The following is a 55918-nucleotide window of genomic DNA, read 5'->3' as shown; positions in this document are numbered from 1 at the left end:
GATTTTCACGCCCGCCGCCAGTAACTCGCTAAAAAAGGCGCGACTGGCCCAGCCGACGAGCAGTGAATCGTTTTTGCGAGGCAGGATAATACTGACATCCACGCCGCGCTGTGCAGCGGTACAAATAGCGTGCAGCAGATCGTCGCTGGGGACGAAATATGGCGTGGTCATAATTAAATATTCGCGCGCAGCATAGGTGGCGGTTAATAGTGCCTGGTGAATGAGATCTTCCGGAAAACCAGGACCGGAAGCAATGGTATGAATGGTATGCCCGCTGGCCTGCTCAAACGGCATAATATTCACGTCCGGCGGGGGAGGCAGAATGCGTTTACCCGTCTCGATTTCCCAATCGCAGGAGTAAACAATCCCCATTGCTGTCGCCACGGGACCCTCCATCCGCGCCATCAAATCGACCCATTGTCCAACGCCGGCATCCTGTTTGAAAAAACGCGGATCCACCATATTCATACTGCCGGTATAGGCGATGTAATTGTCAATCATCACCATTTTACGGTGCTGGCGAAGATCCATACGGCGTAAAAAGACGCGCATCAGATTCACCTTCAGCGCCTCTACGACTTCAATGCCAGCGTTACGCATCATGGCCGCCCAGGGGCTGCGGAAGAAAGCGACGCTACCCGCGGAGTCCAGCATAAGCCGGCAATGGATGCCGCGGCGGGCGGCGGCCATTAGCGATTCAGCGACCTGATCCGCCATGCCGCCTGGCTGCCAGATGTAAAACACCATTTCGATATTATGCCGCGCCAGTTGGATATCGCGAATAAGCGCCTGCATGACATCATCGGAGTCGGTAAGCAATTGCAACTGGTTGCCTTTGACGCCCGCAATCCCCTGACGTCGTTCGCACAGCTTAAACAAGGACGATGCGACGCTACTGTTTTCTTGCGCGAAAATGTGTTTGCAGGCTTTGAGGTCATTCAACCATTTGGCGGTAGACGGCCACATGGCGCGGGCACGCTCGGCGCGACGTTTGCCTAAATGCAATTCGCCCACGGACAAATAGGCGATGATCCCGACCAGCGGAAGGATATAGATGATTAACAACCAGGCCATTGCGGAGGGAACTGCGCGCCGTTTCATTAGAATACGTAATGTGACGCCGGCAATGAGAACCCAGTATCCCAAAATGACCAGCCAACTCACCACGGTGTAGAAGGTTGTCATAACTTTAAAAATCCTTTAGAAAGCGTGTTGTTAAGAGTTTACGCGTCAGGATTCACATGGCAAATAAAAACACGGGAAAAGCGCTGGTCTGCATCCGGCGAGGGGGTATAATGGCGCTTCTGTTACAGTGAGAGTCGTAAACATGAAGCGTAGTAGAACGGAAGTGGGGCGCTGGCGAATGCTACGTCAGGCGAGCCGCCGTAAAGCGCGTTGGCTTGAAGGGCAATCACGCCGTAATATGCGTATCCATACTATCAGGAAATGCATCTTTAATCGTCAGCGTAATTCATTACTCTTTGCGATTCATGGTGTGTGAGCCAGAAAGGGCACCGTATGCGGTGCCCAACAGGCCATCCTTTTCAAAAGATCTTCTTATACGGTTTGACCGAAACCTGTGCATAGACGCCCGCTGCGACGTAGGGATCCGCATCAGCCCAGGATTGCGCCGCTTCTAAAGATTCAAATTCAGCAATCACCGTTGACCCGGTAAATCCGGCTACCCCAGGATCGTTACTGTCCACTGCGGGCATCGGCCCGGCAGTTAATAATCGCCCTTCATCATGCAGAAGTTGCAGGCGCGCCAGATGCGCGGGCCGTACCGAGAGGCGTTTTTCAAGCGAGTTGGCATTATCCTGAGCGTAAATAACATACAGCACGGGTAGAGCTCCTTAATCGGTAAAAGTTGCTGATTACGTTATTGGAAAGGGCATTTAACTGCAATGTAAAGATACCGACTTTGTTAAACATGCACATTTTGTGTGGTGTTTTTGCGCGATATCATCTTTTAAATGCCGCTATCGGCAATGCCTTATTGAATATGATTGCTATTTGCATTTAAAATTCAGCTCTGGTTTTTCAACTGAAACGATTATGACTTCAATGACCCTTGATTTACCTCGTCGCTTTCCCTGGCCGACACTCCTTTCCGTAGGCATTCATGGTGCTGTAGTGGCAGGTTTGCTCTATACCTCGGTACATCAGGTTATTGAATTGCCTGCGCCAGCGCAGCCTATCACGGTGACAATGGTTTCACCCGCCGACCTGGAGCCGCCCCAGGCGGTTCAGCCGCCGCCGGAGCCGGTGGTTGAACCCGAACCGGAGCCAGAGCCGATCCCTGAACCGCCTAAAGAAGCGCCCGTGGTGATTGAGAAACCCAAACCTAAACCAAAACCCAAGCCGAAACCGAAACCGGTGAAAAAGGTTGAAGAGCAGCCGAAGCGCGAAGTCAAACCAGCCGCACCGCGTCCTGCCTCACCGTTTGAAAATAGCGCCCCGATGCGGCCAACAAGCAGCACCGCATCGGCGACCAGCAAGCCGGCGGTGAGCGTGCCCACTGGACCTCGCGCTCTGAGCCGTAACCAGCCGCAGTATCCGGCGCGAGCACAGGCGTTACGTATTGAAGGCCGCGTAAAGGTGAAGTTTGACGTGACCGCTGCTGGGCGAGTGGAAAATGTACAGATTCTATCCGCGCAGCCAGCCAATATGTTTGAGCGTGAAGTTAAGAATGCGATGCGAAAATGGCGCTATGAAGCAGGCAAGCCGGGTTCCGGGCTGGTGGTCAATATTATCTTCCGTCTGAACGGTACGGCGCAGATTGAGTAATCTCTGGCGCCGCCAGCCAGGAATATACCATCACCTGCTGGCGGCGTAAGTGGGTATACTTAACCCTGAACCGGGAGCGGGCGAGGTTTACCGTCCGGATCGACGGCAACATAAATAAACAGCGCCTCGGTGGCCTTGTAGCGCTGTCCAATCGGTTCTGACGCGACTTTTTTCACCCAGACTTCAATATTGATGCTAATAGACGTCGTACCGCGTTTAACGCAGCGCGCGTAGCAACATACGACATCGCCAACCGCGACGGGGCGCAGAAATGTCATTCCTTCCACGCGTACGGTTACAACCCGACCGTGCGCGATCTCTTTGGCCAGTATCGCGCCGCCAATATCCATTTGCGACATCAGCCAGCCGCCAAAAATATCGCCGTTCGCATTGGTATCGGCAGGCATGGCCAATGTACGTAAAACCAGCTCGCCCTGAGGAGTATTATCCATTGTTGTCATTGTAAAACCGACTATCAGAAAAAATTACAGCCGCGATGCTACTATGAATTTTGTGTGGAGAATAGTGGGAATAAAGGTACTGACGGGAAAGCGCAGGGCGTAAAGGCGAAGAAAATATCGCCAGGCGTTCGCAGTCTGGCGATGATAAGTCACGGGAGGGTTATGATTTATCTTCCTGTGGCAGATGCCGGTAGATATAGACGCCGCTCAGCAGGGTAAAAATGAGCGTCAGCGCCGTGAGTCCAAAGACCTTAAAGTTGACCCAGATATTTTGCGGCAACCAGAAGGCGATATAAATGTTAGCCAGACCGCACGCAATAAAAAACAGCGCCCACGCCAGGTTCAGCTTTGACCAGACCTGCTGCGGCAACGCCAGTTCTTTACCTAACATACGTTGGATTAACGGTTTTTTCATCACCCACTGGCTTATTAACAGCGCGCCGGCGAACAGCGCATAAATAACCGTCACCTTCCATTTAATAAATTCATCGTTATGGAAGAAGAGCGTCAGACCGCCGAAGACGGCAACCAGAACAAAGGTAATCAGCGCCATCTTCTCTATTTTCCGATAGCGCACCCAGCTATAAATCAGCACGATTGCCGTCGCGACAATCAGTGCGGAGGTCGCCGCATAGATGTCATAAAGTTTATAAAACGCAAAAAAGACAACCAGCGGTAAAAAATCCAGAAACTGCTTCATTCTTCGATTCCATCATCAACGAGCGTCGAATGCGCCGCGTAACGGCGCATTGCGGATTATTGGCGAATCAACATATACAGGCGGAATAAGTAGATAAGCAATACTGCGGAAATCAGATTGCTCAACGTATTCGCCAGTACAGCGCCTACATTTGGGGTCAGTACAGCGAAGCTGGGCGCGAACAGCAATAGCAATGTTTTAGCCAGTAACCAGCCTATCACCGCAGGCGCGACCAGTCTCATGTTAGCCCAGGCTAAACGCATACTGCTGCGCATTGCGGCAAACACGCCCATTTTCTCTTCAACCAACATCACTGGCGCAAGCGCCAGCACAATGGCCATAATAATCCCCGGAACGACAATCAGCATTATACCGATTTGCACTAACAGGGTAGTCAGAAAAATAAGAATAAACAGTTTAGGCAATGCAGGGGCGCTGGCGCCGATAGCGCGCAGCGCGCTAACCCGATGTCCCGCTGAAACTAACTGAATCATCAGGATGATACCGCCGGCCAGAATAGCGTTGCCGATAAGCCCGGAAAACGTCGAGGCGGCAGAGGCGCGCAACAGGATCTGTTGCTGCTCCGGCGTCATATTTTGTACCAGCTCAAACAGGCCAGCGCTGCCTGCCAGATGTTCTCCTTCACTGAGTTGCGCGATTTGCGCATCGCTGGGTGAAAAGGCATGACCTAAGACCACCGTGATAAATGCGCACAGCAACGAAACCAGCAAGATAGTAATAAATTGATTTCGGAAAAAATTTCCGGCGTCACGGTAAACGGACTTCGCCGTGATAGACATGCACTCTCCTTGAGTTTTGCAGGTGTTAATTTGCGGGCAATTGTACCCTGGATAACTCTACAGTGGCAGCATCAGCAGTTGTATGGAAAAGCATATCTTTGTAAAGCGGCGGTAATCCGTATCGCGCGCGGGCGCGATTACACGCCTCATTCACTTCGCCTCCTTCGCCCGATATCGAAAATTCGCGACAGGTTGAAGGGCGGTTTTCATAAATAGCGCAACTGACGTTTTCACCCGGCGTGCCAATTAGCGCTTTACAGTGCGGCTGTTTTTGGTTGGTGCCGGCCATACAACGTAAAAAAGGGGTAACAGGCTCGGTTAATGACGCCGGAACGCGTCCGCTGGCGTCGTCGCCTTCCGCCCAATAAAAGGAGACACGAAAATAGGCACAACAGGCACCGCATGTCATGCATGGGTTAAGAACGCTCATGATTCACCTGCAAAAAACTCACGTATCAATAGATTACAACGGAAATTAATCTGTCCCGCAGTGTTCGCGAATCTTAACGCCACGCGCCATTGCGGGACATTGATTACCTTAGCCAGCCTTTATCGCCAGGGCAACAGGAGCAGACAAATATTTGCATAGCGTGAATATGTCAAAATTGATCTGAATTCCTATAACCAGGATTTTCAATACAAGTTCTAAATTAATCTGGATCAATAAATGTTAAATTATAAGAACAAATGTGATCTGTGTTAGATCACTTATTACTTCATTGTGGGTATATTCATCACGCTTTTATAACCATAACGATGGAGCGGGTATGAAAAAATTTACAGTGGCGGCACTGGCGTTAACAACTCTTCTCTCAGGCAGCGCGTTCGCGCACGAAGCCGGAGAATTCTTTATGCGTGCAGGTCCGGCAACCGTCAGACCTACAGAAGGGGCGGGTGGTACGCTGGGGCATTTAAACGGGTTTGATGTGAGTAATAACACGCAACTCGGCCTGACATTCACTTACATGGCGACGGACAATATCGGGGTTGAATTGCTGGCGGCTACGCCGTTCCGCCATAAGGTGGGTACGGGCGCGACGGGCGATATCGCCACGGTCCACCTGTTACCGCCAACGTTAATGGCGCAGTGGTACTTCGGCGATTCCAGCAGCAAAGTGCGTCCTTATGTCGGCGTGGGGGTGAACTACACCACCTTCTTCGATAACGACTTTAACGATAATGGTAAAAATGCCGGGCTGTCCGATCTGAGCTTTAAGGATTCCTGGGGCGCGGCAGGGCAAGTTGGGGTAGATTACCTGATTAACCGCGACTGGTTAATTGGCGCCTCTGTCTGGTACATGGATATTGATACTACCGCCAATTATAAAATGGGCGGCGTGCAGCATCATGACAGCGTGCGTCTGGACCCATGGGTATTTATGTTCTCGGCAGGCTATCGTTTCTAATCGCGTGATGTTGTGACGAAAAAAGACCCCGCCAGGCGGGGTCAAAAAAGGACATGACACACGGATTTTACTTGTCGGAACTCACTTGTCTTCTTTCGGTTCGCCGCAGCCTAGTTCTGCGCCAGTGAGAGGATCAACGGTGGGGTCCGATTTCGTTCTTTCTGCCATCGCTTTGAGCAGCGCCATCTGCTCGCGCGGCAATTTCACTGTCGCCAGGCCATCGCCGCCATCAACAGCAGGCATCGGTTCTGCGACATAGTTGAAGTTCTCATCGCTATTCCAGCTACCTCGCGGATCGTCGCCTTGCGACATGTTGTAGTACACGTCGGTATACTGTTCTACCGGCGGTAATTTACCCGGCGGGAAGTTGTTACGAATCGAATACAGCGCCTTTTCAAAAGAGAGCTGGTGCGCGACTTCACGGGTCATTAAGAAACTGAGCGTGTCTTTTACGCCGGGATCGTCGGTCAGATTAATCAGGCGTTCATAAATGATCTTCGCTCGCGCCTCTGCCGCGATGTTTGAGCGTAGATCGGCTGTGACTTCGCCGATAGTATCAATATAAGCCGCGGTCCACGGTACGCCGCCGGAGTTCGTCAACGCCGGGCCGCCGCCATACAGCAGAGAGGTGATATGGCTGTCATTACCATTCTGCGTCAGCGAGCGATAAAGTTCCGCTTCGTTTTCGGTGCCTTCCGCCAGCTCGCCTTTAGCGCCTTTATTAAGCATTCCTACCAGTGAGCCGATAATTTCCAGATGACTCAGCTCCTCGGTGGCGATGTCCATTAACATCTCTCTACGACCGGCATCATCATCGCTTAAACCTTGCGTGAAGTAGCGGCAGGCGGCCGCCAGTTCGCCCTGCGGGCCGCCAAACTGTTCCAGCAGCAGGTTCGCTAATCCAGGATTAGGTTCGCTCACTCGCACAGTATATTGAAGTTGTTTTACGTGTCGAAACATATTGCCTCCTGCTTATTATTTATTTTTTGGCTTCAACGCCATCTGCTTCAGATCGCAGTAAAAATTGTTCCGTTGTCTGCGGAATATGTTTGATCAGCCAGTCAGCCATTTGCATTTCTTCTTTCAGAATGGCTTCAATCGTCGGAATTGAGGCAGTGTCGCCAGCTTTTTTTGCCGCCGCCAGCAGGGAGGTATAACAAGCAATTTCGAACTGCTCGAAAACATAACCGCTAATTGAACCTTTGACAATTTCATCGGAAGGGAACATGCCACCGATAGATTGCCCCATTGCTGCCATTTTACTCATGGAGTCTTTCAACACCGAACGGGAAATGCCATTACGGTCCAACACTTCTTCGAGCATGGTAATTTGATGTTTGGTTTCACTAATATGTTGTTCAATTCTGGCTTTTATATCAGGATAATTTTCAATACGGCTGGCCATAGATTCAAGCATCGATTCTGCCTGTTTTTCCATGGCATGGGCGTCACGAAGCCAGTCATGATAATGTTCAGTATAATTCATTTTACATTCCTCAATGCGTGATAATCTGCTCCGATAATAAAATCGGAATCATGCAAGCTGATAATTAAAAATATTATTTCGATTTGCGTTCAGCACTTTTATTAACATTGCTGACTGCTAAATCGGTAAGTTTTAAATCAGTTTGTTTTTCCTCGTCGAGGGTTTCTTTGAGCAGTTTTAATGCCTTGCTATAGCCGAGCTGCTCGGCCAGGGTGGCTAGCGTGCCGTAGCTGGCGATTTCGTAATGCTCGACTTTTTGCGCCGCGGCGATAAGCGCTGCATCGCGTACTTCGTTTTTCTCCGTACTTTCGATGACTTCATTGGCTTCTTCAATCAGCCCTTCCATAGCGACGCATTTCATTCTTTTCAGTTTAATGCCAGATTCAGATTCGACGATCTGATCAATACGTTCAATCTGACCCTGGGTTTCTTCAAGATGAGATTGAAAGGCCTGGCTTAATTTTTCATTGGACGTGGCTCTGGCAAGTTTAGGAAGAGCCTTGGTTAATTGTTTTTCTGCACTATAGGTATCTGAAAGTAGATGGATAAAAAGGTCTTCAACGGTTTTGATATTCATAAATCTAATTCTCCTGGGCAAAATACTGCGAGCCAGAAGACTCGCAGATTGCTTGATAAAAGCATGTGTTATATTTACATTACAGTAAATCAGGAATTATCGGATTTACGTCCGCCGTGACTATTCTGACCACCTTTTTTACCGGCTTCAGAAGCTCGTTGCGGATCGTTTTTGAAATTCCCGCCGCTATGCTGACCGCCTTTGCGGCCCGCTTCAGATGCTTTTTCACGATTCTCGGCGAAATTTCCTGAACCACCACGATGTTCGGCCATATTATTTCTCCTGTCTCGTTGCTTGCTGAAAAAATCGGTTTTAATCGTGTCGACACCCTATTAAAATTAGTTGGTTAAACCGATTAGTCAAATTGACGGAAATAGTTGTGATTTACCGCGTAAATAACGCACAAAAAATGGTTTAGAGATAATATATTCTATATTTTCTTTTAGAATAAGCGATTTAACAGAAAATACTTTGCATTGTTATTAATAACAAGAGTCACTATCTGCGGCCCTGGAAACGTTAATGCATTGTTTGTTGACATTTCTTTACATAAAGGCGGGGGAAATTGACGTGAAAACGCTAAATTTTTCGGCGTGATTAGGAGTTTTCTTAGCAAAAATTGACTTCAGACTTTTTGAAAGCTGGACGGGGAATAACACCAAAAAGATTGATGATGTACGCCTGAATCGTGATTCTGGTTTGGCGCCAACCTCTCATTAAGCCGCCAGCGTTATGCTGACGGCTTAACCCGTTATGCGCGGCTGGCGGCTTTCATCGCTGAGACAAAGGACCTGAGCTCCGCCAACATCTGTTCGGGAGACGCGAGGTTTTTCTCGATAATCTTGACAATGGCTGAGCCGGAGATAGCGCCAGCCGCCCCGGCACGCACGGCCGCAGACACCTGTTCCGGCGAGGAGATACCGAAGCCCTGTAACGCAGGCGCGGCGTGGTACTCTTTAAGCTTCTCAATGAGATGATGCAACGGCAATGCGCCACGGTTTTCCGCGCCGGTGACGCCCGAACGCGAAAGCAGGTAGGTATAACCGCGGCCGTAAGATGCGACCTGGCGCAGAAGATCGTCATCCGCATTTGGCGGGCAGATGAAGATCGGCGCGATATTATGCCGTAACGCCGCCTGGCGGAAGGGGGCCGATTCTTCAACCGGGACATCTGCGACCAGCACGGAATCTACGCCAACCTGTTCACAACGGGCATAGAACGCATCTATGCCGTTATTGAACACCAGATTCGCGTACATTAGCAGGCCAATCGGAATGGTCGGGTGTTTTTCACGAATCAGCGCCAGCATTTCAAAACACTGAGCCGGCGTGACGCCAGCGGCGAAGGCGCGTAAGTTCGCATTCTGGATGGTAGGGCCATCGGCCAGAGGATCGGAGAAGGGAACCCCCAGCTCCAGAGCGTCGGCGCCAGCGTCAATCAGTGTGTCAATAATTTTCAGTGACTGTTCAATGCCAGGGTCGCCCAGGGTCACGAAGGGGACAAAAGCGCCTTCCCGGCGATCGTTGAGTTGGGCAAATAAATTTTCGTAGCGTTCCATCAGATTTCCCCTCGCGCTTTCAGGATATCGTGTACGGTAAAGATGTCTTTATCTCCGCGGCCAGAGAGATTGACCACCAGCAGTTGCTCTTTTTCCGGCTGCTCGCGCATCATTTTCAGAGCGTGCGCCAACGCGTGGGAGGACTCCAGCGCCGGGATAATTCCCTCATGGCGGCACAACGTTTTGAAGGCTTCCAGCGCCTCATCATCGGTAATGGAGACATAATCCGCGCGTCCGATGCTGTTCAGGTACGCATGTTGCGGCCCAACGGACGGGAAATCGAGCCCGGCGGAAATGGAATAGGACTCTTCAATTTGCCCGTCTGCTGTTTGCATCATCGGCGCTTTCATCCCGAAATAGATGCCAACGCGACCATGTTTAAGCGGCGCGCCATGCTCGCCGGTTTCAATACCATGACCACCAGGTTCAACGCCTATTAGCCCGACGCTGGTATCATTAATAAAATCGGCAAACATCCCGATAGCGTTTGAGCCGCCACCGACGCAAGCGATAACGGCATCTGGCAGACGGCCCTCTTTGTCGAGGATTTGCGCTTTCGTCTCTTCGCCAATCATGCGCTGGAACTCGCGAACGATGGTGGGATAGGGATGCGGTCCTGCCGCCGTGCCGAGCATATAGTGCGCGGTTTCGTAACTACCGGACCAGTCGCGCAGCGCCTCGTTACAGGCATCTTTTAGCGTAGCGGAGCCGCTATGAACCGGGATGACCTCAGCGCCCATCAGACGCATACGGAAGACGTTCGGCGACTGGCGCTCAACGTCTTTGGCGCCCATATAGATACGGCATTTCAGACCCAGCAGGGCGCTGGCGAGCGCAGAGGCGACGCCGTGCTGACCGGCGCCGGTTTCAGCGATAATCTCGCTTTTACCCATCCGTTTGGCCAGCAGCGCCTGACCCAGTACCTGATTGGTTTTGTGCGCGCCGCCGTGCAGTAAATCTTCGCGCTTTAAATACAACGTGGTACGCGTACCGGCGGTAATGTTCTGGCATTTCGTCAGCGCGGTGGGGCGTCCCGCGTAGTTTTTTAGCAGATCGGCGAATTGCGCCTGAAATTCAGGATCTTTTTGCGCGCTGACGAAGGCCTCTTCAAGCTGGTTCAGCGCAGGCATCAGGATCTGCGGCACATACATGCCGCCGAATTCACCAAAGTAGGGGTTGAGAAGTGTTGTCATGTTTTTTCCTTAATATGCGCGCAGTGTCTGAAAAACTGAGGCCAGAAGACGAGCATCTTTGATGCCCGGCTGTGACTCCACACCTGAATTAAAATCGAGACCGGCACAGCCGACTTGCGCCGCCTGGACGCAGTTATCGGCCGCCAGCCCGCCCGCCAGTAACACATTATCCAGCGGTTGCCCCTGTAGCAGTGACCAGTCGAAGCGCTGCCCGCTGCCGCCTTGCCCATTGTCGAAAATGTATTTATCGACATGGTGATAATCGCGTGCGGGAAGGGCATCGCTAACGCTCAGCGCCTTCCAGATTTGCACCTGTTTCGGCAACGCCTCGCGCAGCGCGTTGACATACGCCTGGTCTTCGCTGCCATGTAGCTGTACGGCAGAAAGCGACAGGACGGCGGCTTTCTGGCAAACATCGGCGATATCAGCGTTCTTGAAAACGCCGACATACTGCAATGGCGCGCCGCTTATCACTTCTCGCGCCTGCTCAACGCTAACCGCGCGCGGAGATGAGGGCACAAAAATCAACCCGCCATATATTGCGCCAGCGTCACAGGCCGCTTTAGCGTCCTGGGCGCGGGTCAGGCCGCAGACTTTATTTTCGCCAAGCAGCACGCGACGGACGGCGGCGTTAAGATCGTCATGCGCCATTAACGCGGAGCCAATTAAAAAACCGTTGGCGAAGTGGCTCAGTTCGCGTACCTGACCATAGGTGTTAATCCCGGACTCGCTGATGACAGTCACGCCGTGGCCCAGTTTTGGCGCCAGCTGGCGGGTGCGATTCAAATCAATCGACAGATCGCGCAGATCGCGATTGTTGATACCTACCACTTTTGCGCCTAACGCTATCGCGCGCTCCCGTTCTTCGTCATTACTGACCTCCGTGAGCACGCCCATTTTCAGACTGTGCGCGACGGCGGAGAGTTGGCGATACTGTTCGTCATCCAGAACCGAGAGCATCAGTAAACAGGCATCGGCCTGATAGTAACGGGCAAGGTAGATCTGATAGGGATCGATAATAAAATCCTTACACAGAATCGGCTGCGGCGCGCTTTGGCTAACGACCGGCAGAAAATCGAAGCTCCCCTGAAAATATTTTTCGTCGGTGAGCACCGAGATCGCCGAGGCGTAATGTTGATAAATACTGGCAATACGCGCCGGATCGAAATCGTCGCGAATCACGCCTTTTGATGGCGATGCTTTCTTACACTCCAGAATAAAGGCGGTACGCGCGCCCTGGAGCGCATCATAAAAATGGCGTGTACTTGGCTGGATCTCATTTTGAAAACTGGCCAGCGGCTGTTGCTGTTTGCGGGCTTCTACCCAAATCGCCTTGTCTGCGACGATTTTCGCTAAAACGGTTTGCATTATTTACCCTCTTGCCGCCAGTGCGGTGACTCTGTCATATGCGGTGCCGTTGCGCAGAACATCAAGCACGGTTTGCGCGTTGGCCTTGAGATCTTCCTGACCATGCAGACGCATCAGCATCGCCACGTTGGCGGCGACGGCGGCCTCATGCGCGGCATCGCCTTTACCTTGTAATAACCGCGTCAGAATGTCACGGTTTTCTTCCGGCGTGCCGCCAGCCAACTGATCCTGATGGTAAGGCGTCAGGCCAAAATCCTCCGCCGTCAGTTGATAGCTTTTAATTTCGCCGTCATGCAGCTCCGCGACAATCGTCGGCGCATGGAGCGAAACCTCATCCATGCCGCCGCTATGTACCACCGCCGCGCGCTGATAGCCCAGTACCCGTAAGGTTTCCGCAATCGGCAGCACCAGTTCCGGGCTATAGACGCCAATCAACGCCAGCGGCGGATGCGCAGGGTTGATCAGCGGGCCGAGTACGTTGAACAGGGTTCGCGTTTTTAACTGTTGGCGAACCGGCATCGCGTGACGGAATCCGGTGTGATATTTCGGCGCAAACAGGAAACAGACGCCCAGTTCATCTAACGCCTGACGTGATTTATCGGCGTTCATATCCAGATTAATACCGAACGCCGCCAGCAGATCGGATGACCCCGATTTGCTGGACACGCTGCGGTTGCCGTGTTTCGCCACTTTCAGTCCACAGGCCGCCGCGACAAAGGCGCTGGCGGTAGAGATATTGATACTGTTGCTGCCATCGCCGCCGGTACCAACGATATCCGCAAACAGATACTCCGGGCGCGGGAACGGGGCGGCATTTTCCAGCAACGCAGTGGCGGCGCCGGCAATTTCATTGGGATGCTCGCCGCGAATTTTCATGCTCACCAGCGCGGCGGCGAGCTGTTCAGGCTTAAGTTCGCCGCGGACGACCGCCGAAAACAACTGATGGCTCTCTTGTTGCGTCAGTGTTTGCGCCTGATAGAGTTTCTCCAGAATCGGCTGTAGGGTGTTGGTCGGTTCCAGCTTTTGCTGCGCCCAGGCTAATGTTTGCTCCAGTAGACGCGCGCCCTGTGTCGTCAGGATGGACTCAGGATGAAATTGAAAACCGCAAACGCGATCCGCATCATGACGTACCGCCATCACCATGCCGTTGAAATGGGCGTTAATGGTCAGCCCGGCAGGAACATTACTGCCGACCAGCGAATGATAACGCGCGACCGGTAGCGGATTCGCCAGCCCGGCGAACATCGCCTGACCGTCATGCTCAATGCTGGAGGCTTTGCCATGCAGGATTTCTCCCGCCTGACCGACATAACCGCCGTAAGCTTCGACAATCGCCTGATGCCCCAGACAAATGCCGATGATCGGCAACTTGCCGCGTAGTCGGGTCAGCAGCTCCGGCATACAGCCTGCCTCGCTGGGAACGCCCGGACCGGGGGAGAGCATTAGCACCGGATTTTTCATTGTCGCCAGGCGATCGATAAGCGTCTGCGCCGGAATATGGTTACGGTAAATCACCACGTTATGACCGTTGGTCCGTAGCTGATCTGCCAGGTTCCAGGTAAACGAGTCGATGTTATCGAGCAGCAGAATATCAGCCATCAGAAGGTCTCCTGTGCATGATGCGCGGTGGCGATAGCACGCAATACGGCGCGCGCTTTATTACGGGTTTCATCGGCTTCAGACTGCGGAACCGAGTCCAGCACAATTCCGGCGCCCGCCTGTACGGTGGCGATACCGTTTTCCACCAGCGCGGAGCGGATAACAATACAGGTGTCCAGATCGCCGTGGGCGGTGAAGTAACCGACCGCGCCGCCATAGCTGCCGCGGCGCTGTCCTTCCGCATCGGCAATCAACTGCATGGCGCGTACTTTCGGCGCGCCGCTCAGGGTGCCCATGTTCATGCAGGCGCGATAGGCGTGCAGCGCGTCGAGATCGTGACGCAGTTCGCCCACTACCCGGGAAACCAGATGCATCACGTACGAATAGCGGTCAACTTTTGTCAGATCGGCAACGTAGCGACTGCCCGGCGTACAGATGCGCGCCAGGTCATTGCGCGCCAGATCGACCAGCATCAGATGTTCGGAAAGCTCTTTATGGTCGGTACGCATGTCCAGCTCAATACGGCTGTCGAGATCTCTGTCCAGCGTACCATCGGCGCGGCGACCGCGTGGACGGGTACCCGCGATGGGGTAAATCTCAATCTGACGGCTGGCGGCGTCATATTTCAGCGAGCTTTCCGGCGACGCGCCGAAAAGCGTGAAATCATTATCCTGCATAAAGAACATATATGGGCTGGGGTTGCTCTTTTTCAGCACGTAGTAGGCAGCCAACGGCGACGGGCAGGGCAGTGAAAAGCGGCGCGACGGCACCACCTGAAATATCTCGCCCGCGCGGATGGCTTTTTGCAACTGGCGTACCACCGCGCCGAACGCGTCATCGCTCTGATTGCATTCACAGCGCATGTCCGGCACCGGCGTCACCGGCAACGGTGGCGCAGGCTGGGTTAACTGTTGGCTAAGGTACGCCAGGCGGGCGTTCAGGCGCTGTTTTTCCCGGTCGCTGGCGGTGAACAGACTGGCCTGAATACGGGTGCTTTTTTTCTGATGATCTATCACCATCAGCGTTTCCGCTAAATAAAAGCAGTAGTCCGGGCAGTTATTGCCAGCCTCAAGGTGTGGCAGCGCTTCAAAGCCAGCGACCAGGTCGTAGGCAAACAGACCGCCGAAAAACATAGCCTCCCGCTCTTGCGTCGGTATGTTCACCACTCCCTGTAACAGACGGAACGCATCAAATACCGACAGAGAGCATAAACGGGCGTCTTCATCTAATAATGGGCTGACGGGCGGGAAGCGTAGAACGCGACCGGCAGGCAGGACTTCGTTCTCCACGCCAGCGGGCAGGGCGGTATCCAGTAGCGGCAATAACGAGGCGCCATTATCAGATAACGCCTGAATGGTGACAGTGTCACCTAAAGCGGTAATGCGCAGCGCGCTATCTACCAGCAGCAGGCTTTTTAAATCATCTTTACTGTCGATATCCGCGGATTCCAGCAGCAGCGTTGCCGGGCGATCGCCGCAGACCTGGTGAAAAAGCGCCGTTGGGTTTTCCCGATAGGCGGCATCGCAGGTCAACAGTTCGAGCGTGGGTTTTGGTGTTTGCATGGTTATTCTCATTATTTTGTTCAAAAAAAAGCCCGCTTAACAGGCGGGCCGGGTATCGTTTGGCTGATTACAGCTGTTCATACACCGCCCGCTATCAGGAAGTGCGCCACCAACCGTGTAATGCAAATGTCGCTGCCATTTTAGATACCCTCTTCATGTGAACTTTCGTACTAGTTAACTAGTTCGATGGAATAATGTCAACACCTATTTCAGTATATTTGCCGGAACCGTTATGATGTACATGACATAACTTTATCTCTATGGGAGCCGCCTTGAGCGACACGAATTACGCAGTGATTTACGATCTGCACAGTCATACCACGGCGTCCGATGGACTGTTGACGCCAGAAACATTAGTACACCGTGCGGTAGAGATGCGAGTCGGCACGCTGGCGATTACCGATCATGACACCACAGCCGCGATTCCTGCGGCAAGAGAAGAAATTTCACGTTCCGGACTGGCCCTGAATCTTATTCCCGGCGTGGAGATTTCAACGGTCTGGGAGAATCATGAGATTCACATTGTGGGTCTGAATATTGATATTGCGCACCCGGCAATGCGCGATTTTCTGGCGCAGCAGACAGAGCGGCGTCAGGCACGCGGTCGGCTCATTGCGGAGCGTCTGGAAAAAGCCCATATTCCCGGCGCGTGGGAAGGGGCATTGAGACTGGCCAATGGCGGCGCGGTGACGCGCGGCCACTTCGCCCGCTTTCTGGTGGAGTGCGGCAAAGCCGCGACCATGGCGGATGTTTTTAAAAAATATCTCGCGCGTGGGAAAACCGGTTACGTTCCGCCGCAGTGGTGTACAATAGAACAAGCTATTGATGTCATTCATCATTCTGGCGGTAAGGCGGTGTTGGCCCATCCGGGACGCTACGACCTTAGCGCTAAGTGGCTGAAAAGATTAGTGGCGCATTTTGCCGACCATCACGGCGACGCGATGGAAGTGGCGCAGTGCCAACAATCGCCCAATGAACGCACCCAACTGGCGACGCTTGCGCGTCAGCATCATTTATGGGCATCGCTTGGATCTGATTTCCATCAGCCCTGCCCGTGGATTGAGTTGGGGCGTAAACTCTGGCTGCCCGCTGGCGTTGAAGGCGTATGGCAGACATGGGAACAGCCGCAAATATCACAGTGAGGGAAGTATGAGCCAGTTTTTTTATATCCATCCGGATAACCCACAGCAACGGCTGATTAATCAGGCCGTCGACATTGTGCGTAAAGGCGGTGTTATTGTTTATCCAACCGATTCCGGCTATGCCCTTGGTTGTAAAATTGAAGACAAAGGCGCAATGGAGCGCATTTGCCGCATCCGTCATCTGCCGGACGGCCACAACTTCACGCTGATGTGCCGCGATTTGTCCGAGTTGTCGACCTACTCCTACGTCGACAACGTGGCATTTCGTCTGATGAAAAACAATACGCCGGGTAATTACACCTTTATCCTGAAGGGGACAAAAGAGGTGCCGCGCCGTCTGTTGCAGGAAAAGCGTAAAACTATCGGCCTGCGCGTACCGTCAAACCCGATTGCGCTGGCGTTATTGGATACGCTGGGCGAACCGATGCTCTCGACGTCGTTGATGCTGCCTGGCAGCGACTTTACCGAGTCGGACCCGGAGGAGATTAAAGATCGGCTGGAGAAGCAGGTGGATCTGATCATCCACGGCGGTTACCTCGGTCAACAGCCTACCACGGTAATTGATTTGACCAATGACTCCCCGGTGGTGCTGCGCGAAGGCGTCGGCGACGTTACACCTTTCTTATAAGGGCGTTAGCCTGTATACTACGCGGCCTTAAAATGGCGCGGCAACGCGCCGTTCATTCTCCTGTTCGACGCCTGTGAAGGCGACACCTGAAGGAAGCTCTATGAGCGAAAAGTTACAAAAAGTGCTGGCGCGCGCTGGCCACGGCTCTCGCCGTGAAATCGAATCCATTATTGAAGCGGGACGTGTCAGCGTTGACGGTAAAATCGCCACGCTTGGCGATCGTGTTGAAGTCACTCCCGGTTTGAAAATCCGTATTGACGGTCACCTGATTTCGGTGAAAGAGTCGGCGGAACAAATTTGCCGCGTTCTGGCCTATTACAAACCAGAAGGTGAACTGTGTACCCGCAATGACCCTGAAGGGCGACCAACCGTTTTTGATCGCTTACCGAAACTGCGCGGCGCGCGGTGGATTGCGGTAGGACGTCTGGATGTCAACACCTGCGGGCTATTGTTATTTACCACCGACGGTGAACTGGCGAACCGCCTGATGCACCCTAGTCGTGAAGTTGAACGTGAATATGCCGTGCGCGTGTTCGGTCAGGTGGATGAATCGAAACTGCGTGATTTAAGCCGTGGCGTACAGTTGGAAGATGGCCCGGCGGCATTTAAGACCATTAAATTCAGCGGCGGCGAAGGCATTAACCAGTGGTACAACGTGACGCTGACGGAAGGGCGCAACCGCGAAGTTCGCCGACTGTGGGAAGCGGTAGGCGTTCAGGTCAGCCGTCTGATCCGCGTTCGTTACGGCGATATCCCGCTGCCGAAAGGCCTGCCGCGCGGCGGCTGGACTGAGCTCGACCTCGCGCAAACGAACTATCTGCGTGGTCTGGTAGAGCTCCCGCCGGAAACCTCGTCGAAGGTTGCCGTCGAAAAAGACCGTCGTCGTATGAAAGCGAACCAGATCCGTCGGGCGGTAAAACGCCACAGCCAGATAGCTGGCGGACGCCGCTCCGGTGGGCGTAATAACAACGGGTAATCTCTACCGCGGTCTATAGGCCGAGAATCATCAGACAAGAGGGTTTGTGCCGGATGGCGGCGCAAACGCCTTAATCCGGCCTACGGTTAATAATCAATTCCCATCTGGGCTTTTACGCCCGCGTCGAAAGCATGTTTAACCGGACGCAGTTCGCTGACGGTATCCGCAAGATCAAGAATATCCCGGTGACAGCCGCGACCTGTAATAATCACCGTCTGGTGACCAGGGCGCGCGTTTAGCGCGCTTATGACCTCTTCCAGCGGCAAATAGTCATACGCCACCATATAGGTCAGCTCATCCAGTACCACCATATCAAGCAGCGGATCGGCCAGCATCCGTTTCCCATGCTGCCAAACGGCCATACATGCTGCAGTGTCTGCCTCGCGATTTTGCGTCTCCCAGGTAAATCCCGTTGCCATCACCTGAAATTCGACGCCATGCGGTTCCAGCAGATTACGCTCGCCGTTGGGCCAGGTGCCCTTAATAAATTGCACCACGCCTACGTTTTTACCGTGTCCTACGGCGCGGGCGGCAGTCCCGAAAGCCGCCGTGGTTTTGCCCTTACCATTGCCAGTAAACACGATAATAATACCGCGCTCTTCCTGTGCCTGGGCGACACGGGCGTCAACCCGATCTTTTACCTTCTGCTGGCGCTGCTGATAACGTTCATCACTCATTGGGCGATTCCTGGTTTACGGCCCGGTTGGGCGTCAAAGGTCATACCGGTTTTACGGCGACTGTCGTCGCCCATAAGCCACAGGTAAAGCGGCATAATATCGGCAGGCGTTTTTAATTTCTGTGGATCTTCCGTCGGAAAGGCGCTGGCGCGCATACTGGTGCGCGTGCCGCCCGGGTTAATGCAGTTAACACGCAGAGAACGGTTCTGGTATTCGTCCGCCAGCACCTGCATCATTCCTTCAGTAGCAAACTTCGAGGTGGCATAGGCGCCCCAGTTGGCGCGTCCCTGGCGGCCAACGCTTGATGACGTAAAGACCAGCGAGCCGGCATCGGACTTCAATAATAACGGTAACAGCGCCTGGGTGAGCATAAAGGTGGCGTTAACGTTTACCTGCATGACATCCTGCCAGATCTGCGGATCTTGTTCGCTCATTGGGCCGATTTCCCCCAGTAACCCGGCATTGTGCAGGACGCCATCCAGGCGGGGATAGTGCGCGGCGATGCGGTCGGCCACTTGCCGGCACTCTTCAGCGGTGCAGGTCAGCAGATCGAGCGTAAACCACTGTGGTTGAACATGTTGCTCGTCAGCAATGTGCTGCGCGACCCGACGCAGTTTCTCTTCGTTGCGTCCCAGCAGAATCACCGTTGCGCCGTAACGCGCATACGTAAGCGCGGCTTCCCGCCCAATGCCATCGCTGGCGCCAGTGACCAGAATAATGCGGTTTTGCAATAGATCTTGTTTCGGTTGGTAATGCATGGCTACTCCTCAACGGTGTGGTGCACCGTCCTGCCAGGTTGTCTTATCTTCGCGTTAACTTTTCGGGTTTATGCCTGAAAGCGCCTTTTTTTTCAATCAGACAGGGGCGATAACGCCGTAAAATGAACGTCTTGTCATACTTTTTCTTCCTCAACAGGCATACGGATGAAGAGAGACTGACTTCGATGCCTGTTGTACACTGAGCGCAAGTCGCGTTATTTAATCAAGGTGGGAGTCGTGGAATTGTTGTCTGAATATGGCTTATTTTTGGCAAAAATCGTCACCGTTGTGGTGGCCATTGCCGTCATTGTGCTGCTGATCGTGAATGCTACGCAACGCAAACGTCAGCGCGGCGAGCTGCGCGTGACCAATTTGAGCGAGCAGTATCAGGAGATGAAGGATGACCTTGCTGCGGCGTTGATGGATGGCCATCAGCAAAAACTGTGGCATAAAGCGCAGAAAAAAAAGCATAAGCAGGAGGCGAAAGCCGCCAAAGCGAAAGCGAAGCTGGGGGACATTGCGACATCGGACAAACCGCGTGTATGGGTGATAGATTTCAAAGGCAGTATGGATGCTCACGAAGTTAATGCGTTACGCGAAGAGGTCACGGCGGTGCTGGCAGTGGCGAAACCCGGCGATCGGGCGGTTGTGCGTCTGGAAAGCCCCGGTGGCGTTGTGCATGGCTATGGCCTGGCGGCATCGCAATTGCAGCGCCTGCGCGATAAAAATATTCCGCTGACCGTGACGGTGGATAAAGTCGCGGCAAGCGGAGGTTACATGATGGCCTGCGTGGCGGAAAAAATTATCGCGGCGCCGTTCGCTATTGTGGGGTCAATTGGTGTTGTCGCGCAAATTCCGAACTTTAACCGCTTTCTCAAAAGTAAAGACATTGATATTGAACTGCATACCGCAGGGCAGTACAAACGTACCCTGACCTTGTTAGGCGAGAATACGGAAGAAGGGCGGCAGAAGTTTCGTGAAGATCTCAACGAAACGCACCATCTGTTCAAAGAGTTTGTGCAGCGGATGCGTCCGGCTCTGGACATTGAACAGGTCGCCACGGGCGAACACTGGTACGGTCAGCAGGCGCTGGAGAAAGGACTGGTTGATGAGATTAACACCAGCGATGAGGTTATCCTCGGCCTGATGGAAGGGCGCGAGGTGCTGAATGTGCGCTATATGCAGCGTAAAAAACTGATCGATCGTGTTACCGGCAGCGCGGCGGAAAGCGCGGATCGGCTGCTGCTGCGCTGGTGGCAGCGTGGACAAAAGCCATTGATGTAAACCGCTATTGCCGGATGGCATTCAGCGCCATCCGGCATGGATTAATCCACCAGGTGATACTTCTCAGACAGCACATGCGCCAGGTGTTTAAACATGTTAAACACCGCGGTGCTTTTAGGGGTCGGTAACCCTTGCTCGTCTAAAAAGTAATCGCCGCTGAAAACCAGCACGCCATTTCTCTGCGTTACGCCGGTGGCGACAATACCTGCCATCGTGTCTTCATGTTCCCGAATAATTTTGTTGGCTTCAAGCAACAGTGTTTCGCGATCGATAGGTTGCGTCTCTTTATGCATTTTTTACTCCTTAAACAAGGAGATTAGTCTACGCTGAGCACTTCTGATGGGCAAATATTCTCACAGGAAATTGATGGATTTGTCATGTTGCGTTCACTGGCAAGATTTGTTTTTGCATGCTAATAAAGTTGCGTATCGAATTTTATCAGGTACAGTGTGACGCTTTCGTCAATCTGGCAACAGAATTGCTTGACATTCGACCAAAATTCCGTCGTGCTATAGCGCGTGTGTGCAAAAAAGCCTGTTAACTCAGTCACCTGAGGGTTACATTTCGTACACAAAGCCAGTACAAGGGGTTGATATCCGCAGACGCAGAGACCATATATCGTTGTCTCGTCGCCAGTGGAAGGTGAATCAACGTGCGACGCATTCCTGGAAGAATCAACTTAGGTAAAGGTGAATATGGGTAAAGCTCTTGTCATCGTTGAGTCCCCGGCAAAAGCCAAAACGATCAACAAGTATCTGGGTAATGACTACGTGGTGAAATCCAGCGTGGGTCATATCCGTGATTTGCCGACCAGTGGCTCAGCAGCTAAAAAGAGCGCCGACTCTACCTCCACCAAAACGGCTAAAAAGCCCAAAAAGGATGAACGTGGCGCTCTCGTCAACCGTATGGGGGTTGACCCGTGGCACAACTGGGATGCGCACTATGAAGTGCTGCCCGGTAAAGAGAAGGTCGTCTCTGAACTGAAACAGTTGGCGGAAAAAGCCGACCACATCTATCTCGCAACCGACCTTGACCGCGAAGGGGAAGCCATTGCATGGCACCTGCGGGAAGTGATCGGCGGCGATGACGCGCGCTACAGTCGCGTAGTCTTTAACGAAATAACCAAAAATGCCATTCGCCAGGCGTTTGAACAGCCGGGCGAGCTGAACATTAACAGGGTCAACGCCCAGCAAGCGCGCCGCTTTATGGATCGCGTGGTAGGCTATATGGTCTCGCCGCTGCTGTGGAAAAAGATCGCCCGTGGTTTGTCGGCAGGTCGCGTTCAGTCTGTCGCGGTCCGTCTGGTCGTTGAACGCGAGCGCGAGATTAAAGCGTTTGTTCCGGAAGAGTTCTGGGAAATTGACGCCAATACGACGACGCCGTCTGGCGAGGCGCTACCGCTACAGGTGACGCATCAGAACGACAAGCCATTCCGGCCGGTAAATCGCGAGCAGACGCTTGCCGCCGTCAGCTTGCTGGAAAAAGCGCGCTATAGCGTACTGGAGCGTGAAGACAAACCGACCAGCAGCAAACCTGGCGCGCCGTTTATCACCTCCACGCTACAACAGGCGGCCAGCACCCGGCTGGGCTTTGGCGTGAAGAAAACCATGATGATGGCGCAGCGTCTGTATGAGGCGGGTTACATCACCTATATGCGTACAGACTCCACCAACCTGAGTCAGGATGCGGTCAACATGGTGCGTGGTTATATTGGCGATAATTTCGGCAAGAAATACCTGCCGGATAACCCGAACCAGTACGCCAGCAAAGAAAACTCTCAGGAAGCGCACGAAGCGATCCGTCCTTCCGACGTTGCTGTCATGGCGGAGTCGCTGAAAGACATGGAGGCTGACGCGCAGAAGTTGTATCAGCTAATTTGGCGTCAGTTTGTCGCCTGTCAGATGACGCCAGCACAATATGACTCTACTACGCTTACCGTTGGCGCAGGCGAATTCCGTCTGAAAGCGCGTGGGCGTATTTTGCGCTTTGACGGCTGGACAAAAGTGATGCCGGCGCTGCGTAAAGGCGATGAAGATCGCACATTGCCTGCCGTGAATAAGGGCGATGTGCTGACGCTACTTGAATTGACGCCTGCTCAGCACTTTACTAAACCGCCAGCCCGGTTTAGCGAGGCTTCTCTGGTTAAAGAGCTTGAGAAGCGCGGTATTGGTCGTCCGTCTACCTATGCGTCGATTATCTCGACCATTCAGGATCGCGGCTATGTTCGCGTTGAAAACCGTCGCTTCTATGCGGAAAAAATGGGTGAAATCGTCACCGACCGGCTGGAAGAAAACTTCCGCGAATTGATGAACTACGATTTTACCGCGCAGATGGAAGATAGTCTGGATCAGGTTGCAAATCACCAGGCCGAGTGGAAAGCGGTGCTGGATAACTTCTTCAGCGATTTTACTCAGCAGCTCGATAAAGCCGAGAAAGATCCGGAAGAAGGGGGGATGCGTCCTAACCAGATGGTGCTGACCAGCATCGACTGTCCAACCTGTGGCCGTAAAATGGGAATTCGTACTGCCAGTACGGGGGTTTTCCTTGGATGTTCAGGTTATGCGCTTTCGCCGAAAGAGCGTTGTAAAACGACCATTAACCTGGTGCCGGAAAATGAAGTTCTGAACGTGCTGGAAGGCGACGACGCCGAAACCAACGCCCTGCGCGCCAAGCGTCGCTGTCAGAAGTGCGGTACGGCGATGGACAGCTATCTGATCGATCCGAAGCGTAAATTGCATGTGTGTGGTAATAACCCGACCTGTGACGGCTACGAGATTGAAGAAGGCGAGTTCCGCATCAAAGGGTATGACGGCCCGATCGTTGAGTGTGAGAAATGTGGTTCCGAAATGCACCTGAAAATGGGGCGTTTTGGTAAGTACATGGCCTGTACTAACGACGAATGTAAAAATACCCGTAAGATCTTGCGTAACGGCGAAGTTGCGCCGCCGAAGGAAGATCCTGTTCCATTACCGGAACTGCCGTGTGAAAAATCGGACGCGTACTTTGTGCTACGCGACGGCGCCGCAGGGATATTCCTGGCGGCCAATACGTTCCCGAAATCACGCGAAACGCGCGCGCCATTAGTCGAGGAGCTTTACCGGTTCCGCGATCGCCTGCCGGAAAAACTGCGTTATCTGTCGGATGCGCCGCAGCAGGACCCGGAAGGTAATAAAACCGTTGTTCGCTTTAGCCGCAAAACAAAACAGCAGTACGTTGCGGCGGAAAAAGACGGGAAGGCGACGGGATGGTCAGCGTTCTTCGTCGACGGCAAGTGGGTTGAAGGCAAGAAATAACCCCGGCCTGTCGCCACTGTAGTCAAGCGGGCCGCGTAAGCGGCCCTTTTTTATATCCCCTTCATATCTCAAGTGGCTTATGTGTTGGCTACGGATTACTCGGCCCATCTATGGGCCTCGCCCTGACGGGCCGTCGCACGCGACGTTCAAATCTGCTCCCGGCTGATTTGTCGCTCACCCCAGTCCCCTGGTTATCTATGCTCTAGGGAACTCACTCGCTTGTTGCCTTTAATCACTCGAATTATTTTGGGTATAGCGGGCTTATTATTTTATCGCGCTGGCTATACAGTTCAGATATAAATGATATAGTGGTTATAGTTAACACCTTTTTTATTATTAAATCGTATTAGCAGCCCAATGATGTCTGCAGATAAACGATGGCCTGATGGCGCTAATCTGGATGATGTATTATGAAATTGCAGCAGCTTCGTTACATTGTTGAAGTGGTTAATCATAACCTTAACGTCTCCTCTACCGCTGAGGGGTTGTATACTTCCCAGCCGGGGATCAGCAAGCAGGTTCGGATGCTGGAAGATGAGCTTGGCATCCAGATTTTCGCCCGCAGCGGTAAGCATCTGACTCAGGTGACGCCCGCAGGTCAGGAGATTATTCGTATTGCGCGTGAGGTGCTTTCCAAAGTCGATGCCATTAAGTCGGTCGCCGGCGAGCACACCTGGCCGGATAAAGGCTCGCTCTATATTGCCACTACCCATACTCAGGCGCGTTACGCATTGCCAGGCGTGATTAAAGGCTTCATCGAGCGTTATCCGCGCGTTTCGCTGCATATGCACCAGGGGTCGCCAACGCAGATTGCGGAAGCGGTATCGAAAGGGAACGCCGATTTCGCGATTGCCACGGAAGCGCTGCATTTATATGACGATCTGGTGATGTTGCCATGCTATCACTGGAACCGTTCGATAGTGGTGACGCCGGATCATCCATTGGCGGCAACGTCTTCCATAACGATTGAAGCGCTGGCGCAGTATCCGCTGGTGACATATACCTTCGGCTTTACCGGGCGTTCCGAACTGGATACCGCTTTTAATCGCGCAGGGTTAACGCCGCGGATCGTCTTTACTGCAACCGATGCGGATGTGATTAAAACGTATGTCAGGTTGGGACTGGGCGTTGGCGTCATTGCCAGCATGGCGGTCGATCCGCTTGCCGATCCTGATTTAGTGCGGATTGACGCGCACGATATTTTTAGCCACAGCACCACAAAAATTGGTTTTCGCCGTAGTACTTTTTTACGCAGCTATATGTATGATTTTATCCAGCGTTTTGCGCCGCATCTGACGCGTGATGTGGTGGATACGGCGGTGGCGTTGCGTTCTAATGAAGAAATTGAAGCGATGTTTCAGGATATAAAGCTGCCTGAAAAGTAATAGCATCGTCGGTTTGTGTCGTAGTGGCATGGCAGACAAAGCCGCCTTTTGCAATATCCCTCGAAGTATTACGGGTAATGATCAGCAAAATAGTGTTGAATTACCCGTCCCGCCAGTTTCTTTTTCCAAATAGTTATCTTGAGTCAAAAGATTGATTTATTCACTGGCAACGATTCGTAAATTGACTGGATTTTTGACTAAAGTTTATTTAGGATTTGTCTCATCTGATGATTAATTGTACCGATTGTTTGGTGCTGAAATGATAAGTGATACCGATAGAATGAGGTTAGTAATGCCTTCTGAAAACCAGGAACCGCGCCGCGACCCTGAGCTCAAACGTAAAGCATGGCTGGCGGTTTTTGTGGGTTCTGCGTTGTTCTGGGTAGTGGTAGCGCTTGTTATCTGGCATTGGTGGGGCTAAGTGAGCATTACGTCGGAACGCGAGCGCGTGGTCGCGCCCCCGATTCAATCTGGTGACGATGATAACACCCCGGATACGACCGTTTTTCGGTCTGTTCCGCAACACTGGACGCTCACACCGCAGCAGCGGGCATTTATTGATGCTTTTGCTGACGAGGTGTCACAAAAATAATATTCGTCTTTTTATTGGCGTTACTGTTTTATTAACGCTGTCTTATTACACCGCAGCAACCGTGTGCTGAGCGCTTCTCAGTATTGATTAAACACAGTTGGTGTCGCCTATGTTAACGTCAAATATAAAGTATTGGTCATGGACTGGCGCGTTTATATTATCGCTACTGTTCTGGGCCGAGTTAATCTGGATTGCCGTCTAATCTCGTCAAAGCCCGATAATGCGTTATTTATCGGGCTTTTTCATCTTCGTTCCTCGCCTGTTAGGTTTCTCCTCTTTTAGCAATTTGGGTTGTTATCAAAACGTTACATTTTGTTTGTGTTATCTTTAATACAACCCTGTGGAGAATCAGGGTAACGCAACCCTGTCATTTAAGGAGGAGCTATGTCGTCAACCCTACGAGAAGCCAGTAAGGATACATTGCAGGCCAAAGATAAAACGTATCATTACTACAGTCTGCCGCTGGCTGCCAAATCCCTGGGCGATATCGCCCGTTTGCCCAAATCACTTAAAGTGTTACTGGAAAACCTGTTGCGCTGGCAGGACGGCGAGTCTGTGACTGATGAAGATATTCAGGCGCTGGCCGGTTGGCTTAAAAATGCCCATGCCGATCGTGAAATTGCCTGGCGGCCCGCCCGTGTCCTGATGCAGGACTTTACCGGCGTGCCTGCCGTTGTCGACCTGGCAGCGATGCGTGAAGCCGTTAAACGCCTCGGCGGCGATACGTCGAAAGTGAACCCGTTATCGCCGGTTGATCTGGTTATTGACCACTCTGTGATGGTCGATCATTTCGGCGATGATGATGCGTTTGAAGAAAACGTGCGGCTGGAAATGGAACGTAACCATGAGCGTTATATGTTCCTGAAATGGGGAAAGCAGGCATTCAGCCGTTTCAGCGTGGTGCCGCCCGGCACCGGCATTTGCCATCAGGTTAACCTAGAATACCTGGGTAAAGCCGTCTGGAGCGAATTACAGGACGGGGAGTGGATTGCTTACCCGGACTCGCTGGTGGGGACTGACTCCCATACGACCATGATTAATGGTCTGGGCGTATTGGGGTGGGGTGTGGGTGGTATTGAAGCGGAAGCGGCGATGCTTGGTCAGCCCGTGTCGATGCTTATCCCGGATGTCGTCGGCTTTAAGTTAACCGGTAAGCTTCGGGAGGGGATCACCGCCACTGACCTGGTGCTCACCGTCACGCAAATGCTGCGTAAGCATGGCGTCGTGGGTAAATTTGTTGAATTTTATGGTGACGGTCTGGATTCGCTGCCGTTGGCGGATCGCGCGACTATCGCTAATATGTCGCCGGAATATGGCGCCACCTGTGGTTTCTTCCCCATTGACGCCATCACCCTGGAATATATGCGATTAAGCGGACGTAGCGACGATCTGGTCGAGCTGGTTGAAACCTACGCGAAGGCGCAGGGAATGTGGCGTAATCCCGGTGACGAACCGGTATTTACCAGTACGCTGGAACTGGATATGGGCGATGTCGAGGCCAGCCTGGCCGGGCCGAAACGCCCGCAGGATCGCGTGGCGTTAGGCGATGTGCCGAAAGCCTTTGCCGCTAGCGCCGAGCTGGAGCTGAATACCGCGCAAAGAGATCGCCAGCCGGTTGACTATACGATGAACGGACAGCCATATCAGCTTCCGGATGGCGCTGTCGTCATTGCCGCCATCACCTCCTGTACGAATACCTCGAACCCCAGCGTGCTGATGGCGGCGGGATTACTGGCGAAAAAGGCAGTAACGCTGGGGTTGAAGCGTCAACCGTGGGTCAAGGCTTCTCTGGCGCCGGGGTCAAAAGTGGTATCTGACTATCTGGCGCAGGCCAAACTTACGCCTTATCTGGATGAGCTCGGTTTTAACCTGGTCGGTTATGGCTGTACGACCTGTATCGGGAACTCCGGTCCGTTGCCGGAGCCTATTGAGACCGCGATTAAAAAAGGCGATCTGACGGTAGGGGCCGTGCTTTCCGGTAACCGAAATTTTGAAGGGCGTATCCATCCGCTGGTGAAAACGAACTGGCTGGCGTCGCCGCCGCTGGTGGTCGCGTATGCGCTGGCCGGAAACATGAATATTAACCTCGCGACAGACCAGCTGGGGTACGATCGTAAAGGCGATCCGGTATACCTGAAGGATATCTGGCCTTCGGCGCAGGAAATTGCCCGCGCCGTTGAACTGGTATCATCAGATATGTTCCGTAAAGAGTATGCGGAAGTGTTTGAGGGCACGGAAGAATGGAAATCGATTCAGGTTGAATCGTCCGATACCTACGGCTGGCAGTCGGATTCAACCTATATTCGCCTGTCGCCTTTCTTTGATGAAATGCAGGCCCAGCCTGCGCCAGTCAAAGATATCCACGGCGCGCGTATCCTGGCGATGCTGGGGGATTCGGTAACGACCGACCATATTTCTCCGGCCGGCAGTATCAAGCCGGACAGTCCCGCCGGACGCTATCTGCAAAACCACGGCGTTGAGCGGAAGGATTTTAACTCCTATGGATCACGGCGCGGCAACCATGAAGTGATGATGCGCGGTACGTTCGCCAATATTCGTATTCGCAACGAAATGCTGCCCGGCGTCGAAGGTGGGATGACGCGGCATTTGCCGGGTACGGAAGCGATGTCGATTTATGATGCTGCGATGCTCTACCAGCAGGAAAAAACGCCGCTGGCGGTAATTGCCGGGAAAGAGTATGGGTCGGGATCGAGCCGTGACTGGGCGGCAAAAGGTCCGCGGCTGTTAGGTATCCGCGTGGTGATCGCCGAGTCGTTCGAACGTATCCACCGCTCAAACCTGATTGGGATGGGGATCCTGCCGCTGGAGTTTCCACAGGGCGTAACGCGTAAAACGCTGGGACTGACCGGGGAAGAGGTGATTGATATCGCGGATCTGCAAAACCTACGCCCTGGCGCGACCATTCCGGTGACGTTAACGAGATCGGACGGCAGCAAAGAAACGGTGCCTTGCCGCTGTCGCATTGATACCGCCACCGAGCTGACTTACTACCAGAATGACGGCATATTGCACTATGTCATTAGAAATATGCTGAACTAAAGCCGTTTATCGGGCCTGCCGTAAACAGGCAGGCCCGCGCTTTAATACCGGTGGCTTACTTGCTTAGCAGGTGGCCCATTTTGGCCGCTTTAGTATCGAGATAATGCTCATTATTTGGATTACGACCCACAATGAGCGGAACGCGTTCCACGATATTAATTCCCGCCTCGGTCAGTATTTCGACTTTCTTCGGATTATTGGTCAGCAGGCGAACTTCATCCACGCCCAGTAATTTGAACATATCCGCGCACAGGGTGAAATCACGCTCATCGGCGGCAAAGCCGAGCTGATGATTGGCCTCCACCGTGTCATAGCCTTGATCCTGTAACGCATAAGCGCGAATTTTATTAAGCAGGCCGATATTGCGGCCTTCCTGACGGTGGTAAATCAGAATACCGCGTCCTTCTTCCGCAATATGCGTCAGCGCGGCTTCCAGTTGAAAACCACAATCACAGCGCAGACTAAAAAGCGCGTCCCCGGTAAGACATTCGGAATGAACGCGAGCCAGTACCGGCGTTTTACCTGAAATATCGCCAAAAACCAGCGCGGCATGGTCGTGTCCGGTTGCCAGTTCTTCAAATCCCACCATCAGAAAGTCACCCAATGGGGTTGGCAGTTTGGCTTCTGCCACACGTTTAAGCTGCATGTATTTCTCCAGATTATGCTGACGCCTGCGGTGTCGTCGCCTGTTGGCTTGTATCCTGCTATTTTGCCATAAGGCGGCGGTCATCACCTAATCACTACCACGTAATTGCTCAGGAATGGCACAAATTTGTCAATTTTCCAGTCCGGCGAGAATTTTCAGTTATGATTGTGATACTTACTTATAAAAGGAGCATCCATGCTTTCAATTGCGAAGCGCACCGCGGCAGGAGCCGCCCTGTTGCTTATCATGCCGCTTGCCGTATGGGTATCAGGCTGGCAGTGGCAGCCAGGACATCAGGTCTGGTGGCTAAAAACGCTATTCTGGATAACGGAAACCGTGACCAAACCCTGGGGCGTTATCACGCATGTGATTCTTTGTGGATGGTTCTTATGGTGCCTGCGATTTCGCCTGCGCGCCGCCATTATGCTGTTTGCGATTCTCGGCGGGGCGATTATCGTCGGGCAGGGCGTGAAGTCATGGGTAAAGGAGCGCGTACAGGAGCCGCGGCCATTTGTGGTCTGGCTTGAAAAAACGCACCATATTCCCGTCGATGAGTTCTACACTTTAAAGCGTACAGAACGCGGACATTTAGTGAAAGAGCAGTTGGCCGGGCAACAGAACATCCCCGTTTTCCTGCGTCAGCACTGGCAAAAAGAGACGGGCTTTGCGTTTCCCTCCGGACACACCATGTTTGCAGCGAGCTGGGCGCTTTTGGCCGTGGGTCTGTTATGGCCGCGCAGACGGACTTTCACCATCGCGTTTTTGTTAGTCTGGGCGACCGGCGTAATGGGCAGCCGTTTGCTTCTGGGAATGCACTGGCCGCGAGATTTAGTGGTCGCCACGCTCATCTCCTGGCTATTAGTTACCCTGGCGACCTGGCTGGCGCAGCGAATTTGCGGGCCGCTTATGCCGCCTCGTGAAGAAGCGCAAGAAATTGCTGAACGCGGGCAGGAAAGCTGACAACGGTTGATTTTCTGACTATTGCCCTTAAATCATCTGATGGCGGGCGCATTTCCATTTCGCGCGAGGCGGGAAAATGGTAATTTAGAAGGCTGGATGCGGTAAGTTGGACACGATTTATTCGCGCAAACCACATAACGGGAAGTAATGTGAAATATTTACTCATTTTCTTACTGGTATTGGCGATTTTTGTTATTTCGGTGACGCTGGGCGCGCAGAATGATCAACAGGTGACGTTTAACTACCTGCTGGCGCAAGGGGAGTATCGTATCTCCACGTTGCTTGCTGTGCTGTTCGCCGTCGGTTTTGCGATTGGCTGGCTGATTTGCGGCCTGTTCTGGCTGCGGGTCCGCGTTTCCCTTGCCCGCGCTGAACGTAAAATTAAACGACTGGAAAACAAGCTTTCGCCAGCAACCGACGTTGCGGTCCCTGCCGATTCGTCGGTTGTTAAGGAATAATCATTTATGTTGGAGTTGTTATTTCTGCTGTTGCCTGTAGCCGCTGCCTATGGGTGGTATATGGGTCGCAGAAGTGCGCAACAAACAAAACAGGATGAAGCTAACCGCCTGTCGCGCGATTATGTCGCAGGGGTTAACTTCCTGCTGAGTAACCAACAAGATAAAGCGGTGGATCTGTTCCTCGATATGCTTAAAGAGGATACGGGCACCGTTGAGGCTCATCTCACTCTCGGTAATCTGTTTCGCTCACGCGGCGAAGTCGATCGCGCCATTCGTATTCATCAAACGCTCATGGAAAGCGCTTCATTGACTTATGAACAGCGTTTACTGGCTGTTCAGCAACTGGGGCGCGACTATATGGCCGCCGGTTTATATGACCGCGCGGAAGATATGTTTAACCAACTTACCGACGAAACGGAATTTCGCGTAGGCGCGTTACAACAGCTCTTGCAAATCTATCAGCTAACCAGCGACTGGCAAAAGGCGATCGAAGTAGCAGAACGGCTGGTGAAGCTGGGCAAAGATAAACAACGTATCGAAATCGCCCATTTTTACTGTGAGTTAGCGTTACAGCAGATGGGCAACGACGATATGGATCGCGCGATGGCGTTGCTGAAAAAAGGTGCCGCCGCAGATAAAAATAGCGCCCGGGTGTCTATCATGATGGGGCGCGTTTATATGGCGAGAGGGGATTACGCCAAAGCGGTCGAAAGCCTGCAACGTGTGATCGTTCAGGATAAAGAGCTGGTCAGCGAAACGCTGGAGATGCTGCAAACCTGTTATCAACAGCTCGGTAAAAATGCCGAGTGGGCGGAGTTTTTACGTCGCGCCGTTGAGGAGAATACCGGTGCTGGCGCTGAGTTAATGCTTGCCGATATTCTGGAAGCACGTGAAGGTAGTGACGCAGCTCAAGTCTATATCACGCGTCAGCTACAGCGACATCCTACCATGCGGGTGTTCCATAAGCTGATGGATTACCATCTCAACGAGGCGGAAGAAGGGCGAGCGAAAGAAAGCCTGATGGTACTGCGTGATATGGTTGGCGAGCAGGTGCGCAGTAAACCGCGGTATCGTTGTCAGAAATGCGGTTTTACCGCCTATACCTTGTACTGGCACTGTCCGTCCTGCCGGGCATGGTCGACCATTAAACCTATTCGCGGACTTGATGGGCAGTAGTATATAAAAAAAGCTTCAATTTAGTTACAACATACTTGATGACGTAAAGCTAGAAACGACGCTGGCATCGGCGGCCAGGGCTTATCAGGTTGTCAATCGAACCTGTTAATTTCCCTGCGCCGCAGGTAGAATGCACGCCGTTTATCCAATTTGCGCCACTTCCGGTGCCCATCATCAAGAAGGTCTGGTCATGACGTTTACTGCTTCATCTTCTTCCTGCGCTATTACTGAATCGCCTGTCGTTGTGGCGTTGGATTACCATGAACGCGATAAAGCCCTGGCGTTTGTCGACAAAATCGATCCTCGCGATTGTCGCTTAAAAGTGGGCAAAGAGATGTTCACGCTGTTTGGTCCACAACTCGTTCGGGATCTCCAGCAACGTGGGTTTGATGTCTTTCTTGATCTAAAATTTCATGATATTCCCAACACCACGGCCCGGGCAGTCGCCGCAGCGGCAGACCTGGGCGTCTGGATGGTAAACGTTCACGCGTCTGGTGGGGCGAGAATGATGGCCGCAGCGCGCGACGCGCTGGCGCCATTCGGTAAAGATGCGCCGTTGCTCATTGCCGTGACCGTGTTGACCAGTATGGAAACCAGCGATCTACACGATCTGGGCGTGACGTTGTCACCGGCGGAACATGCGGAGCGGCTGGCGCGCCTGACGCAGCAATGCGGGCTGGATGGCGTGGTCTGTTCCGCTCAGGAAGCTGTCAGATTTAAACAGGCCTTTGGCGCTGCATTTAAGCTGGTGACGCCGGGCATTCGGCCCGCAGGCAGCGAGGCAGGCGACCAGCGACGCATTATGACGCCCGAACAGGCATTATCCGCTGGCGTCGACTATATGGTGATTGGCCGCCCGGTTACGCAATCGGTAGATCCGGCGCAAACGCTGAAGGATATTAACGCGTCACTGAAACGGGAGGCATAATGAGCGATTCCAATAGTCGTCTGGTTTATTCAACACAGACGGGGCGCATTGAAGAACCTAAAACGGCGCCGGTTCGTCCCAAAGGGGATGGTATCGTTCGCATTCAGCGTCAAACCAGTGGCCGTAAGGGTAAAGGCGTATGTTTGATTACCGGTATCGAGATGAATGATGCGGAATTAACCAAACTGGCGGCTGAACTGAAGAAAAAATGCGGCTGTGGCGGGGCAGTAAAAGAAGGGATTATTGAAATTCAGGGTGATAAACGCGACTTGATAAAATCATTGCTGGAAGCTAAAGGAATGAAAGTAAAATTAGCTGGCGGCTAATGAAAACGCCACGGTTGTAAATTACCGTGGCGTAAAAGTCAACTTTGTCTATTTTTGTAATCCAGACCTGAAAAGAATAAACGTATTATTTTGAGCCGTTCAATATTTAAACGTCTGGATTATTTTCCAACCTGGTGACCAATCACGCCGCCGACCGCCGCGCCGCCCAGGGTGCCTAATGTACTGCCGTCCGTTAACACTGCGCCGCCTAACGCCCCCGCACCTGCGCCAATAGCCGTGTTGCGATCGCGCTTGGACCAGTTTGAGCAGGCGCTCAGAGACATTGCTACGGTGATTGCCAGCACAGCAGCGGCCATTTTTTTGCTCGTCATAAACATAATACTCTCTCCTGAATTAACGATTCACGGAATTAAGCTCACTATAACTATAGTTAAAATAAAACCTGTTAAGAGATTTTCCGTAAAACCTGATTGCGCAGGGGTATATCACGCAGGTGATAGTCACTTCCTGTTATTTCGCTAATATTAATTTTACGACGTTACGCTCGTTACAACAGGTAAATAGTCTTAATTGGGATGTCAGAAAAGTCTTAGAGAGAGGATGATTTGCCATAGGGCAAACCATCGGGAAATATTTTAAACGGATGAGCCAATAACATTGACTAGCAGCCCCGCATGTTCTAACTGCATTTGATCGCTGGCGGAAATTTTGGAATCCGTAATGACACGATGGAAGCGAGAGAGCGGGCCCAGGGGATAGGGATGCACACAGCCAAATTTGGAGCTGTCGGTGAGGACAATCGCTTCTGAGCCTTTTTCCAGAACAGCGTTAACCACATCCGATCGCATCATATCGCGTCCGGTGAAGCCGGTATCAGCCTGCCAGCCATCAATACCGATAAATGCTTTGCTGAAATGCACTTGATGGATAAACTGTCGCGTCAACGGCCCTACCATGCTTTCACTTTTTTTCTGATAGATTCCACCGAGGAGAATGACTTCGCAAGGGGTTTCTTTGAGCAGATGCGCGATATAACTGCTCACGGTGATGATCGTGACATCTTTTTGTTCCGCCAGCGTCCGGGCCAATAGCGCATTGCTACTGCCATTTTCAATAAAAACGGATTCCCCAGGACTGACCAGCGAGGCGGCGAACTCCGCCAGTCGGCGTTTTAGCGTGTAGTTCGTCATCATGCGAGTCTCTACGTCATCGCTCTCAAGCGAAACGGCGAAACCGTGCGCACGGCGTAAATAGCTCTGTTTTTCCAGGGTATTCAGATCCTGACGAATCGTGACTTCAGATACGCCGGTAATTTTCGCCAGTTCAGCAACGCTCATCTGGCCTTTATCAACCACCATTTGCAAAATTGATTGTTGTCGGGAGTTCATAGTATTAATTTTATTCGTTAAGAGGAGTCAACAGACAGTCAGAGAGCCGGGAAGGGCTAACGGCCATCCCGGACAAATAATCGCTATCAGATTTCCCAGGGCGACCCGGGAGCCTGGGATGGCGAGATACCGTCTTTAACCTGATCTAACAGCTCTGCTCTCAATATTTCAAGGTTATTGATGGCCGAGTGGTAATCGCCAGCAACAAGGATATCCAGCACGGTATCAATGCGTGCGGCAATTCGTTGTGCTTCGATATCAGACATGTTTGTCATCCTTAATGTCAGAAAAGCTTTCAATTCATGATGCAGAAATTAATCTGAAAAGAGAAGGGAAAAATAGGGCTATGCCTGTCTGCACAGGCTGTTATCCCTATTATCGTCGCCATTAACGCATTTTTTTCGTCTGATAACGTTTGTACCAGCGTTCAAAAGAAACGGCGGGCATAGGTTTGGCGAATAAAAAGCCCTGTCGTTCATTGACGCCGTTTTTTGTCAGGAAGGCATCTTCTTTAGCATTTTCTACACCTTCGGCAATCACTTGTAAATTTAGCGCCTGAGCCACCGCGACAATAGCCCGAACCAGAGATTGCGACAGCGGTTGCTTATGGATATCTCTGACGAAAGCCTGATCCAGTTTAACGGCATCAATAGGGAACCGGGCGAGTTGAGAAAGCGAAGAATACCCGGTGCCAAAATCATCCAGATGAATCTGAGCGCCGAGCTGACTAAATTGCTGGATAACCGATAGCGCCAGCGTGTCGTTTTCGATCAGGCAGCTTTCCGTTAGCTCGACATCGATCGGGCAATACTCAAAATTCAGATCGTACAAAGCCTGTTTAAGCGCAGTAAAAAGCGTCTGGTCGGCCAGTTGTCGCGCCGAAAAGTTAACGGCGACGCGCAAGTTAATCCCTTTATCGCGCCATTTCGCAATCTGGCGAACCACATCCAGAATCACCCAGCGGCCCAGCGGCACGATGAGTCCTGACTCTTCGGCGTATGAGATGAACTCCAGCGGCGGAATTAATCCGCGTTCCGGCGATTGCCAGCGTACCAGCGCTTCCAGGCTACGTACTTCACCGCGCCAGGTAATTTTGGGCTGATAGTGAATAAGTAACTGATCGTTTTCCAGCGCTTTTCGCAGGTTTGTATCCAGCCAGTGATAGTCAAATACGCGCTGATTCATTTCCGGTGAAAAAACGCAGAACTGACCGCGGCCGCCTTCTTTGGCGTTATACATTGCGGTATCGGCAGTGCGAATGAGACTTTCGCTGTCCTGTCCGTGCCGGGGGGCCAACGAAATGCCAATGGCGCATCCCGTGTAAACTTCGATGAGTCCAATACGAAACGGTTGCCGCAGACGGGTAAGGATTCGTGAGGCTACTGCTTCCAGCGCGGCCTGAGACGTATGGGCAGCGAGGACAATGAATTCATCTCCCCCCAGTCTGGCCAGCAATTGATCTTCCTCCAGACAACTCAACAGCGCCAGTGAAACGGCCTGTAAGAGCTGATCGCCAAACATATGCCCATAGGCATCATTAATTTTCTTGAAGTTATCCAGATCGAGATAAACGATACCCACCTGCGACTCGCCAGCCGAGGCAATAGCATGATTAATAAATTCATGAATAGCATTGCGATTGGGCAGGCCGGTGACGGTGTCTGTATTCGCCAGTATGCGTAAACGCTCCTGAGCCCGCCTTTCTTCGGTGATATCCGTGCCTGCGCAGATCAGGAAAATTTCGTTTTTTCCGCTACCGTTATGGACAAATTTATTACGAAATAAGAACAAGCGTTGGCCTTTACGGGTCTTTATCCAGCGTTCGATTTCATAGGCATTCCCATTGCGAAAAAAATTCTCAATGTAGTGTCGGGAGGCAACCGCCTCCCGGCGGCTCATAAATAATTTAAAGACGCTTTGACCAATTACATCTTGCTCTTTTAAGCCCGTGTACTCTTCGCATAACCGATTAAATCGACAGATTTTTCCCCGACTATCCAGTATCGCAATGACTGAGTTGGCTTCTGATACGATTTGCTCGGCAAAAGAGAGCTCCTGCGCCTGCGTTGGCGCGACGGCAGGCGTATCAGGCCAGGTTGCCAGGTTGCCAGCCCATTCACGGTTATTAATCTTACGGCCTACCAGGTGCACTGCGGTAACCTGTTTTTCTATCAACAACGTTATCAGCAGACTGGACGTAATCGCCGTTATTTCCCGGATACGCCCGGCTTGTTCCGGCGATAGCTCAACCGTTTTTTCTGCATCCGTTTCACCTGTCGGGGAGAGATACAGCACGTTGCGGTCATCAGCCAGACGCCAGTGAGAGTGAAGGGGATTTAGCGCCGTTTGTTCCTGAATCTGTTTCATCATGCGTACCATCCCATTTAAGCGCCAGGTGCCCGAAAAGAAAGGTTAGCCATGTTATAAATAAGGGTAATTATGGCTGAACGTATTGTTTTATCTATGTATTCATATGTAATCCAGATTCTGGAAAAAGCATAGTCGCCAGCTAAAAATAACAAGAAATGGGGCGCTTGAATAAGATTAAACTTAGAGCATGACGGAAGGGAGAAGAAGAAAAGAAACGGCCTTTGCCTTCTCAGCAAAGGCCGTTGAGCGAGCTAAGCGTGGTTACGCTGCCGGTCGGGCAATAATGCTGCGGGTTTCCATGCGAACTTCCGCAATAGTGACATCAATGACATCCGTCACTTTATAAACCGTCTCACCTTTAATCTGTACCGTACCGTTTTCCTGGCTGCATACCAGTTCATCGCGAACGGCGTGCAGGAACGGGGCAGGGATAAAGGCGATAGCGCCGTTATCGACCAGTCGCACACGCATACCACCGCGGCTGACGTCAATAATTTCTGCCGCGAAACGGGTATTTGTCCCCGCCTTATCGTTAAGGAAGCGTGCATATAACCAGTCGCCGACATCGCGCTCCGCCATGCGGTTCAGGCGACGGCGTTCCGCCATTTGCTGGGTGATATCTTCCTGCGGACGCGCAATAGCCTCCCCCTTGATGACCGCTTTCAGCAGGCGATGGTTAATCATATCGCCATACTTACGGATGGGAGAGGTCCAGGTGGCATAAGCCTCAAGACCAAGACCGAAATGCGGCCCCGGCTCGGTGCTGATTTCCGCAAAAGACTGGAAGCGACGAATGCGGCTGTCAAGGAAACCGGAGGGCTGCGCATCCAGTTCGCGACGCAGTTTACAGAAGCCTTCCAGCGTCAGCACCTCTTCGGCATCGACATGCAGACCATGCGTTTTCAGCAGCGCGGCCAGCGCGTCGGCATTCGCGGGATCGAAGCCCGTATGTACGTTGTAAATACCGAAACCGAGCTTATCGCGCAGTACGCGCGCGGCGCAAAGGTTAGCGGCGATCATCGACTCTTCTACGATACGGTTAGCGATACGGCGCGGTTCCGCCACAATATCCAGTACTTCGCCTTTTTCGCCAAGCACAAAGCGGTAATCCGGGCGGTCTTTAAAGACTAACGCATGATGATGACGCCACTCACTGCGGCTTAGACAAATACGGTGCAACAGACGAATCTGCTGGGCAATGCCTTCGTTATCCGGCTGCCAGGTGCCGTTATTTTCCAGCCAGTCGGAGACATTGTCGTACGCCAGCTTGGCCTTCGATTCGATGGTGGCCGCAAAAAAGGCGATATCATCGTCAATGGTGCCGTCCGCGGCGATTATCATGCGACAGGCGAGCGCCGGACGCACTTCGTTGGCGCGCAGCGAACACAGATCGTCAGACAGCTCACGCGGCAGCATAGGAATATTGAAGCCCGGCAGGTAGTTGGTGAAGGCGCGAATTTTCGCTGTGTTATCCAGCTTACTGCCTTCGGCAATCCAGGCGGTAGGATCGGCGATAGCCACCGTAAGCTGGAGTCTGCCGTCCGCTAATTCCTCAGCATAAAGCGCGTCATCCATATCTTCAGTGCTGGCGCTATCGATAGTGACGAAATTCAGCGCGGTCAGATCCTGGCGCTCCAGCCCTTCGTCCAGCATCTCCGTCGCTACGCCGTTCGGCGCTTCTTTTTCCAGGTTGTGGCGGGCAAGCGTAACCCACCAGGGAACAAAGTGATCGTCGGCAAAGGTGATGTACTGCGTTAAATCGGCGTAAAACGAACGGTCGCCTTTAAGCGGATGGCGGCGCATTTCGGCAACCGCCCAGTCACCTTCTTTGAACTCATGCTGAACGCCGCGCGCGGCGCGGCAGGGAATCGCGTCTTTCAGCAACGGATGATCCGGCACGATGGACAGGCGGTCATTTTTACCCTGAACTTTTCCCACAAAACGCGTCAGGAACGGTTCGATCAGTTCTTCCGGCTCGGCAGACTCACGTTCTTTTTCCGTGTGGATGACCGCGACGATACGATCGCCATGCATCACTTTTTTCATCTGCGGCGGAGGAATGAAGTAGCTTTTTTGCGCGTCAACCTCAAGGAAGCCAAAGCCTTTTTCCGTGGCTTTTACGACCCCTTCAGCGCGCGGCGTCTGGGAATGCAGTTGCTGTTTAAGCTGCGCTAGCAGCGGGTTGTCCTGAAACATATTCGTCTATTTTCGTAGCCAAAAGAGCGGCTGACAGTTTTACGCGATTCTGCCTGGCGCAGCAAGCGCTCTTTCAGTAATGGATGAGTTAATAGGTTTCGCCCAACGCGATTTTTAAACGATTTAACCATCCGCACACGCCGCACCAGCCTAACATATTAATGGCCTGCTCCGATGAAACTCCCCTGGTGAGTAGCGGGAAAAAATGCGCGGCGCTAAAGCGATCGGGCGCTCTGGTGAGCCATTGTATCGCCTGTGTCAGCGCAGGCTCAAGTTCCCAACGAGCGATGTCGTCGTCTTCCTGGCGTAACGTGATGACAGCGCGACGCCACGCGCCAGGTTGGGTTGCCTGTTCGTTAAAGCAGGCGGCGCTGCCGTTGATACGTGATGTGAGGAGCGTGATAAGTGGAAGTAAAGAAGGGGGCGATGCAGTGTGTAATGTGCTGGTCAGTATGCGTTCGAGTAACGCGAATGAAGACGGATCGCGCATGAGTACCGGCGCCATCATTTGGCATTGTGAAGACGAATATTGCCGCCGAACTTTGGTATGGGCTGGAGGATATTCTACCAGACTGGCGACGGGCCGCCATATCGTCTGGGGGTTTTGAAACCGCGCGGCCCTGGCAAAGCGCTGCATCTCCTGGCCGGGCAGTTCGCGCACGGGCAGACGGCAAAACGCCTGAAATATCGCCGCTACCCGCGCCTGAAAACCGATAAACCCAATGATCTGATTGATGAGTACGGTATCCCGGGCGGTTAATCCCACCTCTGCAAGCTGTTCGCGGGCTCGCGTATTGATAACGGAGGGGGAGCCGGCAAGCTGACGAGCGTATTGCGTAATTTGCGCCAGCCGTTGATTGCTCTCTCTTGAGGCGTCAGGGCCAGGTAGCGGCGCCAGACGCGCGGCATAATGGCGGCACAAACGCTGAACCCCAAATACCTGAGCGGCGGTCAGCGCGGTGCTCATACGTTCATAGGTGCTAAACGTATGAAGCCGGTCGTTGAGAACCGTGCGGGGAAATAAGACATCCGCCAACTGGCGAGCGGGCTTTAACCATGACTCAAAAGGCGTCAACGCGGTTTCTGATACCGTTAAATCCAGTAAAAAACGATCGTTAACATACGCGGCTTCCGGCATCAGCGAAAGCGGGGGTTGTGACGACATAGTGGATTGTGTTTCATGATACCAGTGGCTTTTACCCGCTTTTCGGCATTGTTCCATAGGGTTTCCCGAGGATGAAATGGCGATCGATAATGATTCGGCGTCGGATCGTTTATGCTGGATTATCCTGGCGTATGCGGGAAAGGGATGAAAGATTGTTAGGTGATAACAAATATCAGAACGCTATATAACGAGATGAGCGGTGAGTGAGGGGAATGGGGCAGCACAGCCGTGCCGCCCGCTAATAAACTTAATGCGCTTACTTCAGTTCCAGTTCATTCATTGCCGCAATGCTGAACCCGCCGTCAACATGGACGACTTCGCCAGAAATGCCTGCCGAGAGATCGGAACACAGAAACGCCGCTGAGTTACCCACATCTTCAATGGTCACGGTGCGACGAATTGGCGTAACGGCTTCACAATGCGCCAGCATTTTACGGAAGTCTTTAATACCGGACGCCGCCAGCGTGCGGATTGGACCCGCAGAGATGGCGTTGACGCGAACCCCTTCCGGTCCCATAGCGTTTGCCATATAACGCACGTTGGCTTCCAGAGAGGCTTTCGCCAGACCCATGACATTGTAGTTCGGGATGGCGCGCTCCGCTCCCAGATAAGACAAGGTCAACAGCGCAGAACCCGGATTCAGCATGGTGCGGCAGGCTTTCGCCATGGCAACAAAGCTGTAAGAGCTAATATCGTGAGCGATTTTAAAGCCTTCGCGGGTAACCGCATTAACATAATCGCCGTCCAGCTGATCGCCAGGCGCGAAACCGATCGAGTGTACAAAACCGTCAAATTTCGGCCAAACGTTACCCAGCTCTGCAAACATAGCGTCAATGCTGGCATCTTCAGCGACATCACACGGTAAAACGATGCTGGAACCCAGCTGGGCAGCAAATTCTTCTACACGGCCTTTCAGTTTGTCGTTCTGGTAGGTGAACGCCAGTTCAGCTCCTTCGCGGTGCATCGCCTGTGCGATACCGTAGGCGATGGACAGTTTACTGGCCACGCCAGTGACCAGAATGCGCTTACCGGAAAGAAAACCCATAGCTTTAATCCTTATAGTCATTGCTTATTTTTTGCTTTTACGAACAATGGTTAACAGCAACTTTTCAACATTATTCGAAATTAGTCTGAAATTATATCCCACTCCTGGCCCCGTGTGTCACGCTATTTTTCCGCCGCTATCACCGGCAGGTGACGTTCTAAAACCACACGGTAACGAAGTCCCTGAGGATTTTGAGCACTCCCCGGGGCCAAACTGGCAAATCAAAGAGTCTAATGGGACAGGCCCTACGGTGCAGTATACCAGCTGGTGTAAGGTTCGCCTCATCCAACCAGAGACACCGGGACGGACAGCAAGTACGATAGCGATGCGCTTTCCACCAGACAAATAAAGGTTCTGTAGGAAGCCTGAATATTCATCCAAATGGTTTACCTCACCTATTAGCGATGTTATGGACATGTAATTTTAACCAGCAAATGCTTAATAAAAATAATTTCTTTTTTAGGTGCTGAAGGTTTTCTCTATTTATTGATGCAGAGTAATACTGAATATGAAAAATTTTGGAAATCAGGTGATTACAGTAGTTACAAATCAGGTTTTTATATGTTTGCATGTGTATTATAATAAATTTTCAGAGGATGAGACATATGCCGTTTACATTTCATATCGGAAATCATAGTTGCCAGATATCAGAAAGGTATTTAAGAGATATCATCGATAATAAAAGAGAACATGTTTTTTCAACGTGTGAGAAATTTATAGATTTTTTCAGGAATATATTTACCAGGCGAAGTTTAATTTCTGATTATAGAGAAATCTATAATCTACTGTGCCAAAAAAAAGAGCATCCCGATATTAAAGGGCCTTTCTCTCCAGGACCATTTTCGAAGCGAGATGAAGACTGTACACGATGGCGCCCCCTTCTTGGATATATTAAACTTATTGATGTCACCAGGCCTGAAACAATAGATAAATACACTGTAGAGGTATTAGCACATCAAGAAAATATGTTACTACTACAGATGTTTTACGACGGAGTATTAGTGACCGAGACGGAGTGTTCTGAACGTTGCGTCGATTTTTTAAAAGAAACGATGTTTAATTATAATAACGGGGAAATTACGCTTGCCGCTTTGGGTAATGATAATCTACCGCCGAGCGAGGCAGGTAGTAATGGAATCTATGAGGCTTTTGAGCAACGTTTGATAGACTTCCTGACCACGCCCGCCACGGCGTCTGGTGATGAGAGCGGCGCTATTGATCAGACGGATGCATCACAACCAGCGGCAATAGAGGCGTTTATTAACTCGCCGGAGTTTCAGAAAAATATTCGCATGCGTGATATTGAAAAAAATAAAATAGGTAGCGGAAGTTATGGGACAGTCTATCGGTTATATGATGACTTTGTTGTTAAGATTCCAATTAATGAGCGGGGAATAAAAGTGGATGTTAACTCTCAGGAACATCATAATTGTCATCCTGAGCGTGTCAGTAAGTATTTGAATATGGCCAATGGCGACAAGAATTTTTCTCGTTCGGCCATCATGAATATTAATGGTAAAGACGTTACGGTTTTAGTTTCAAAATATATTCAAGGTCAGGAGTTCGATGTTGAAGATGAAGATAACTATCGAATGGCGGAGGCGCTTCTTAAATCCCGGGGGGTTTATATGCATGATATAAATATCTTAGGTAATATTCTGGTTAAAGAGGGGGTTCTTTTCTTTGTGGATGGCGATCAAATCGTGTTATCACAAGAATCACGGCAACAGCGAAGCGTTTCTCTTGCAACAAGGCAACTGGAAGAGCAAATTAAGGCCCATCACATGATAAAATTAAAGCGGGCCGAGACCGAAGGAAATACTGAAGATGTTGAATATTATAAGTCACTTATTACGGATCTTGATGCGTTAATCGGAGAGGAAGAACAGACACCTGCGCCAGGAAGACGTTTTAAACTAGCCGCACCTGAGGAGGGGACTCTTGTGGCTAAAGTATTAAAGAATGAATTAAAAAAATAGCATTTAGTTCCGTTCTTTTCTGCGAATCGCCGGGGCTCATTCGCTACAGATTTACCGATCAATTATTGAGAGTTGCTATTCGTTTAAAGGTCGTTCGGGGGATCTGGACAGCCTGCAGCGGAGATGCAACTCGCCATTAGGGTTGGCGATGCCGCGCTGCCATAGTGGGTGAAATGCCTCGCAATGGTGTAACAACATTAACTCGCCTTGATTTTTCCCCTCTGCCTGACAAGAAAAACCTGGCTTTACGGATGGTCTCATGCCGTCGTATTAGCGTTGTTCGGCGTAGTATGTAAATTTCCTTATAGCAATAGAAGAACATTCTCAAAACATAAAATTAGCAAGTTATCATGAAGTTAACATATATTGTTTTTTTCGATCATTTTTTATATATTGATCGTTTTTATTGATTGATTTGCGTTAAAAGCGCATTATCAGGGAGTTAAGATCAAGTGGAGTGGTCACATGCGCTATTTTTTTATGGCAGAGCCGATAAGGGCAATGGAGGGGGATTTACTGGGCGTCGAAATTATTACCCATTTTGCATCGTCGCCCGCTCGTCCGCTACACCCTGAGTTTGTTATCTCGTCATGGGACAATTCGCAGAAGCGCCGTTTTCTGCTTGATCTGTTGCGGACAATCGCGGCCAAACATGGCTGGTTTCTACGCCACGGCCTATTCTGTATCGTAAATATTGATCGGGGTATGGCGCAGCTTGTCCTTCAGGATAAAGATATTCGCGCATTACTACACGCCATGCTATTTGTGGAGCTGCAGGTCGCTGAACATTTTTCATGTCAAGATAACGCCTTAATCGATCCTTTAATACACGCGCTTCATAAGCAACCTAATCCATTATGGCTGGGCGACCTGGGCGTAGGGAATGCAACTGCTGCGCCATTAGTTTGCGGGTGTTTTAGCGGCGTAAAACTTGATCGCAGCTTTTTTGTCTCACAAATTGAAAAAATGACGTTTCCGCTGCTTGTCAAACATATCCGGCGTTATTGTGACCAGATCGTGGTGGGGGGCCAGGAAAACACACGCTATTTGCCGGTGTTAAAAACGGCAGGCATTTGGGCAACCCAGGGCACGTTATTTCCTTCCGTTGCGTTAGAAGAGGTTGAAACACTGCTGTTGGGCAGTCGCATGAACACCCTCAGAGAATCGAACTGAGGGTATTTGTTTCGCTTAGCGATCCTTTCGCCATGCGTCAGCGGTCAGCGCCTCGCCAAAATGGCCTGCGATTAAACGGCGGGTAAGCTCATGTAGCGGAGAGGCGAGCACATCGGCGGTGCTGCCGCGTTCAACCACTTCCCCCTGATGCATCACTAATACCTGATCGCTAATATGTTTCATCATGCCGATATGCTGCGTGACATAGATATAGGAGATGCCTTGCTTTTCCTGCAATTCAAGCATCAGATTGATGAGCTGCGAGCGCATGGACATATCAAGCGAAGCCAGCGCTTCGTCCGCGATAATGACTTTAGGGCGTAAAATCAGCGCGCGGGCCAGGCCCAGACGCTGTTTCTGCCCCGGCGCCAGCATATGCGGGTAGTAGCTCACGTGATCGGGCAATAGCCCCACCATACGCATCGTCTCGACAATCTGTTTACGCCGCTGTTCCGGCTCCAGATCGGTATTAAGGCGCAGGGGGAAGTCAAGGATCTGTGAAATACGTTGACGTGGATTCAGTGACGTTGAGGGGTCCTGAAAAATCATTCGAATACGTTGGCTTCGAAACGAATAGTCGCCGTAATGCAGGGGATGATCGTCAATAAGAAGCTCGCCGCTGGTGGGTTCAATCATGCCGGCCAGCATCTTTGCCAGCGTGGATTTGCCGGAACCGTTTTCGCCGATAATGGCCAGAGTCTGACGCTCACGAAGCGTAAAGCTTAATGGTTTCACGGCGTCTACGGTTTGGCGGCGAAACCATCCTGTCCGGTAGCGAAAGGTTTTACTCAGGTTGCGCACTTCAAGCAGAGTTTCCACCATATCACTCTCTCTCCATATTCAGCGGAAAATGACAGGCATAGAGATGATTTTTCGCGCCGGTTAAGCGTGGCGTGATAATGCATTCTCGTTGCGCGTAAGGGCAGCGCGGCCCCAGACGACAACCTATCGGTAACTGCTCCAGTAGCGGGATCGCGCCCGGCAGCGTATTGAGACGGCTTTTATGCGGCATCGCGCTGCCAAAATCCGGAATCGCGCGGATAAGCGCCTGCGTATAAGGATGATGTGGCGTCGTCACCAGATCTTTACTTGGCGCGGTTTCTACCGTCTGGCCGCAGTATAAAACGTTGATTTTATCAGCCCACTGACTCAGCATTTGCAGGTCGTGGCTAATCAACAGAATGGTGGTATTACTGTTTTGATTCAGTCGCGTCAACAGGCGAAAAATTTGCGCCTGCGTCGTCGGTTCCATTGAGTTGGTGGGTTCATCAGCGATCAGGAGTCGCGGTTGATTCGCCAGCGCGATAGCGATCATAACTTTCTGACACTCGCCATCGGTCAGTTCATAGGGAAAACTGCGCATCGCGTCTTTATGATCTTTAATTCCCACCCGGTGCAGTAATTCAATTGCACGCCGTTTACGCCAGCCTAAACGCTGCCACCAGCGGCCTTTATAGGTCCAGGCGGGAATATTTTGCATTAACTGGCGGCCGACGCGTTCGGAAGGATCAAGGCACGACTGCGGCTCCTGGAAGATCATCGACACATTATGTCCGACCAGCTTACGCCGTTCACGTGAGGAGAGGCGCAGCAGATCGATATCATCAAAACGCATACGGTCGGCAGTGACTCGCCAGTTGTCTTTCGCGACGCCGCAAATAGCTTTAGCAATCAAGCTCTTTCCGGAACCCGATTCACCTACCAGGCCGCGAATTTCACCTTCGCTTAATGTCATACTGACGCGATCGACCGCTTTTACCCAACCTTCGCTGGTTTTAAATTCAATGGTGAGATTGCGGATATCCAGTAACGGCATTATTCCACCCCCGCAATAATCGCACGACGAATCCCATCTCCGAGCAGGTTTACCAGTAAAACACTGAGCGTTATCGCCGCGCCGGGTAGCATAACGGTCCACGGCGCGACATAGATTAGCTCCAGCGCATCCCCCAACATGGCGCCCCATTCAGGAGAGGGAAGCTGCGCGCCGAGATCTAAAAATCCCAGCGCGGCGATGTCCAGAATCGCCATCGACAGCGCCCGGGTAATTTCGGTGACCAGACCGGCGGTAATATTCGGTAAAATGGCGAACCACAGAATATTCAGCGTTGTCGCGCCATCCAGACGGGCGGCAATGACGTACTCTTTTTCCAGTTCATCATGCACCATGCTATAGACGGAACGTACCATTCGCGGCAACAGGGCCAGCCAGACGGCAAACATCGCGTGTGACAGATGTGGGCCGGCAAATGCCACAACGATAATCGCCAGCAAGAGCGAAGGGATGGAAAGCAGCGTGTCCAGAATATGGTTCAGTACGGCAGAGCGTAAACCGTGGGTCGCGCCTGCCACTACGCCGAGGACTAATCCACATAGCGTAGCCGCCAGCGTTACGATAAACGCGCCGCCGACCGTGGGCGCCGCGCCGCTTAACAGGCGGCTCAGCACATCGCGCCCCAGATCGTCAGTCCCCAGAAAAAAGGAGACTTCGCCATAGCGTGACCAGGAGGGTGGCAGTAGCTGATAGCCCAGAAATTGCTGATCGATACCATAGGGCGCGATCCAGCCGCCAAAAATACACAGCAACGCCAGACCGGCGCATCCATACAGACCCACCATCGCAGGCGCGTCGCTATAAAATTTACGCCAGGCAGTGCGCAGGGTGCCTGGCGGGCGCTTTTCGCTGTATACGCTATCGTAAGGCATACCATTCCTTATGTTTCAGAGGGTTAGCCATAGCACCCAAAATATCGGAAATCACATTGACCACAATAACCAGCGACCCAATGACCATCACGCCAGCGGAAATAGCGGCATAGTCCTGCTGACGAATGGCGTGAATTAACCATCGTCCCAGCCCAGGCCAGCTGAAAACCATTTCGGTAATCATCGCCAGCGTTAACATGGTTGAAAACTGCAGACCAAGACGGGGAATGACCGGCGGCAGCGCATTATGCAACACGTGACGGCGTAAAATCGTAAAGCGCGATAAGCCGCGCGTGGCCGCCGCTTTAACGTAGTTCTGATCGTAGACCTCAATAGTGCTGATTCGCATCAGGCGGATCACTTCTGTGGTCGGCGCGACGGAGAGCGTGAGCACCGGTAAAACCATATGCCGTATGGCGCTCATCACCATTTCATCACGCCATGGCGAATCTGAAATCCAGGCGTCAATGATGGCGAAACCGGTAACCGGTTTAACTTCATAAAGCAGGTCAAATCGCCCGGATACCGGCAGCCACCCCAGCGTGAGCGAAAAGAACAGTGTGAGCAGAAGCGCCAGCCAGAAAACCGGAATTGAGAAACCTAATAGCGCCAGCGCGCTGATAAAACGATCCGGCCATTTGCTACGCGTCACGCCAGCCAGCATCCCGACCGGGATGCCGACCATCAGCGCAAAACCAAAGGCGAGAATGCACAGCTCCATCGTGGCGGGAAACACCTCTTTAAGCTGTTCGGAGATCAGCTGGCCGTTAATGCTGGACACGCCAAAGTCCCAGTGCAGCAGACCGTTGAACCAGAAAACCCAGGCATTCCATAATGATGCGCCTTGTAGCGGCGCATGCGGCGTAAAATAGCTCAGGCTAAAGCCGATAAAGGTCAGGAAGAAGAGCGTCACCAGCAACAGCAATAACCGACGCAGGGTGAAGATAATCATGGTTTTTTCACCTCTTCGTGTTTTTCGCGGGAGACGCCGGCAAAAGACGCATTGCCGAACGGGCTTAACACCAGCCCTTTAATATCGTAGCGGTAAGCCTGCAGGCGTAGTGATGATGCCAGCGGCAGTATCGGCAGCTCTTTCTCCAGGATATTCTGCGCTTCCTCATATGCTTCTATGCGCGAAGCCAACTGCTGCGACGACAGTGCTTTACGCAGCACGCTGTCAAATTCAGGGTTACACCAGTGGGCGAAATTGGTTTGCGAATTGATGGCCGCACAGCTTAACAGTGGTCTGAAAAAGCTATCCGGATCGTTGCTGTCCGTGGCCCAGCCGGATAAGGTCAGATCGTGATTCATATCCATCAGGCGCGCCTCCTGAAAACGACCTTCAACCGGCACAATGACCACTTTTACGCCAACCTGCGCCATATCCGCCTGAATAAGCTCCGCCGTTTTTAGCGGACTTGGGTTCCAGGCCTGAGAACTGGTCGGCACCCAGAGATGCAGCGTAAGATTCTCAATGCCCAGCGCTTTTAGCTGTTCGCGCGATTTTTGCGGATTGTACTCCGTAATTTTGGCATCGTTATCGTAAGCCCATGAGGCTCTCGGTAAAATGGAGGCTGCGGTTTCCGCCGTGCCGTAATAAATCGACTGCATCAGACGCTGGTTGTTGATCGATAAGGCCAGCGCATGGCGCACTGCGGGATTATTCAACGGCGGCTTATCGGTGTTAAAGGCCAGATAGGCGATATTCATCCCCGGGCGCAACGTCAGACGTAAACGCGGATCGTCGCGTAAAATAGTTAGCTGGCTGGCGGCGGGCCAGGCCAGAACATCGCATTCACCGGTCAGTAATTTCGATAAACGCCCGGTACCGCCGGAGCCTAAATCCACCACCACTTGCGGCATCAGCGGTTTGCCGCGCCAAAACCCATCGTGGCGCTGGAGACGAATAAACTGCCCGGAACGGTACTCCGAGAGCTGGAAAGGCCCGGTGCCGACCGGTTGGCGGTCTAGCAGTTCCTGACGATCTTTTCGGCTAAGCTGCGCGGCGTACTCAGCGGACATGACGGAAGCGTAGTGTGTAGCCAGATGCCATAAAAAGGAGGCGTCTGGCTGCGTCAGGCGAAACTCAACGGTGTTATTGTCCAGCTTACGCACGCTTTTTACATTGTCGGCGAACTGTAGGCTATCAAAGTAGGGGAAGCTACTGCCGTTGATGTTATGCCACGGATGCCGACGATCAAAAATCCGCTGAAAGGTAAAGACGACATCATCAGCATTGAGTTTTCGGGTCGGCGTAAACCAGGCGGTTTTTTGAAAGGAAACGTCGCGGCGCAGGTGAAAACGGTACGTTGCCCCGTTATCCAGCACTTCCCAGCTTTCTGCCAGCTCTGGGACTAAACGATAAGTATAGGGATCGACATCCAACAGGCGATCATATAACTGGGCGGCCAGGGTATCGACGATGAGGCCGCTGCTCGCTTTTTGCGGATTAAAGGTGTTGACCTGCCCGCTGACACAATACACAAAGCCGCTATCGCGAATATCTGCACTCGCAGTTTGTTCGGGCGCAGTCGCAGCCGTAGCCTGACTACTTAGTAGACCCGCTATCACGATCAGAGACGATAAAACCAGGCGCATAATAGTTAAGTTTTTGAAGTTCAATTTGCAAAGTGTATCGCACTTCGGCCCGCCACGTAAAAATGTCGGTGGATAACTGGCGTAAATGTCGTCAATTAGCCGGAGAAATAGCTAAAGCTGATGCTTTTTAAGCAAGGCGCGAAACTGGTGGTAGGTGAGCGCCAGCAAATCGGCGGCTCGTTTCTGGTTAAACTTCGCCTGCTGTAAGCTACGTTGCAGCAGCGCTTTTTCCTGTTGCAGTTGAAACTCACGTAATTTGAGCGGCAGGTCAGGCGTGACGGATGCCGCTGGCAGGGCGGGCGCGGGCGGTTCAGCGGGATGGCGTTGAAAAGGATCGATAACAATTTCATCCAAAGGATGTTCACTACTGCCGTGGCGATACACTGAACGTTCGACTACGTTTTTCAGCTCGCGGACATTACCCGGCCAGGCGTAATGCAACAACGTTTCTTTTGCCCGATCGGTAAAACCGGGAAATAAGGGCAGACGTAGCTCACGACACATCTGAATAGCAAAATGCTCGGCCATTAGCATGATATCGCTCTGGCGTTCGCGCAGCGGCGGCAGTTGTACAACATCAAAAGCCAGCCTGTCGAGCAGATCGGCACGAAATGTCCCTTCCTTCACCATGGCGGGTAAATCGGCATTAGTGGCGCATACTAATCGCACATTAACCTGTAACGGCTGGCTGCCGCCGACGCGCTCTAGCTCGCCATATTCAATCACCCGCAGCAGCTTTTCCTGTACCAGCATCGGCGCTGTCGCCAGTTCATCCAAAAACAGCGTGCCGCCATCGGCGCGTTCAAAGCGACCGGGATGGCGTTTTTGCGCCCCGGTAAAAGCACCCGCTTCATGACCAAACAGTTCGGAGTCCAGCAGATTTTCGTTAAGCGCTGCGCAGTTAAGCGAGATAAGCGGCCCCTGCCAGCGTGAAGAGAGATAGTGCAGGCGATTGGCGATAAGTTCTTTACCCGTACCGCGTTCGCCAATAATCAGCACTGGCTTATCCAGCGGCGCGAGCCGGGAGACTTGTTCCAGTACTTCAAGAAAACGGTTTGCCTCGCCGAGCAGGTTATCTTTAAATTCAGCCATGATGAAAATCGCCACTTGTTAGTGTTTTTCACCACTTTATCCTTTTTTGCTGGCGAGGTAAAACGAAATAATTCCTTTACTATCAGTGATATAAAAAGTTGGCACGCAAATTGTATTAACCATGTAGCAGGGCATCGCCCGTTATCAGAACATTATGTGAGGATTGAATTATGGGTATTTTTTCTCGTTTTGCCGACATCGTGAACGCCAATATCAATGCGTTGTTGGAAAAAGCGGAAGATCCGCAGAAGCTGGTGCGCCTGATGATTCAGGAGATGGAAGATACGCTGGTGGAGGTTCGCTCGAACTCCGCGCGTGCTTTAGCGGAAAAGAAACAGTTATCCCGTCGCATTGAACAGGCTACGGTTCAGCAGACCGAGTGGCAGGAAAAAGCGGAACTGGCTCTGCGCAAAGATAAAGACGATCTGGCGCGCGCCGCATTGATTGAAAAACAAAAGCTGACCGATTTAATTGCTACGCTTGAACAGGAAGTCACGCTGGTGGATGACACGCTGGCGCGCATGAAGAAAGAGATTGGCGAGCTGGAAAACAAACTCAGCGAAACACGCGCTCGCCAGCAGGCGCTGATGCTGCGTCATCAGGCGGCAAGTTCTTCCCGCGATGTCCGTCGTCAGCTTGACAGCGGCAAACTGGATGAAGCCATGGCGCGGTTTGAATCCTTTGAACGTCGTATCGATCAAATGGAAGCGGAAGCGGAAAGCCATCGTTTTGGTAAGCAGCAATCGCTGGACCAACAGTTTGCCAACCTGAAAGCCGATGATGAAATCAGCGAGCAGCTGGCGCAGTTGAAAGCCAAAATGAAGCAAGATAATCAATAATGACAATGGCGGCGCCGGTACGCGCCGTCGCTCATCAGCTTTAGGTGTAAGGAGAACGCATGAGCGCGCTATTTCTGGCCATCCCGTTAACCATTTTTGTGTTGTTTGTGTTACCGATTTGGCTGTGGCTGCATTACAGCAACCGCGCCGGTCGGGGAGAACTGTCGCAAAGCGAGCAGCAACGCTTACTGCAACTCACAGACGATGCGCAACGTATGCGCGAGCGCATTCAGGCGCTGGAAGACATTCTTGATGCAGAGCATCCGAACTGGAGAGAGCGCTAATGGGTGGAATCAATCTGAATAAAAAACTATGGCGTATGCCGCAAAAGGGCATGGTGCGTGGCGTTTGCGCCGGGATCGCCGACTACCTTGATGTACCGGTAAAACTGGTGCGTATTCTGGTCGTGCTGTCGATTTTCTTTGGGCTGGCGTTTTTTACCGTAGTGGCCTATATCGTTCTGTCTTTTGTACTGGACCCTATGCCGGATAATGTGGCCGCAGGCAAACCGCAGCCGACCAGCGGCGAACTGCTGGATACCGTAGACAGAGAGCTTGCCGCAGGCGAAAAGCGTTTGCGAGAAATGGAACGCTACGTCACGTCAGATACGTTCACACTGCGTAGTCGTTTCCGTCAACTGTAACTGATATATCGGGAAGGTGAAGATGAATACTCGCTGGCAACGCGCCGGGCAGAAGGTGAAGCCCGGCTTCAAAATAGCAGGTAAGCTGGTTCTGTTGACCGCGTTACGCTACGGGCCTGCCGGCGTGGCGGGATGGGCGGTAAAATCCGTCGCCCGTCGTCCGCTAAAAATGTTGCTGGCGTTTGCGCTGGAGCCAGTACTTCGTAAGGCGGCGAATAAAATTTCGCAGCGTTACAAATAGCGAGTCTGGTCATAATATTTCGTTAAGCTCTGGCGTATAGTGTGTGCGAAATACATTACGTGTCAGGACGGAAGTATGTTGAAAAAAGGAATATTTGCGTTAGCGTTATTCATAGCCATGCCGCTTTATGCCGCAGAATACTGGATAGATGTCCGCATTCCGGAACAATATCAGCGAGAGCATATTCAGGGCGCGATTAATATCCCATTGCAGGAGATTAAATCTCATATCGAAACGGTAGTTCCAGACAGGAACGATACGGTAAAGTTATATTGCAACTCCGGACGACAGTCGGGCATGGCAAAACAAATGTTGCTTGATATGGGGTATACGCACGCGATGAATATGGGCGGCATCAGTCGTCTTGATATGCCGAAAGTAAAAAAATAGATAATCTATTGCTCAATACTCATACTAACCGCGGCGCTTAATGCGCCGTTGTTGATCTCTCCGGGTAGTTGATAATAACGTTTTTGCACATATCTATAACGCAGGCTCGTTATTATTTTTTCTTCTCTTCAGGCTCAACAGGATGTCAATGAAGCGACTTAAAACTGAACTCAACGCGCTGGTCAATCGTGGGGTAGACAGGCATTTGCGTCTTGCCGTAACCGGGTTGAGCCGCAGCGGTAAAACAGCGTTTATCACGGCGATGGTTAACCAGTTGCTTAATGTCCACGCGGGCGCGCGCTTACCGTTGCTCAGCGCGGTACGCGAAGAACGCCTGCTTGGCGTAAAGCGCGTGCCTCAACGTGATTTTGGTATTCCCCGTTTTACCTACGATGAGGGGATACTTCAGCTTTATGGCAATCCTCCCGCATGGCCCACACCGACGCGCGGTGTCAGTGAGATTCGGCTGGCGTTGCGCTATCGCTCAAACGACTCGCTGCTGCGCCATTTTAAAGATACCTCGACATTGTATCTGGAGATTGTGGACTATCCAGGGGAATGGTTACTCGATCTGCCCATGCTGGCTCAGGATTATTTAAGCTGGTCCCGTCAGATGAACGGCTTGTTACAAGGACAACGCGCTGAGTGGGCCGCAAAATGGCGGCAACTTTGCGATGGACTCGATCCGCTGGCGCCCGCCGATGAAAATCGGCTGGCGGAGATTGCCGCCGCCTGGACGGATTATTTGCATCAGTGTAAATCGCAGGGATTGCATTTTATTCAACCTGGACGGTTTGTTTTGCCGGGCGATATGGCGGGTGCGCCAGCGTTGCAGTTTTTCCCGTGGCCGGATGTGGACGCCTTCGGCGAGTCAAAACTGGCGCAGGCGGATAAGCAGACCAACGCTGGAATGCTGCGCGAACGCTTTAACTACTATTGCGAAAAAGTGGTCAAAGGGTTCTACAAAAATCATTTTCTACGCTTTGATCGCCAGATTGTGCTGGTCGACTGTCTGCAACCGCTTAATAGCGGGCCGCAGGCGTTTAATGATATGCGTCTCGCCTTAACGCAGCTGATGCAAAGTTTTCACTATGGCCAGCGGACTCTGTTTCGTCGTTTGTTTTCGCCGGTGATTGATAAATTGCTGTTCGCCGCGACGAAAGCCGACCATGTCACCCTCGACCAACATGCCAATATGGTGGCCTTGCTCCAGCAGCTTATTCAGGATGCCTGGCAAAATGCCGCGTTTGAAGGCATTAGTATGGATTGCCTGGGGCTGGCGTCGGTACAAGCGACCACCAGCGGTGTGATTGAGGTCAACGGTGAAAAAATCCCGGCTTTACGTGGAAACCGTTTGAGTGACGGCGCGCCGTTAACCGTGTACCCCGGCGAAGTGCCTTCGCGTTTGCCGGGACAAGCGTTTTGGGATAAGCAGGGCTTTCAGTTCGAAGCCTTTCGTCCGCAGGTGATGGATGTTGATAAACCGTTACCACATATTCGTCTGGACGCTGCGCTGGAGTTTTTAATAGGAGATAAGCTGCGATGAGCGAACCGTTAAAACCGCGTATTGATTTTGCAGAACCGCTAAAGGAGGAACCTACGTCGGCCTTCAAAGCGCAGCAAACTTTCAGCGAAGCGGAGTCGCGTACATTTGCGCCTGCGGCTATCGATGAGCCCCCGGAAGACGAAGGCGCGGCAGAAGCGGCGGTCGATGCCGCGCTGCGCCCCAAACGCAGCCTGTGGCGTAAAATGGTGATGGGAGGGCTGGCGCTGTTTGGCGTGAGCGTGGTCGGGCAAGGCGTACAGTGGACAATGAATGCCTGGCAAACTCAGGACTGGGTCGCTTTAGGCGGCTGTGCCGCAGGCGCGCTGATCGTTGGCGCTGGCGTGGGATCGGTGGTCACGGAGTGGCGGCGATTATGGCGCTTGCGCCAGCGGGTGCATGAACGCGATGAAGCGCGTGAACTGTTACATAGCCATAGCGTCGGGAAAGGTCGCGCATTTTGCGAAAAACTGGCGCAGCAGGCGGGGATTGATCAATCACATCCGGCATTACAACGTTGGTATGCCGCTATTCACGAAACGCAAAACGACAGGGAAATCGTCGGTTTGTATGCGCATCTGGTACAGCCGGTACTTGACGCACAGGCGCGACGTGAGATTAGCCGTTTCGCCGCGGAATCGACTCTGATGATCGCCGTCAGTCCGTTAGCGTTGGTGGATATGGCGTTTATTGCCTGGCGTAATTTACGCCTGATTAACCGTATCGCAACGCTGTATGGCATTGAACTTGGTTATTACAGCCGCCTTCGTCTGTTCCGTCTGGTGTTGCTGAATATCGCGTTC

At 52.1% G+C, this 55918-nt stretch carries 61 protein-coding genes, 1 pseudogene and 1 other annotated feature (2 of these 63 cut by a window edge); of the genes and pseudogenes, 27 read left to right on the top strand and 35 right to left on the bottom strand.

Features of this window, described 5'->3' with window-relative positions:
- On the bottom strand, positions 1-1185 hold the 5' portion of the coding sequence (cls, locus tag J4728_RS15010; RefSeq protein ID WP_000206886.1) for a cardiolipin synthase. The gene continues 276 nt to the left of window position 1, outside the view; the window shows 1185 of its 1461 coding nt (coding positions 1-1185); the start codon lies at positions 1183-1185; the stop codon falls past the left edge of the window.
- A gap of 142 nt (positions 1186-1327) precedes the next feature.
- Between cls and J4728_RS15005 the strand changes: the two genes are divergently transcribed.
- Positions 1328-1501 carry a YciY family protein gene (locus J4728_RS15005; protein WP_001531561.1) on the top strand — a complete coding sequence of 58 codons (174 nt, stop codon included), beginning with the start codon at positions 1328-1330 and terminating at the stop codon, positions 1499-1501.
- Positions 1502-1544: 43 nt separating this feature from the next.
- On the opposite strand, the gene J4728_RS15000 is transcribed toward J4728_RS15005, so the two are convergent.
- Entirely contained in the window at positions 1545-1841 is a 297-nt protein-coding gene (locus tag J4728_RS15000; protein ID WP_000967605.1) for a YciI family protein, read from the bottom strand.
- A gap of 223 nt (positions 1842-2064) precedes the next feature.
- Here J4728_RS15000 and tonB point away from each other — a divergent pair, with 223 nt between their 5' ends.
- Positions 2065-2787, top strand: a complete 723-nt coding sequence (gene tonB, locus J4728_RS14995; RefSeq protein ID WP_001532427.1) for a TonB system transport protein TonB — start codon at positions 2065-2067, stop codon at positions 2785-2787.
- Between the two features lie 59 nt (positions 2788-2846).
- Here the strand turns inward: tonB and yciA are convergent, their stop codons facing one another.
- The 4 genes from yciA to J4728_RS14975 form a co-directional block, all read right to left on the bottom strand.
- Complete coding sequence (gene yciA, locus J4728_RS14990; protein ID WP_000210317.1) at positions 2847-3248, bottom strand: acyl-CoA thioester hydrolase YciA; 402 nt, start codon at positions 3246-3248, stop codon at positions 2847-2849.
- Between the two features lie 160 nt (positions 3249-3408).
- Positions 3409-3948, bottom strand: a complete 540-nt coding sequence (locus J4728_RS14985) for a septation protein A (protein WP_000808682.1) — start codon at positions 3946-3948, stop codon at positions 3409-3411.
- Positions 3949-4004: 56 nt separating this feature from the next.
- On the bottom strand, positions 4005-4748 hold the full coding sequence (locus J4728_RS14980; RefSeq protein ID WP_000028507.1) for a YciC family protein: 744 nt from the start codon (positions 4746-4748) through the stop codon (positions 4005-4007).
- 25 nt (positions 4749-4773) lie between these two features.
- Entirely contained in the window at positions 4774-5178 is a 405-nt protein-coding gene (locus J4728_RS14975) for a YkgJ family cysteine cluster protein (RefSeq protein ID WP_000114955.1), read from the bottom strand.
- A 337-nt stretch (positions 5179-5515) separates the two neighbouring features.
- On the opposite strand from J4728_RS14975, the gene ompW reads away from it, so the two are divergent.
- Positions 5516-6154 (top strand): outer membrane protein OmpW, encoded by a 639-nt coding sequence (ompW, locus tag J4728_RS14970; RefSeq protein WP_000714799.1) that lies wholly within the window; start codon positions 5516-5518, stop codon positions 6152-6154.
- Between the two features lie 81 nt (positions 6155-6235).
- Here the strand turns inward: ompW and J4728_RS14965 are convergent, their stop codons facing one another.
- The 10 genes from J4728_RS14965 to trpL all read right to left on the bottom strand — a co-directional run bounded on the left by J4728_RS14965 (position 6236) and on the right by trpL (position 15636).
- Positions 6236-7114, bottom strand: a complete 879-nt coding sequence (locus J4728_RS14965; RefSeq protein WP_000488349.1) for a manganese catalase family protein — start codon at positions 7112-7114, stop codon at positions 6236-6238.
- Between the two features lie 19 nt (positions 7115-7133).
- Positions 7134-7640: a ferritin-like domain-containing protein gene (locus tag J4728_RS14960; protein ID WP_001109977.1), complete on the bottom strand. Its 507-nt coding sequence runs from the start codon at positions 7638-7640 to the stop codon at positions 7134-7136.
- A 73-nt stretch (positions 7641-7713) separates the two neighbouring features.
- Positions 7714-8217 (bottom strand): ferritin-like domain-containing protein, encoded by a 504-nt coding sequence (locus J4728_RS14955; RefSeq protein WP_001022822.1) that lies wholly within the window; start codon positions 8215-8217, stop codon positions 7714-7716.
- Positions 8218-8306: 89 nt separating this feature from the next.
- Entirely contained in the window at positions 8307-8489 is a 183-nt protein-coding gene (locus J4728_RS14950) for a general stress protein (protein WP_000807657.1), read from the bottom strand.
- A gap of 479 nt (positions 8490-8968) precedes the next feature.
- Entirely contained in the window at positions 8969-9775 is an 807-nt protein-coding gene (gene trpA / locus J4728_RS14945; RefSeq protein WP_000443029.1) for a tryptophan synthase subunit alpha, read from the bottom strand.
- On the bottom strand, positions 9775-10968 hold the full coding sequence (gene trpB, locus J4728_RS14940) for a tryptophan synthase subunit beta (RefSeq protein WP_000209485.1): 1194 nt from the start codon (positions 10966-10968) through the stop codon (positions 9775-9777). Before trpB ends, trpA begins: the two co-directional genes overlap by 1 nt.
- A gap of 9 nt (positions 10969-10977) precedes the next feature.
- Entirely contained in the window at positions 10978-12336 is a 1359-nt protein-coding gene (gene trpCF / locus J4728_RS14935; protein ID WP_001195296.1) for a bifunctional indole-3-glycerol-phosphate synthase TrpC/phosphoribosylanthranilate isomerase TrpF, read from the bottom strand.
- Positions 12337-12339: 3 nt separating this feature from the next.
- Positions 12340-13935 carry a bifunctional anthranilate synthase glutamate amidotransferase component TrpG/anthranilate phosphoribosyltransferase TrpD gene (gene trpD, locus J4728_RS14930; protein WP_000763492.1) on the bottom strand — a complete coding sequence of 532 codons (1596 nt, stop codon included), beginning with the start codon at positions 13933-13935 and terminating at the stop codon, positions 12340-12342.
- Positions 13935-15497 (bottom strand): anthranilate synthase component 1, encoded by a 1563-nt coding sequence (locus J4728_RS14925; RefSeq protein WP_001194386.1) that lies wholly within the window; start codon positions 15495-15497, stop codon positions 13935-13937. Before J4728_RS14925 ends, trpD begins: the two co-directional genes overlap by 1 nt.
- A 22-nt stretch (positions 15498-15519) precedes the next feature.
- Positions 15520-15615 (bottom strand) — a sequence feature (Trp leader region).
- Complete coding sequence (trpL, locus tag J4728_RS14920; protein WP_010989026.1) at positions 15592-15636, bottom strand: trp operon leader peptide; 45 nt, start codon at positions 15634-15636, stop codon at positions 15592-15594. Its footprint overlaps the feature before it by 24 nt.
- A gap of 121 nt (positions 15637-15757) precedes the next feature.
- Here trpL and rnm point away from each other — a divergent pair, with 121 nt between their 5' ends.
- The 3 genes from rnm to rluB all read left to right on the top strand — a co-directional run bounded on the left by rnm (position 15758) and on the right by rluB (position 18243).
- The gene (rnm, locus tag J4728_RS14915) at positions 15758-16639 is read left to right on the top strand and encodes an RNase RNM (RefSeq protein WP_000500442.1); all 882 of its coding nucleotides are present in this window, start codon (positions 15758-15760) and stop codon (positions 16637-16639) included.
- A 7-nt stretch (positions 16640-16646) separates the two neighbouring features.
- Complete coding sequence (locus J4728_RS14910) at positions 16647-17267, top strand: L-threonylcarbamoyladenylate synthase (protein ID WP_000077250.1); 621 nt, start codon at positions 16647-16649, stop codon at positions 17265-17267.
- 100 nt (positions 17268-17367) lie between these two features.
- The gene (gene rluB, locus J4728_RS14905; protein WP_001291233.1) at positions 17368-18243 is read left to right on the top strand and encodes a 23S rRNA pseudouridine(2605) synthase RluB; all 876 of its coding nucleotides are present in this window, start codon (positions 17368-17370) and stop codon (positions 18241-18243) included.
- Positions 18244-18329: 86 nt separating this feature from the next.
- Here rluB and cobO read toward each other — a convergent pair whose 3' ends face one another.
- Positions 18330-18920 (bottom strand): cob(I)yrinic acid a,c-diamide adenosyltransferase, encoded by a 591-nt coding sequence (gene cobO, locus J4728_RS14900; protein ID WP_001278856.1) that lies wholly within the window; start codon positions 18918-18920, stop codon positions 18330-18332.
- The gene (locus tag J4728_RS14895; RefSeq protein WP_000559310.1) at positions 18917-19678 is read right to left on the bottom strand and encodes a YciK family oxidoreductase; all 762 of its coding nucleotides are present in this window, start codon (positions 19676-19678) and stop codon (positions 18917-18919) included. The genes cobO and J4728_RS14895 overlap by 4 nt, the downstream gene beginning before the upstream one ends.
- 237 nt (positions 19679-19915) lie before the next feature.
- On the opposite strand from J4728_RS14895, the gene sohB reads away from it, so the two are divergent.
- The gene (gene sohB / locus J4728_RS14890) at positions 19916-20962 is read left to right on the top strand and encodes a protease SohB (protein WP_000422082.1); all 1047 of its coding nucleotides are present in this window, start codon (positions 19916-19918) and stop codon (positions 20960-20962) included.
- Between the two features lie 41 nt (positions 20963-21003).
- Here sohB and J4728_RS14885 read toward each other — a convergent pair whose 3' ends face one another.
- Positions 21004-21255 (bottom strand): YciN family protein, encoded by a 252-nt coding sequence (locus tag J4728_RS14885; protein WP_000548616.1) that lies wholly within the window; start codon positions 21253-21255, stop codon positions 21004-21006.
- Positions 21256-21657: 402 nt separating this feature from the next.
- On the opposite strand from J4728_RS14885, the gene topA reads away from it, so the two are divergent.
- The 6 genes from topA (at position 21658) to acnA (ending at position 29292) form a co-directional block, all read left to right on the top strand.
- Complete coding sequence (gene topA, locus J4728_RS14880) at positions 21658-24255, top strand: type I DNA topoisomerase (protein ID WP_208211994.1); 2598 nt, start codon at positions 21658-21660, stop codon at positions 24253-24255.
- A gap of 410 nt (positions 24256-24665) precedes the next feature.
- Positions 24666-25640 carry an HTH-type transcriptional regulator CysB gene (gene cysB, locus J4728_RS14875; RefSeq protein WP_000776230.1) on the top strand — a complete coding sequence of 325 codons (975 nt, stop codon included), beginning with the start codon at positions 24666-24668 and terminating at the stop codon, positions 25638-25640.
- 280 nt (positions 25641-25920) lie between these two features.
- A complete protein-coding gene (locus J4728_RS14870; RefSeq protein ID WP_213083417.1) occupies positions 25921-26061 on the top strand; it encodes a YmiA family putative membrane protein in 141 nt (46 codons plus the stop codon).
- On the top strand, positions 26062-26232 hold the full coding sequence (locus tag J4728_RS14865; RefSeq protein ID WP_000029027.1) for a hypothetical protein: 171 nt from the start codon (positions 26062-26064) through the stop codon (positions 26230-26232).
- Between the two features lie 109 nt (positions 26233-26341).
- Complete coding sequence (gene ymiC / locus J4728_RS23990; protein WP_223148964.1) at positions 26342-26434, top strand: small membrane protein YmiC; 93 nt, start codon at positions 26342-26344, stop codon at positions 26432-26434.
- 182 nt (positions 26435-26616) lie between these two features.
- Positions 26617-29292 (top strand): aconitate hydratase AcnA, encoded by a 2676-nt coding sequence (acnA, locus tag J4728_RS14860; RefSeq protein ID WP_208211992.1) that lies wholly within the window; start codon positions 26617-26619, stop codon positions 29290-29292.
- Positions 29293-29347: 55 nt separating this feature from the next.
- Here acnA and ribA read toward each other — a convergent pair whose 3' ends face one another.
- Positions 29348-29938, bottom strand: coding sequence for a GTP cyclohydrolase II (ribA, locus tag J4728_RS14855; protein WP_001176284.1), 591 nt, complete (start codon positions 29936-29938; stop codon positions 29348-29350).
- A gap of 195 nt (positions 29939-30133) precedes the next feature.
- On the opposite strand from ribA, the gene pgpB reads away from it, so the two are divergent.
- The 5 genes from pgpB (at position 30134) to yciH (ending at position 33786) form a co-directional block, all read left to right on the top strand.
- The gene (pgpB, locus tag J4728_RS14850; protein WP_208211991.1) at positions 30134-30898 is read left to right on the top strand and encodes a phosphatidylglycerophosphatase B; all 765 of its coding nucleotides are present in this window, start codon (positions 30134-30136) and stop codon (positions 30896-30898) included.
- Between the two features lie 149 nt (positions 30899-31047).
- The gene (locus J4728_RS14845; protein ID WP_000876301.1) at positions 31048-31356 is read left to right on the top strand and encodes a LapA family protein; all 309 of its coding nucleotides are present in this window, start codon (positions 31048-31050) and stop codon (positions 31354-31356) included.
- Between the two features lie 6 nt (positions 31357-31362).
- Positions 31363-32532 carry a lipopolysaccharide assembly protein LapB gene (gene lapB, locus J4728_RS14840; protein WP_000891378.1) on the top strand — a complete coding sequence of 390 codons (1170 nt, stop codon included), beginning with the start codon at positions 31363-31365 and terminating at the stop codon, positions 32530-32532.
- A gap of 190 nt (positions 32533-32722) precedes the next feature.
- Positions 32723-33460, top strand: a complete 738-nt coding sequence (gene pyrF / locus J4728_RS14835; RefSeq protein ID WP_001675160.1) for an orotidine-5'-phosphate decarboxylase — start codon at positions 32723-32725, stop codon at positions 33458-33460.
- Positions 33460-33786, top strand: coding sequence for a stress response translation initiation inhibitor YciH (gene yciH, locus J4728_RS14830; protein ID WP_001285199.1), 327 nt, complete (start codon positions 33460-33462; stop codon positions 33784-33786). Before pyrF ends, yciH begins: the two co-directional genes overlap by 1 nt.
- Before the next feature lie 119 nt (positions 33787-33905).
- Here yciH and osmB read toward each other — a convergent pair whose 3' ends face one another.
- The 9 genes and pseudogenes from osmB to J4728_RS14785 all read right to left on the bottom strand — a co-directional run bounded on the left by osmB (position 33906) and on the right by J4728_RS14785 (position 42482).
- On the bottom strand, positions 33906-34124 hold the full coding sequence (osmB, locus tag J4728_RS14825) for an osmotically-inducible lipoprotein OsmB (protein ID WP_000481166.1): 219 nt from the start codon (positions 34122-34124) through the stop codon (positions 33906-33908).
- Between the two features lie 258 nt (positions 34125-34382).
- Positions 34383-35135: a DNA-binding transcriptional regulator YciT gene (locus J4728_RS14820; protein ID WP_001088593.1), complete on the bottom strand. Its 753-nt coding sequence runs from the start codon at positions 35133-35135 to the stop codon at positions 34383-34385.
- Between the two features lie 86 nt (positions 35136-35221).
- Positions 35222-35401 (bottom strand): hypothetical protein, encoded by a 180-nt coding sequence (locus tag J4728_RS14815; RefSeq protein WP_001279854.1) that lies wholly within the window; start codon positions 35399-35401, stop codon positions 35222-35224.
- Between the two features lie 121 nt (positions 35402-35522).
- The gene (gene pdeR, locus J4728_RS14810) at positions 35523-37505 is read right to left on the bottom strand and encodes a cyclic di-GMP phosphodiesterase (protein WP_079902540.1); all 1983 of its coding nucleotides are present in this window, start codon (positions 37503-37505) and stop codon (positions 35523-35525) included.
- 261 nt (positions 37506-37766) lie between these two features.
- Positions 37767-39701: an exoribonuclease II gene (locus J4728_RS14805; RefSeq protein WP_000485055.1), complete on the bottom strand. Its 1935-nt coding sequence runs from the start codon at positions 39699-39701 to the stop codon at positions 37767-37769.
- 244 nt (positions 39702-39945) lie between these two features.
- Positions 39946-40923 (bottom strand): annotated as a pseudogene (locus J4728_RS14800) (CMD domain-containing protein); the annotation flags it as partial.
- Positions 40924-41122: 199 nt separating this feature from the next.
- The gene (gene fabI, locus J4728_RS14795) at positions 41123-41911 is read right to left on the bottom strand and encodes an enoyl-ACP reductase FabI (RefSeq protein WP_000506501.1); all 789 of its coding nucleotides are present in this window, start codon (positions 41909-41911) and stop codon (positions 41123-41125) included.
- A gap of 117 nt (positions 41912-42028) precedes the next feature.
- Complete coding sequence (locus J4728_RS14790) at positions 42029-42328, bottom strand: hypothetical protein (RefSeq protein ID WP_031604207.1); 300 nt, start codon at positions 42326-42328, stop codon at positions 42029-42031.
- Complete coding sequence (locus tag J4728_RS14785) at positions 42303-42482, bottom strand: hypothetical protein (RefSeq protein ID WP_010989024.1); 180 nt, start codon at positions 42480-42482, stop codon at positions 42303-42305. Before J4728_RS14785 ends, J4728_RS14790 begins: the two co-directional genes overlap by 26 nt.
- A 34-nt stretch (positions 42483-42516) precedes the next feature.
- Here J4728_RS14785 and steC point away from each other — a divergent pair, with 34 nt between their 5' ends.
- The gene (steC, locus tag J4728_RS14780; protein WP_208211990.1) at positions 42517-43890 is read left to right on the top strand and encodes an SPI-2 type III secretion system effector kinase SteC; all 1374 of its coding nucleotides are present in this window, start codon (positions 42517-42519) and stop codon (positions 43888-43890) included.
- A gap of 465 nt (positions 43891-44355) precedes the next feature.
- On the top strand, positions 44356-45063 hold the full coding sequence (locus J4728_RS14775; RefSeq protein ID WP_208211989.1) for an EAL domain-containing protein: 708 nt from the start codon (positions 44356-44358) through the stop codon (positions 45061-45063).
- 15 nt (positions 45064-45078) lie between these two features.
- Here J4728_RS14775 and sapF read toward each other — a convergent pair whose 3' ends face one another.
- From sapF to pspF, 6 genes are all read right to left on the bottom strand, one after another.
- Positions 45079-45885, bottom strand: coding sequence for a peptide ABC transporter ATP-binding protein SapF (gene sapF, locus J4728_RS14770; protein WP_000230462.1), 807 nt, complete (start codon positions 45883-45885; stop codon positions 45079-45081).
- A gap of 1 nt (position 45886) precedes the next feature.
- Positions 45887-46879 carry a peptide ABC transporter ATP-binding protein SapD gene (gene sapD / locus J4728_RS14765; protein WP_001128869.1) on the bottom strand — a complete coding sequence of 331 codons (993 nt, stop codon included), beginning with the start codon at positions 46877-46879 and terminating at the stop codon, positions 45887-45889.
- On the bottom strand, positions 46879-47769 hold the full coding sequence (gene sapC / locus J4728_RS14760; protein ID WP_001146150.1) for a peptide ABC transporter permease SapC: 891 nt from the start codon (positions 47767-47769) through the stop codon (positions 46879-46881). Before sapC ends, sapD begins: the two co-directional genes overlap by 1 nt.
- The gene (gene sapB / locus J4728_RS14755; protein ID WP_000583298.1) at positions 47756-48721 is read right to left on the bottom strand and encodes a peptide ABC transporter permease SapB; all 966 of its coding nucleotides are present in this window, start codon (positions 48719-48721) and stop codon (positions 47756-47758) included. The genes sapC and sapB overlap by 14 nt, the downstream gene beginning before the upstream one ends.
- Entirely contained in the window at positions 48718-50367 is a 1650-nt protein-coding gene (gene sapA / locus J4728_RS14750; protein WP_208211987.1) for a peptide ABC transporter substrate-binding protein SapA, read from the bottom strand. The genes sapB and sapA overlap by 4 nt, the downstream gene beginning before the upstream one ends.
- Positions 50368-50478: 111 nt before the next feature.
- Positions 50479-51459: a phage shock protein operon transcriptional activator gene (gene pspF, locus J4728_RS14745; protein ID WP_000807306.1), complete on the bottom strand. Its 981-nt coding sequence runs from the start codon at positions 51457-51459 to the stop codon at positions 50479-50481.
- A gap of 170 nt (positions 51460-51629) precedes the next feature.
- Between pspF and pspA the strand changes: the two genes are divergently transcribed.
- The 7 genes from pspA to J4728_RS14710 all read left to right on the top strand — a co-directional run.
- A complete protein-coding gene (gene pspA / locus J4728_RS14740; RefSeq protein WP_000511010.1) occupies positions 51630-52298 on the top strand; it encodes a phage shock protein PspA in 669 nt (222 codons plus the stop codon).
- A 59-nt stretch (positions 52299-52357) separates the two neighbouring features.
- Positions 52358-52582 carry an envelope stress response membrane protein PspB gene (pspB, locus tag J4728_RS14735; RefSeq protein WP_001274953.1) on the top strand — a complete coding sequence of 75 codons (225 nt, stop codon included), beginning with the start codon at positions 52358-52360 and terminating at the stop codon, positions 52580-52582.
- Positions 52582-52941 (top strand): envelope stress response membrane protein PspC, encoded by a 360-nt coding sequence (gene pspC / locus J4728_RS14730; protein WP_023203942.1) that lies wholly within the window; start codon positions 52582-52584, stop codon positions 52939-52941. Before pspB ends, pspC begins: the two co-directional genes overlap by 1 nt.
- Before the next feature lie 22 nt (positions 52942-52963).
- A complete protein-coding gene (gene pspD / locus J4728_RS14725) occupies positions 52964-53182 on the top strand; it encodes a phage shock protein PspD (protein ID WP_001097607.1) in 219 nt (72 codons plus the stop codon).
- A gap of 75 nt (positions 53183-53257) precedes the next feature.
- Positions 53258-53572, top strand: coding sequence for a thiosulfate sulfurtransferase PspE (gene pspE / locus J4728_RS14720; RefSeq protein WP_000913430.1), 315 nt, complete (start codon positions 53258-53260; stop codon positions 53570-53572).
- A 148-nt stretch (positions 53573-53720) separates the two neighbouring features.
- Positions 53721-55118 (top strand): YcjX family protein, encoded by a 1398-nt coding sequence (locus J4728_RS14715; RefSeq protein ID WP_000825858.1) that lies wholly within the window; start codon positions 53721-53723, stop codon positions 55116-55118.
- Positions 55115-55918, top strand: the 5' portion of a protein-coding gene (locus tag J4728_RS14710) for a YcjF family protein (RefSeq protein WP_023261136.1). Its footprint extends 258 nt past the window's final position; the window shows 804 of its 1062 coding nt (coding positions 1-804); the start codon lies at positions 55115-55117; its stop codon lies off the right edge, out of view. The genes J4728_RS14715 and J4728_RS14710 overlap by 4 nt, the downstream gene beginning before the upstream one ends.

The sequence above is a fragment of the Salmonella sp. 32070601201500089SM genome (assembly GCF_017573605.1).
Lineage (GTDB): Bacteria > Pseudomonadota > Gammaproteobacteria > Enterobacterales > Enterobacteriaceae > Salmonella > Salmonella enterica.
The sequence above is the reverse complement of the archived record's forward strand: the minus strand, read 5'-3'. Positions and strand labels throughout refer to the sequence as shown.

Bases quoted from the DNA above. Each gene is read 5' to 3' on its own strand.
- J4728_RS15005 (WP_001531561.1), top strand. From the start codon at position 1,328: ATGAAGCGTAGTAGAACGGAAGTGGGGCGCTGGCGAATGCTACGTCAG.
- tonB (WP_001532427.1), top strand. From the start codon at position 2,065: ATGACCCTTGATTTACCTCGTCGCTTTCCCTGGCCGACACTCCTTTCC.
- yciA (WP_000210317.1), bottom strand. From the start codon at position 3,248: ATGACAACAATGGATAATACTCCTCAGGGCGAGCTGGTTTTACGTACA.
- J4728_RS14985 (WP_000808682.1), bottom strand. From the start codon at position 3,948: ATGAAGCAGTTTCTGGATTTTTTACCGCTGGTTGTCTTTTTTGCGTTT.
- J4728_RS14980 (WP_000028507.1), bottom strand. From the start codon at position 4,748: ATGTCTATCACGGCGAAGTCCGTTTACCGTGACGCCGGAAATTTTTTC.
- J4728_RS14975 (WP_000114955.1), bottom strand. From the start codon at position 5,178: ATGAGCGTTCTTAACCCATGCATGACATGCGGTGCCTGTTGTGCCTAT.
- ompW (WP_000714799.1), top strand. From the start codon at position 5,516: ATGAAAAAATTTACAGTGGCGGCACTGGCGTTAACAACTCTTCTCTCA.
- J4728_RS14965 (WP_000488349.1), bottom strand. From the start codon at position 7,114: ATGTTTCGACACGTAAAACAACTTCAATATACTGTGCGAGTGAGCGAA.
- J4728_RS14960 (WP_001109977.1), bottom strand. From the start codon at position 7,640: ATGAATTATACTGAACATTATCATGACTGGCTTCGTGACGCCCATGCC.
- J4728_RS14955 (WP_001022822.1), bottom strand. From the start codon at position 8,217: ATGAATATCAAAACCGTTGAAGACCTTTTTATCCATCTACTTTCAGAT.
- J4728_RS14950 (WP_000807657.1), bottom strand. From the start codon at position 8,489: ATGGCCGAACATCGTGGTGGTTCAGGAAATTTCGCCGAGAATCGTGAA.
- trpA (WP_000443029.1), bottom strand. From the start codon at position 9,775: ATGGAACGCTACGAAAATTTATTTGCCCAACTCAACGATCGCCGGGAA.
- trpB (WP_000209485.1), bottom strand. From the start codon at position 10,968: ATGACAACACTTCTCAACCCCTACTTTGGTGAATTCGGCGGCATGTAT.
- trpCF (WP_001195296.1), bottom strand. From the start codon at position 12,336: ATGCAAACCGTTTTAGCGAAAATCGTCGCAGACAAGGCGATTTGGGTA.
- trpD (WP_000763492.1), bottom strand. From the start codon at position 13,935: ATGGCTGATATTCTGCTGCTCGATAACATCGACTCGTTTACCTGGAAC.
- J4728_RS14925 (WP_001194386.1), bottom strand. From the start codon at position 15,497: ATGCAAACACCAAAACCCACGCTCGAACTGTTGACCTGCGATGCCGCC.
- rnm (WP_000500442.1), top strand. From the start codon at position 15,758: ATGGGAGCCGCCTTGAGCGACACGAATTACGCAGTGATTTACGATCTG.
- J4728_RS14910 (WP_000077250.1), top strand. From the start codon at position 16,647: ATGAGCCAGTTTTTTTATATCCATCCGGATAACCCACAGCAACGGCTG.
- rluB (WP_001291233.1), top strand. From the start codon at position 17,368: ATGAGCGAAAAGTTACAAAAAGTGCTGGCGCGCGCTGGCCACGGCTCT.
- cobO (WP_001278856.1), bottom strand. From the start codon at position 18,920: ATGAGTGATGAACGTTATCAGCAGCGCCAGCAGAAGGTAAAAGATCGG.
- J4728_RS14895 (WP_000559310.1), bottom strand. From the start codon at position 19,678: ATGCATTACCAACCGAAACAAGATCTATTGCAAAACCGCATTATTCTG.
- J4728_RS14885 (WP_000548616.1), bottom strand. From the start codon at position 21,255: ATGCATAAAGAGACGCAACCTATCGATCGCGAAACACTGTTGCTTGAA.
- topA (WP_208211994.1), top strand. From the start codon at position 21,658: ATGGGTAAAGCTCTTGTCATCGTTGAGTCCCCGGCAAAAGCCAAAACG.
- cysB (WP_000776230.1), top strand. From the start codon at position 24,666: ATGAAATTGCAGCAGCTTCGTTACATTGTTGAAGTGGTTAATCATAAC.
- J4728_RS14870 (WP_213083417.1), top strand. From the start codon at position 25,921: ATGAGGTTAGTAATGCCTTCTGAAAACCAGGAACCGCGCCGCGACCCT.
- ymiC (WP_223148964.1), top strand. From the start codon at position 26,342: ATGTTAACGTCAAATATAAAGTATTGGTCATGGACTGGCGCGTTTATA.
- acnA (WP_208211992.1), top strand. From the start codon at position 26,617: ATGTCGTCAACCCTACGAGAAGCCAGTAAGGATACATTGCAGGCCAAA.
- ribA (WP_001176284.1), bottom strand. From the start codon at position 29,938: ATGCAGCTTAAACGTGTGGCAGAAGCCAAACTGCCAACCCCATTGGGT.
- pgpB (WP_208211991.1), top strand. From the start codon at position 30,134: ATGCTTTCAATTGCGAAGCGCACCGCGGCAGGAGCCGCCCTGTTGCTT.
- lapB (WP_000891378.1), top strand. From the start codon at position 31,363: ATGTTGGAGTTGTTATTTCTGCTGTTGCCTGTAGCCGCTGCCTATGGG.
- pyrF (WP_001675160.1), top strand. From the start codon at position 32,723: ATGACGTTTACTGCTTCATCTTCTTCCTGCGCTATTACTGAATCGCCT.
- yciH (WP_001285199.1), top strand. From the start codon at position 33,460: ATGAGCGATTCCAATAGTCGTCTGGTTTATTCAACACAGACGGGGCGC.
- osmB (WP_000481166.1), bottom strand. From the start codon at position 34,124: ATGTTTATGACGAGCAAAAAAATGGCCGCTGCTGTGCTGGCAATCACC.
- J4728_RS14820 (WP_001088593.1), bottom strand. From the start codon at position 35,135: ATGAACTCCCGACAACAATCAATTTTGCAAATGGTGGTTGATAAAGGC.
- J4728_RS14815 (WP_001279854.1), bottom strand. From the start codon at position 35,401: ATGTCTGATATCGAAGCACAACGAATTGCCGCACGCATTGATACCGTG.
- pdeR (WP_079902540.1), bottom strand. From the start codon at position 37,505: ATGATGAAACAGATTCAGGAACAAACGGCGCTAAATCCCCTTCACTCT.
- J4728_RS14805 (WP_000485055.1), bottom strand. From the start codon at position 39,701: ATGTTTCAGGACAACCCGCTGCTAGCGCAGCTTAAACAGCAACTGCAT.
- fabI (WP_000506501.1), bottom strand. From the start codon at position 41,911: ATGGGTTTTCTTTCCGGTAAGCGCATTCTGGTCACTGGCGTGGCCAGT.
- J4728_RS14790 (WP_031604207.1), bottom strand. From the start codon at position 42,328: ATGTCCATAACATCGCTAATAGGTGAGGTAAACCATTTGGATGAATAT.
- J4728_RS14785 (WP_010989024.1), bottom strand. From the start codon at position 42,482: ATGCAAACATATAAAAACCTGATTTGTAACTACTGTAATCACCTGATT.
- steC (WP_208211990.1), top strand. From the start codon at position 42,517: ATGCCGTTTACATTTCATATCGGAAATCATAGTTGCCAGATATCAGAA.
- J4728_RS14775 (WP_208211989.1), top strand. From the start codon at position 44,356: ATGCGCTATTTTTTTATGGCAGAGCCGATAAGGGCAATGGAGGGGGAT.
- sapF (WP_000230462.1), bottom strand. From the start codon at position 45,885: ATGGTGGAAACTCTGCTTGAAGTGCGCAACCTGAGTAAAACCTTTCGC.
- sapD (WP_001128869.1), bottom strand. From the start codon at position 46,879: ATGCCGTTACTGGATATCCGCAATCTCACCATTGAATTTAAAACCAGC.
- sapC (WP_001146150.1), bottom strand. From the start codon at position 47,769: ATGCCTTACGATAGCGTATACAGCGAAAAGCGCCCGCCAGGCACCCTG.
- sapB (WP_000583298.1), bottom strand. From the start codon at position 48,721: ATGATTATCTTCACCCTGCGTCGGTTATTGCTGTTGCTGGTGACGCTC.
- sapA (WP_208211987.1), bottom strand. From the start codon at position 50,367: ATGCGCCTGGTTTTATCGTCTCTGATCGTGATAGCGGGTCTACTAAGT.
- pspF (WP_000807306.1), bottom strand. From the start codon at position 51,459: ATGGCTGAATTTAAAGATAACCTGCTCGGCGAGGCAAACCGTTTTCTT.
- pspA (WP_000511010.1), top strand. From the start codon at position 51,630: ATGGGTATTTTTTCTCGTTTTGCCGACATCGTGAACGCCAATATCAAT.
- pspB (WP_001274953.1), top strand. From the start codon at position 52,358: ATGAGCGCGCTATTTCTGGCCATCCCGTTAACCATTTTTGTGTTGTTT.
- pspC (WP_023203942.1), top strand. From the start codon at position 52,582: ATGGGTGGAATCAATCTGAATAAAAAACTATGGCGTATGCCGCAAAAG.
- pspD (WP_001097607.1), top strand. From the start codon at position 52,964: ATGAATACTCGCTGGCAACGCGCCGGGCAGAAGGTGAAGCCCGGCTTC.
- pspE (WP_000913430.1), top strand. From the start codon at position 53,258: ATGTTGAAAAAAGGAATATTTGCGTTAGCGTTATTCATAGCCATGCCG.
- J4728_RS14715 (WP_000825858.1), top strand. From the start codon at position 53,721: ATGAAGCGACTTAAAACTGAACTCAACGCGCTGGTCAATCGTGGGGTA.